We start from the raw sequence: 54,882 nt of genomic DNA, 5'->3' as shown, positions 1-54,882 counted from the left end.
CCTGGAGGAACACGGCGCGGTACTGCTGCGCCTCCGCCGTGGTGCCCATCCGGTCGGTGATCTGGGCTCCCAGGGAGGGCCCTTCCACCCGGTGGTTCCCGCAGGCGGAGTTGTGGTTGGCGCAGACGTTCCACGACATCACGCGGAAGTCGGCCGCCGGAGCGGGGGAGACGGGGGCGGGGCGGCCCCCGGAGTCGCTCGCGTTCTCCTCGCCCAGGTGGACGAGCTGGAACTTCTGCCAGGAGCCGACGGAGTCGCCCCGCGCCCGCAGCAGCCCCGCGTCGTTTCCGGGGTCCTGCACCTCGGCGGTCACGTACTTGTAGCCGTCGTTCGTGGCGGCCTTCAGTGCGTACGTGCCGTCCGTCTGCTTCTCGAGCTGGATCTTCTCCCAGTCGCCGACGGTGGTGCCCCGGGCCCGGAGCAGGTTCTGGTAGGTGCCCGTGTAGCCACGCTCGGTGGTGACGTAGTTCCCGTTCGCCTCCGAGCGCAGGGTGGTGCTGAACCCCTTGTCGTCGGTGTGCAGCGTGAACTTCTCCCAGGAACCCAGGTCCTCGAGCGTGGCGGCGGCCTTGCGGGCGCGCAGCATGGCTTCTCCGCCGCCGGTGGTCGAGACCTCCACCGACACGTAGAGACCGCCGGCGCCCACGGACCTGAGCGCGTACTTGTCGCTCGCGGTGACGGGGACCGGCCGGGCTTCCACCGCGTGGGCCTGCACGGGTGTCATGGCGATCATCGCGAACAGAGCGGAACACAGCACCGCCAGGCGGCGCGCTGTCTTTCTCATCCTCTTACCTCGCTCAAGGCTGGTGGCGGCCGAACGCGGCACGCTAGGTGCTGCCGCGGCCGCGCGCAAAGACCACGAGCGGTGTTCGTCAGGTCCCCTGGACGTCGCCGCGCGGTCCGGGGACGTGGTTGCGGAGCCCCGGAAGGTCGATGGAGGGCGTGCGGACGACCCCGGGGGATCCGGATCCCCCGGGGTCGAGCGGTTCGGCGGGGGTTACAGCGCCGGGTGGGCGTTCTTCAGGAGCTCCTGGAACTGGGCCGAGAACCACTGGCCCGCGAGCGGGGCGTCCGGCAGCGCGCCCGACATGCTGTTCCCGTTACGGACGTTGCCGGTGTACGTCGGGTCGCACATGCGGTCGAAGCCCTTGCCCTCGTTGTTCGGGATCTCCTTGGAGGCGCCGTCGGACTCGCCCGGGGGCTTCATCCAGACGTACGCGTCGATGCCCGCGGCCGGAGCCGCCTGGGGCCGTTCGCCGAGACCCGCTCCGGACTGGTTGCACCAGTTGCCGGGGTTGAGGCGCCGGTCGTAGCGGCCGCCGTTGACGTACGTGTCGACGCTGGTCGTGGCTCCCGGGCCGGTGGGCCGGGCGGTGCCGCCCCAGCCGTTGCGGGAGGTGTCGATCAGCATGCCGAGGTGGCTGTCGAAGCCGAGCGAGACGAGCTTGGTCCGCATGGCCTGGGCGTACGACAGCTCGTCGGTGTACCGGTTCCAGTCCACCCACTTGGACTGGCGCACGGAGACGCCGTTCACCGTGTCGTCGATGGTGAAGTGGTCCTCCTTCAGCGCGCTGTAGTTGGCGGTGTTGACGATGAAGCCGTGCACGTTGGAGAGGGTCGATCCCTCCGCCGTGGCGGCCTGCTTGAAGAGTTCGGCGGAGGGGCCGAAGTTGTCGTCCCAGCCGAGCCAGCCGTGGTGGCCGGCGTCGACGTAGTTGTAGACGTTGGGGATCGCGCCGAGCTTCTTGAGCGCGTAGCCGACGCCGGTGATGTAGTTGCCGTTCGCCTTCATGACGTCGCAGTTGGCGGTGGCCGTGGAACGCCCGGAGACGTTCGTGACGAGGTTGGGCAGCGAGTCGATCTCGACGGTGGTGACGATCCGCAGGCCCGCGTACTTGGAGTCGGCGAGGATCGCGGCGATCGGGTCGATGTACTCGGTCTTGTAGCGGCCGATCTCCGTCGGGCCGAGCTCGCCGTTGGAGGCGAGCGCGGCGCAGTCGCGGCCGGGCAGGTTGTAGATGACCAGCTGGACGACGAGCTCGCCCGAGCCCTTCTGCTTCAGGGCCTCGTCGAGGTGGGCGCGCAGGCCCATGGAGGTGCTCGAACCGTTGACGACGGCGATGCGGTCCAGCCAGACGCCGGTGGGCTGCTGGGAGACCTTGGCGCCGCCGGGCTCGGCCGCCGCCTTCGCGGACCACTCGGGGTTCACGTACACCTTGGCGCCGGCGTACGGGTTGTCGGCCCTGGTGCCGGCCGGCGGGGTGGTGGGCGGTGTGGTCGGCGGGGTCGTCGGGGGAGTGGTGGGCGGGGTGGTCGGCGGGTCGGTCGGCTGCGTGGCGGTGTTGCAGGTGACGCCGTTCAGCTTGAAGACGGCCGGGACGGCGTTGGTGCCGCTGTAGGAGCCGTTGAAGCCGAAGGAGGTCGAACCGCCGGTCGCGAGAGCTCCGTTGTAGGACATGCTCTTGGCGGTGACGGCGGCCCCGGCCTGGGTGATGGTGGCGTTCCAGCCCTGGGTGACCTGCTGGTTGCCGGCGTAGGTCCACTCCAGGGTCCACGAGGACGTCGGGTCGCCGGTGTTCGTGACGACGACGCTGGCGCCGAAGCCGGTGTTCCACTGGTTGGTGATGCTGTAGTCGACCTTGCAGCCCGGGGTGGCTGCGCCGGCGGTGGTGCCGAAGACCGTGGCGGTGGCTCCGGTCGCGGTGACGAGGCCGAGGGCCGCCAGGAGGGCGGTGCGGCTGGTGCGGCTCATGGGGTGGGGGTTCCTCTCAGGAGGTGAGGGCGCGCAGGTGATCGCGCAGCCCGATGCCGAAAGCGGTGGGGGTGCCGTCGTACGAGGTGATCAGCGCGGGACCGGAGTTGCAGTTCCACGTGTTCCAGGTCCAGCCCAGGTACGAGAGGCCGCGGTCGTCGAACCACTTCATGACGCGGTCGACGAACGCGTGTCCGCAGGTGTTCTCGCCGATCTCGCCCGCGAGGAGGGGCACCGCGGCGGCCACCGGCGCGAGGGTGTTGCTCCAGCACGTCTCGTCGGCGCAGGTGTTGAAGTTGTAGACGTGCCAGGCGGCGGCCAGATTGCCCGCCGGGTCCGTGGGGCGGTACGTGAGCCACTGGCTCAGGTCGTTGGAGTACGCGAGGCCCGGGACGAGGACGAGGTTCCTCGCCCCCGTGGCGCGGACGGCGTCCACCAGGTCCTGCATGCCGGCGACCTCGTAGCCGATGCCGGGGCAGGTGCCCCCGTCGCGCCAGCAGGACCAGGCCTGCGCCGCGGTGGAGGCCGCCCGGTCCGGGTAGGGCTCGTTGAAGAGGTCGAAGACGACCCGCTTGTCGTTCTTGAAGGTGTTCGCGACCGAGGTCCAGAACGCCGGGGTGTACCGGGCGCCCGGCATCGGCTTCTGGCAGGTGGCGTGCGTGTCGGAGCAGCCCGCCGAGTTCCCGGTGTACTGGCCGTGCGTCCAGTGGAGTTCGACCACGGGGGTCATCCCGTGGGCGAGCACCTTGGCCACCAGGTCCTTGACGGCGGCGACGTAGTTCGCGCCCCGGTACTCGGGCTTGACGTTGTCGAGGCCGAGCCAGCACTCCTCGTTGAGGGGGATGCGGACCGTGTTGGCCTTCCAGTCGGCGATCGCCTTGACGGAGGCGTCGTCGACGGGACCGTCGAAGAAACCGTAGCCCTGGACGCACATGAACTCGCCTCCGGAGCGGTTGACGCCGAGGAGGCGGCGGGTGGCGCCGTTCTGGTCGACGAACTTGTTTCCGGAGACGCCGAGTTCGGGTGCTCCGGTGACCGGGACCGGGGTGGTCGGGGGAGTGGGGGGCGGGGTCGTCGGGGTGGTCGGGGTGGGGGTCGGTGTCGTGGGTGTGGGTGTGGGTGTGGGTGTGGGGGTGGGGGTGGGCGACGGCGCGTCCGTGTCGCACGGGGTGCCGTTGAGCGTGAAGGCGGTGGGCGCGGTGTTGGTGCCGGTCCAGGAGGCGATGAAGCCCGTCGAGACCTTCGCGCCCGTGCCGAGCGCGCCGTTCCAGCTCTCGTTCACCACCGTGACGGACGCCCCGGACTGGGACCACTTGCCGCCCCAGCCCTGACCGACGACCTGGCCGGCCGGGAAGTCGAAGCCGAGGCTCCAACCGTTCAGCCCGGCACCGCCGTTGGTGACGGTCACGGCGCCCTGATAGCCGCCGGCCCACTGGCCGACGACCGAGTACTCCACCGTGCAGGTGGGTGCGGCCGCGGCTCCTGAGGCCGTACCCACCACGGCGAGAGCGGTGCTCGCCGTCGTGAGCGCCGCTCCTGCGAGCAGCGCGGACAGACGTGGGGGATGTCGCATGAGCGAGTCCTCGCAGCGAGGGCACACTCCTGACGGTGTGCCGACTGGATGGAATCGCTCCCACTGGGTCGGGGCAGACCGTAGCGCCAACTGCCGCCAAGCAAAAGAGGAGTTGGGTAAATTCCCCGGCTTTTGGCTTCGACTTCCTCACGCACCTTGACGGCGTTGGGCCCCAACTGCACAGTGGGAGCGCTCCCACTGGTTCAGGGCTTGACCGTCGCACCTCCCGCTCTTCGCACCCCGACCTCTCCGAGCCGCGAGGAGAACCACCCCCATGGCACCTCTCCGACAGAGAACGCGAACACGACGGCGCCTGACCGCGCTGGCCGCATCGCTCTCCCTCCCCCTCGGCCTCACGGCCGTCGGCACCACGACGGCCCAGGCCGCCGCCGTCCGGTGCAGCGTCGACTACAGGACCAACGACTGGGGTTCCGGCTTCACCGCCGAACTCACCCTCACCAACCGGGCCGCCGAGCCCCTGAACGGCTGGACGCTGACGTACACCCACGCCGGCGACCAGAAGCTCACCAACGGCTGGAACGGCGTCTGGTCGCAGTCCGGCAAGAACGTCACGGTGACCAACGCGTCCTGGAACGGCACCCTCGCCCCGGGCGCCGCCACCACCACCGGCGCCCAGTTCGCCTACAGCGGGACCAACGCCGCCCCGACCGGCTTCGCCGTCAACGGCACCCCGTGCGCCGGCGCCCACCAGCCCCCCGTCGCGGTCCTGACCAGCCCCGCGCCGGGAGCCGTCTACACCGAGGGCGACGCGGTGCCGCTCGCCGCCACCGCCGCCGCGGCCGACGGCGCCACCGTGGACAAGGTGGAGTTCTACAGCGACACCACCCTCCTCGGCACCGACACCACCGCGCCCTTCACCTACGGCGCCACCGGCCTCGCCACCGGCGCCCACTCCCTCTACGCCAAGGCCTACGACAGCCTCGGCGCCTCCGCCGAGTCGGCGCCCGTCGGCATCACCGTCGCGGCCGGACCCGCGCTCGTCGCCTCACCGACCCAGCTCGGCGTGCGCCAGGGCTCCACGGGCACCTTCGACCTGAAGCTCTCCACCGCCCCGACCGCCGATGTCACGGTGAGCATCGCCCGCACCTCGGGCAACACCAACCTCACCGCGACCCCGGCCGCCCTCACCTTCACCCCGGCGAACTGGAACACCGCCCGGAAGGTGACCGTCGCCGCCGCGGCCACCGGCACCGGCTCCGCCGTCTTCACCGCGACCGCCCCCGGCCACGCCAAGGCCGAGGTCACCGTCGCCCAGCTGGCCGCGGACTCCACGTACGACGCCCGCTTCCTCGACCTCCACGGGAAGATCACCAACCCGGCCAACGGCTACTTCTCGCCCGAGGGCATCCCGTACCACTCCGTGGAGACCCTGATCGTCGAGGCCCCCGACCACGGGCACGAGACGACCTCGGAGGCGTACAGCTACCTCATCTGGCTCCAGGCCATGTACGGCAAGATCACCGGCGACTGGACCAAGTTCAACGGCGCCTGGGACACCATGGAGAAATTCATGATCCCCACCCACGCCGACCAGCCCACCACCTCCTCCTACAACGCCTCGAAGCCGGCCACGTACGCCCCCGAGTGGGACCTCCCCTCCCAGTACCCGGCGAAGCTCGACTCCGGGGTCGCCTCCGGCTCCGACCCGATCGCCGCCGAGCTCAAGAGCGCCTACGGCACCGACGACATCTACGGCATGCACTGGATCCAGGACGTCGACAACGTCTACGGCTACGGCAACGAGCCAGGGAAGTGCTCCGCCGGACCGACGGCGACCGGCCCCTCGTACATCAACACCTTCCAGCGCGGCCCCCAGGAGTCCGTCTGGGAGACCGTCACCCACCCCACCTGCGACAACTTCTCCTTCGGCGGGAAGAACGGCTACCTCGACCTCTTCACCGGGGACTCCTCCTACGCCAGGCAGTGGAAGTTCACGGACGCCCCCGACGCCGACGCCCGCGCCGTCCAGGCCGCCTACTGGGCCGACCTCTGGGCCAAGCGGCAGGGCAAGGGCTCCCAGGTCGCCACGACCGTCGGCAAGGCCGCCAAGATGGGCGACTACCTGCGGTACGCCATGTTCGACAAGTACTTCAAGAAGGTCGGCGACTGCGTCGGACCGGCCGCCTGCCCGGCCGACACCGGCAAGAACAGCGCCCACTACCTGCTGTCCTGGTACTACGCCTGGGGCGGTGCCACCGACACCTCGGCCGGCTGGTCCTGGCGCATCGGCTCCAGCCACAACCACAGCGGCTACCAGAACCCCCTCGCCGCCTACGCCCTCAGTTCCTACGCCCCGCTCAAGCCCAAGTCGGCGACGGGCGCGGCCGACTGGGCCACCAGCCTCGGCCGGCAGCTGGAGTTCTACCGCTGGCTCCAGTCGGACGAGGGCGCCATCGCGGGCGGCGCCACCAACAGCTGGCAGGGCCGCTACGCCACCCCACCGGCCGGCACCCCCACCTTCCACGGCATGTACTACGACGAGAAGCCCGTCTACCACGACCCCGCGTCCAACCAGTGGTTCGGCTTCCAGGCCTGGTCCATGGAGCGGGTCGCCGAGTACTACCAGCAGACGGGTGACGCCAGGGCGAAGACGGTCCTCGACAAGTGGGTCTCCTGGGCGCTGTCGAAGACCACGATCAACCCGGACGGCACCTACCGCGTCCCCTCCACCCTCCAGTGGTCCGGCGCGCCCGACACCTGGAACGCGACGAGCCCCGGAGCCAACGCCGGACTGCACGTCACCGTCGCCGACTACACCGACGACGTCGGCGTCGCCGCCGCCTACGCCAAGACGCTCACCTACTACGCGGCCAAGTCCGGCCACGCCGAGGCCGAGCGCGTCGCCAAGGCCCTCCTCGACGGCATGTGGAACCACCACCAGGACGCACTGGGCATCGCCGTCCCGGAGACCCGCGCCGACTACAACCGCTTCGACGACCCCGTGTACGTGCCGAGCGGCTGGACCGGCACCATGCCGAACGGCGACGCGGTGAACTCCTCCTCCACCTTCGCCTCGATCCGCTCCTTCTACGAGGACGACCCGGCCTGGCCGAAGGTCGAGGCCTACCTGGCGGGCGGCGCCGCGCCCGTCTTCACCTACCACCGCTTCTGGGCCCAGGCGGACATCGCCCTGGCCATGGGCTCGTACGCGGAGCTGCTCGAATAACAGCCCGCCCCGCGAGAGCGGGCTCCGCGCACGACGAGGCCGGGCGGCCCTCCCCTCGGGGGACCGCCCGGCCTTCGGACGTCCGAAGGCCGGTGATCGACGGACAGGACCCGGAGCCCTCGTGCCCGTCTGGACAGCTCGTCGAGCCGCCGCCTAGGGTCGTGAGCCGAAGCGGCGGCTCGACGGGTCGTCGCCCGGAACACCGGGAACCGTCCAGGAGCACGCACGTGGTCACCCTCGCCGATGTCACCCGCCACGCCGGGGTGTCGGCCGGCACCGTCGGCTACGTGCTCAGCGGCAGACGGTCCGGATCCGCGCCCACCCGGCACGGCATCGACGCCCTCGGCCACCGACCCCACGCCGGCGCCCGCACGCCCACCGGTCTGCGCGGCGCCGCCACGCCCCTCGTCGTCCGGAACGAGGCCGCCGTCGAGCCGCTCCTCACGCCCCTTCTGACGCCCCGCGCGAGCACGGGCCCGGCGACCGCCTCGGTCTCGTGACCACGGCGGACACCGGGGTCGAGGACGACGCGACGGAGTTCCGGGCCTTCTTCGAGCGCCACTACGCCGAACTCGCGCGCCTCGCCCACCTGCTGACCGGCGAGACCGACGCCGCCGACGACGTGGCCGCCGACGCCATGCTCGCCCTCTGGAACCACTGGGACCGGGTCCGCGCCGCCGACCACCCCGGCGCCTACGCCCGGGGCGTCGTCGCCAACCTCGTCCGCACCCGCATCCGCGGCACCGTCCGCGAACGGCGCCGGATCGCCGCCTTCTGGGACCGGCGCCCGGAGCACACCGAGGACCCGGACGTGCCCGCCGTCGTCGACGTCCGCACCGCCCTGCGCGCCCTGCCCTTCCGCAAGCGCGCCTGTGTCGTGCTCCGGCACGCCTTCGACCTCTCCGAACGCGACACCGCCCTCGCGCTCGGGGTCTCCGTCGGCACGGTCAAGAGCCAGACGGCCAAGGGCATGGCGGAACTCCAGCGGCTGCTCGGCGACCGGGCCGCCACCGAACTCGCCGCGGGAAGGCGCTGATGGACCAGGTACGGCTCCGCCGCGAGCTGCGGGAGGCAGCGCTCGCACACCGGCCCGACCACGCCCGCATCCTCGCCCGGGTGGAGCGGGGCATGGCCGCCCCCGCCCCGGCCGGACGCCGCGGCCGGCCGCCGCGCCCGTGGTCCGGTCGCCGCTGGACGGCGGTCGTCGCCGTCGCAGCCGCCGTCACCGGGGTCGTCGGCCTCGGCGGCCTCGCGGCGACCACCCGGGACGACCGGCCCGCCGGACCCGCCGCCGTCCTGCCCGCGCCCGGTCCGACGGCACGGACGGCCGGCACGATCGACCCCGGCAGCAACCGCTGGTGGGCGCAGAGCGACCTCGCCGTGACGACGGAGTCGCCGGTCGCCGGTCTCACCGTCGAGCTGCGGGTCGCCCGCACCCCCGGCGTCGTGAGCACCGGACACTGGCGCACCCGGCCCGCCGAGGACTTCAGCGTCACCGTGACCGAGGAGCCCCGCGCCCTGGTCTACCGGTGGACCCTCAGGCCGGGCCGTACGGTGCCGCCCGGTCCCCACGCCTTCGCCGCCCAGTACAACCACGCCGAGGGCGTACGGGACGCCTCGGCCGACACGTACACCGTCACCCTCACCGGCGCCGACGGCGGCCGCACCACCCTCCGGGGCGGCTTCGGCCCCCGGGGCGGGGCCTGAACGACTTGCGGTTGCCGCTGCGTCAACTCCTACGGTCTTCGTACGGGGCCGGAGACACCGGCCCCCGGCGAGGGAAGGACACCGTCATGGCCTGGTCGATCGCGGAGGTGGCCCGGATGTCCGGGGTGACCTCCCGGACGCTGCGGCACTACGACGAGGTCGGCCTGCTCGCGCCCGCGTGGACCGCGGGCGACGGGCACCGGTACTACGAGGAGCCCCAGTTGCTGCGCCTCCAGCAGATCCTGCTGATGCGGGAGCTGGACCTCGGCCTGCGCGAGATCCGGGACGTCCTGGACAGCGGGGCCGACCGCGTGGCCGTCCTGCGCGAGCACCACGCCCGGCTGCTCGCGGAGCAGGACCGGCTCGGCACCTTGGCCCTCACGGTCGCCCGCACCATCGCCGAACTCGAGGAAAGCGAGGACCAGGACATGGCCGGCATCAACCGCCCCGAGAACCTCTTCGAAGGCTTCCGGCCCGACCCCGGCATCGAGGCCGAGGCGCGGGAGCGATGGCCCGAGGCGTACGAGCGGACCCGGCAGGTCGTCGAAGGGATGACCCCCGAGACCACCGAGCAGTGGCAGCGCGAGGCCACCGCCCAGATGATCCGCTTCGCCGAGCACATGGCCGCCGGCACGCCGGTCGACGACCCGGCGGTCCAGGCCGAGGTGGAGGCCCACCACGCGGGTGTCAGCCGCTTCTGGACCCCGAACGCCGAGGCGTACCGGGGTCTGGCCCGGACCTACGCCGAGGACCCGCGCTTCCGCGAGAACTTCGACAGGATCGCGGTCGGCCTCGCGGAGTACCAGCAGCAGGCGATGAACCTCTACGCGGACACCCGGCTGAGCTGAGGACGGTGCGCCCGCGACTCCGGACCGAACCCCCTCTCGCCCGTGCGGCGGAGGGGGTTCGGTCCGCGGGGCGGTCCGCCGGCCACCGGTCGGAGGGATCGTCGTCGGTGACGGGCCGAAGGGGTGGTGGGGCGCCGTCTCCTCCTGCGTCTGCCACGCCCCGCTCGTGCTGTGGGATCCGTTCCTCGCGGTCCTGACCGTCGCCTACGGCCGACGCCGCCGCCGGAAGTGACCGCCCGCGCCCCGGCATTGACACTGAGGGCGTGTGAATCGTCATGATCTTGGTGTTGGTGCCGGTCGGGGATGTGATGACAGGCTGCGTCCATGGACATCTTCAAGACGACCAGCGGCGCGGTACGGGGTTTCCGGGCCTCCTCCGACGTCGTCGCCGTGCTCGGGATCCCCTACGCCGCACCGCCGTTCGGCGCCCACCGGTTCCGGGAGCCCGCCCCGGCCGCCGCCTGGACCGGAGTGCGGGACTGCACCGCCTTCGGCCCCGTCGCCCCGCAGTCGGCGGAGCTGCCGGGCTCTCCCGCGTGGTCGCCCGGCGACGAGGACGTCCTCACCGTCAACATATGGACCCCGGCCCTCGACGGCGGCTCCCTGCCCGTCCTCGTCTGGATCCACGGCGGCGCCTACACCTTCGGCTCCTCGGCCCAGCCCGACTTCGACGGCGACGCCCTGGCCCGCGCCGGACTGGTCGTGGTCACCCTCAACTACCGGGTCGGCTTCGAGGGGTTCGGGCACGTCCCCGCCGCCGACGGAGCCGCCTTCCCCGACAACCGGGGGCTGCTCGACCAGGTCGCGGCCCTGCGCTGGGTGCGGGAGAACATCGCCGCGTTCGGCGGCGATCCCGGCAGCGTCACGGTCGCCGGCCACTCCGCGGGGGCCGCGTCGATCGCCTGCCTCATGGTGATGGACCGGGCGCGCGGCCTGTTCCACCGTGCCGTCCTCCACAGCCCCGCGAGCCCCCACTACCCCCGGGACGTCGCCGCCGCGACCACCCGCGAGATCGCCGCCGCGGCCGGCTGCCCGGCCACGGCCGAGGGCCTGGCCTCCGCGACTCCCCAGGCGCTGCTCACCGCCTCCGACCGGGTCGTCGAGGAGTACCGGCGCGACCCCGCCTCCGGATCCCGCCACTACGACCCCACGCTCTACGCCCCCGTCCTCGACGGAGACGTCCTCCCCGTCGACCCCCTCACGGGCCTGGCCGCCGGTGCGGGCCGGGACGTGGACCTCCTGGTCTGCCACACCACGGAGGAGTACCGGCTGCTCGACGCCGTCGGCAGCAGCGCCAAGGTCACCACCGAGGAGCAACTCGCCCGATTCGCCGAGGACTTCGGCCTTCCCGACGGGTTCCTCGCCGGCTGTCGCGCCGCGCTGCCCGACGCCCCCGTGCTCGACGTCTACCTGGCCGTCTTCGGCGACCTCCTCTTCGGGGAGTACGCCCACCGGCTCGTCGAGCAGCACGCCCGGGGCGGCGGCCGGGTGTTCCGGTCCGTCTTCGACCGGCGGCGCACAGGCCCGCACGGGGCCGTGCGGGCCTGGCACTGCGCGGACGTCCCCTTCGCCTTCGGCAACGTCGACAAGGAGTGCGTGACCTTCCTCATCGGCGGTGCCCCCACCGCCGCCGACCACGACCTGGCCCGCCGGATGGTGGGGGCCTGGGCCGGTTTCGCCGCCGACGGGGACCCGGGCTGGCCCTCGTACGACGACGCCCCGGGGCAGCCGAAGGTGTGGCGGACCGACGAGTGCGACGCGCACGACGTGCCCGTCGTCCCCCGGGAGCTCTGGGCGGGAGTCGAGTTCCCCCTGCTGCGTCCGTGAGGACGGAAACCGACCTGGATGCGGCCTGGCGTGACCGCATGAGCGACCACACCACTCCCACCACCCCCGTCCGAGCCGTCCCCGAGGGTTACACCACCGTCACGCCCTGGATCGTCGGAGCCGACACGGCCGGCCCCGTGTCCGCCGCCTTCCGTTCCGTGTCCGTCGCCGCCGCACGGTCGGCCCGCAGCAGGTCCGCCCCGCTCTGGGCCGGGCCCGCCATCAGGACGACGGAGAGGGCGACCGCGAAGGCCGCCAGGATCCCACGTGTTCCCATCGCTTCCCTTGCGTCGAGATCGGCAAAGGCGATGATCCCAGACACCGCGTGAACGGGCCGCGTTCGGTGGGGACCGGTCGGGTTCCGTCTCCGTGACGCGAAGGTTTTGGCCGGTCCGGCCTTCGTCGACTCGTTCAAGGGGCAGCGGCCCGGTCCCTGAGGCGCCGTCAGGCGGAAAACCCGGTGCGGGCGGCGGGCCGGGGTCGTTAGCCTGCCCCGTATGGCGAGCCCCGAGGCGTCCAGAGCGGGGGGCTTTCGGTCACGCGCCGTCAGCCCCTGAGCCCGTTCTCCCCGAGCCGGTGACATCACCGACCTGCTGCCGCGACCGCGCGGCCGGTCGCGCATGCCCGCGTACGGGCGGACGGCATCGGGGCCGGCGGCGGTGACGAGACGACGTCCACCGTCCTCGCCTCACCCCGGAGCCCTTCGTGCCCCAGCCCCCTCACCGCCCTCTGCCCCTTCCCCTGTACCTGCTCGCCCTGGCCGTCTTCGCCATGGGCACCTCCGAATTCATGCTCGCCGGCCTGCTGCCGGACATCGCCGCGGACCTCGGCGTCCCGGTCGGGACCGCCGGGCTGCTCACCGCGGCCTTCGCCGTCGGCATGGTCGTCGGCGCCCCGCCGGCGGCCGTCCTCGCCCGGGGCCGGTCCGGCCGGTCCGGACTCCTCGGGTTCCTCCTGGTGTTCCTGGCCGCACACGTCCTCGCGGCCACCACCACGAGCTTCCCGGTGCTCCTCGCCACACGCGTGACCGCCGCCCTCGCGAACGCCGGGTTCCTCGCCGTCGCCCTGACGACCGCCGCCGCGCTCGTCGCGCCCGAGCGGAAGGGCCGCGCGCTCGCCGTCCTGCTGTCCGGCACGACCGTGGCCACGATCGCCGGTGTCCCGGGCGGCGCGCTGCTCGGCACGCTGTTCGGGTGGCGGGCCGCCTTCTGGGCCGTCGCCGTCCTCTGCCTGCCCGCCGTCCTCGGCATCCTCCGGGGCCTCCCCGCCCCGGACGGGGAGCGGACCGTGCGGCCGGCGCTGCGGGCGGAGCTCGCGCGGCTGAGGCGCCCGCGTCTGCTCCTGGCCATGCTGCTCGGCGCCCTGGTGAACGCCGCCACCTTCGGCGGCTTCACCTTCCTCGCGCCCCTCGTGACCGGCACGACCGGGCTCGGCGCGGTGTGGGTCCCCGTCGTCCTGGTGCTCTTCGGCGCCGGTTCCTTCGCCGGAGTGAGCGTCGCGGGCCGGCTCGCCGACCGGCGCCCCGGCCTCGTCCTCACCGCCGGAGCCCCGCTGCTGCTCGCGGGCTGGCCGGCCCTGGCCCTGCTCGCCGCGCGGCCGGCCGCCGTTCTCGTCCTCGTGTTCGTCCTGGGCGCGCTGTCGTTCGCGGTGGGTGCCACCCTGATCACCCGGGTCCTGTACGAGGCCGACGGAGCGCCCACCCTGGCCGGCGCCTACGCGACGGCCGCGCTCAACACCGGCGCCGTCCTCGGCCCGCTCCTCGCCGCGCTCGCCCTCGACACGGCGGCTGGCGACCGGGGTCCGCTCTGGGTGAGCACGGCCCTCGTCGCCCTCGCCGTGCCGGTCGCCCTGACGGGCGGTCGGACCTTCGCGACCGCCCGAGTAGGGTCGGGCGCATGACCGAGAACGAGGGGACGCTGCGCGACACCGCGCAGCGGAAGAAGGACGTGTTCGCGCGGCTGGAGAAGGAGGTGGACATCTGGGTGGCGTCGGCCGACGGGGACGGGCGGCCGTATCTCGTGCCGCTGGCCTTCCTGTGGGACGGCGCGTCCGTCTGGCTGTGCACCCGGCGGACCAACCCCACCGGGCGGAACCTCGCCGCCGGGGGCCGGACCCGGCTGGCGCTCGGGAACACCCGGGACGTCGTCCTCGTGGACGGCGAGGTCACGACCCACCCGAGCGACGACGTACCGGTGACGGCGATCGAGGCCTTCGCCGCGAAGTGCGGCTGGGACCCGCGCACTTCCGGCCCCGCCTACGTCTGGTTCCGGGTCCGGCCGGTGGCGGTGGAGGCCTGGTACGAGGAGCCCGAGCTCGCCGGCCGGCACCTCATGCGCGACGGCGTCTGGGCCGACGAGGAACCGGCGGAAGCCCGGCCGTAGTCCGTGCGGCCGGATGAGTCGCGGGCCCGGCACCGGAAGGCTTCGGTGTCGGGCCCGCCGTCGAGCCGTTCCGGCGGCCTCGGCCGGAGAAGCCGAGGTGCGCGGGCCGGTGCGGGTGATCGCTCCGGTGACCCGAACCGACCGTGACGCGGCGGTAGTCGGGGTGCCCAGACCGCGGGGGCGTGATGTCGAAACGCTTCGACGCGAGGCCTGGCCCCCAGGCCGTCTGAACCGTTCAGTCTTGACGGTGAACTGTTCGGTGTAGTTCCCTCCTGCCGGGGGCGGCGCGGGCCGCGACCGGGACGAGGGGGGCTGAGAGATGTTCGCGGTGGTGTACCGGTGGCGGGTGAGGCCGGGCAAGGAGCAGCTGCTCGTCGACGGCTGGCACCGGGTGACCATGGCGATCCACCAGGAGTGCGGCAGCTACGGCTCCCGGCTCCACCGGGCGGACGACGGCACCTGGGTGGCGTACGCCCGCTGGCCCGACCGCGAGACGCGGGAGAGGTGCGGAACCCCCGACCCGGAGGGCGAGGCGATGATGCGCGAGGCGATCGCGGAGTACTTCCCCGAGACGCGCCTCACCCTCGTCGACGACCTGCTCGCCGAACCGGAGACCGACTGAGGGGCGCTCAGGGGCGCGGCAGGGCCTCGCCCGTGCCCGGGGAGCACGCCCGCGCTACGGAGGGTCTCGGCAACCGGCAACCGGCAACCGGCTCCCCGCCCACCGCACCGCCGTCGGCAGGACGCCGCTCGCCGCGCTCCCCGAGGACGAGCTCCACGAGCGCCTCGCAGGGCGCGCACTCGTCGCCATGACGCCCCGGAGCCTCGCCGACCCGGACGCCCCGGCACCCGCGTACCGGCGTTCGCGCGGCCGGCGCACGTGGCCGGCCGGGCCGGAGGCCTCCCGGTCGTCGAGGAATCCCTCCGGCGCGAAGGAGGCCGCGCCCTCCTGGAGCGCGCCCCGGACGGCGACGCCGTCCTCGCCGCCTCCGACCTGACGGCCCGGGGCGTCCTCGACGTGTCAGCCGCCCGTCACCAGGAGGACCTCCAGCGTGCGCGGCCCGTGCACGCCCTCCACCCGGTCCAGCTCGATGTCGCTCGTCGCGGACGGCCCGGAGATCCAGGTCAGCGGACGTCCCGGATCGAGCCGGGGGAGCGCGAGCGGCACCGAGGCCACCACCTGCTCCGGGGCCCGCACCACGCAGAGGTGCAGATCGGGGACGAGCGTCAGCGCCCGGCGGCCCTGACCCGGGCCGCCGTCCAGGACGATCGTGCCGGTCTCGGCGATCGCCACCGCGCACGCCGTCACCACGGCGTCCGCGCCGTCCAGTTCGTACGGGGTCAGCCGTGGCTCGTCGAACCGCCGCACGGCCTCGGCCGCGGCGAGCCACTCCCCGGGCAGCCCGGGCGGCACGACGACGCTGCGCGCCCCGCGCTCCGCGAGGAGCCGCGCGACGAGCCCGGCCACGCCCTCGGGTGCGGTGCGGTGGACGTGGGCCCGGTAGTCGGCGAGGTTCTCGTGGAGGAGATCGAGAAGGCCGTCGGGGTCGTCCGGGGTGTGGGCGGTCCGGTAGTCGCGGGCGACGGGCACGGCCTCGGGGGCGTCCGCGACGGCGGTGCGGATCCGGGCGAGGATCCGTGCGCGGGAGTCGGTCACGTCTGGTTCCTCCTCGCGGGGGTCCGTACGGGCAGGCCGGTCATGCGCGGTTCTTCCTCCACCAGTCGCGGAACGGTTCGGCGGGCAGTTCGGGCAGGTCGCGGCTCTCCGTCCACGGGCGGACGCCGGGGCCGGGCAGCCTCCTCGGGTGCAGGGCGCGGGTCTTCGACGCGATGCGCTCACCGGCCGCGAGCACGCCGGGACGGTCCAGGACCCACGTGGAGGCCTTGATCGCGGCCTTCTCCAGGCGGTGGCCCTTCCCGCCCTCCCCGGCCACCTTCTCCCGCAGGTGCACGAGCACTTCGGGGATGTCGATGGCGACCGGACACACCTCGTAGCAGGCGCCGCACAGTGAGGAGGCGTACGGCAGGGAGGCGTCGACCTCGCTCGCGGTGCCCCGCAGCTGCGGGGTGAGGATCGCGCCGATCGGACCGGGGTAGACCGAGCCGTACGCGTGACCGCCGGCCCGCTCGTACACCGGGCAGACGTTGAGACAGGCCGAGCAGCGGATGCAGCGCAGCGCCTGCCGCCCCACCTCGTCGGCGAGGGCGTCGGTGCGGCCGTTGTCGAGGAGGACCAGGTGGAAGGCGCTCGGCCCGTCGCCGTCGGTGGTGCCGGTCCACATGCTCGTGTACGGGTTCATCCGCTCGGCGGTCGAGGAGCGGGGGAGCGTCTGGAGGAAGACCTCCAGGTCCCGCCAGGTCGGCACCACCTTCTCGATGCCGACGACCGAGATGAGGGTCTCGGGCAGGGTCAGGCACATGCGGCCGTTGCCCTCGGACTCCACGACGACGAGGGTGCCGGTCTCGGCGACCATGAAGTTCGCCCCGGAGATCCCGACCTTGGCCCGCAGGAACTTCTCCCGCAGGTGCAGCCGGGCCGCCTCCGCCAGTTCGGCCGGGGAGTCGCTCAGCCCCTCCGGCGCCGGGCGGCCCCAACGGCCCATCCGCTCGCGGAAGACGTCGCGGATCTCGCCGCGGTTGCGGTGGATCGCCGGGACCAGGATGTGGGAGGGACGGTCCTCGCCGAGCTGCACGATCAGCTCCGCGAGATCCGTCTCGTACGCGGCGATCCCCTCGGCCTCCAGGTGCTCGTTGAGCCCGATCTCCTGGGTGGCCATGGACTTGACCTTGACCACCTCGGTCTCCCCGGTGGCCTTCACCAGGTCGGCGACGATCCGGTCGGCCTCGGCCGCGTCCGCCGCCCAGTGGACCGTGCCGCCCGCCGCCGTCACCGACTCCTCCAACCGGAGGAGGTGCGTGTCGAGGTGACGGAGCGTCTCGTCCTTGATCCGCCTGCCGGCCTCGCGGAGCGCGGCCCAGTCGTCCAGCTCGGCCACCGCCCGCGCCCGCTTGTCCCGGATGGTGTGGGTCGCGTGCCGCAGGTTGGCGCGCAGCCGCTCGTCCCGGACGGCCTCCCGCGCGGCCTCCGGGAACGCGGGCATCCCCACGAAGGTCCGTCCGTCGCCCGGCCGCCGCCCCTCATGGGGCGCCGGCACGCGCACCTCCTCGTCGCTCATGCCCAGGGCTCCTCTTCCGTGCTCGCCAGGATCTCCGCCAGGTGCAGCGCCCGCAGCGGCGCCCCCCGGCGACTCAGCATGCCGCCCACGTGCAGCAGGCAGGAGTTGTCCGCGCCGCACAGGACCTCCGCGCCCGTGGACAGCGCGTTCGTGATCTTGTCGGCCCCCATCGCCGCCGAGACGTCCGGGTTCTTCACCGCGAACGTGCCGCCGAAGCCGCAGCACTCCTCCGCACCCGGCAGCTCCACGAGCTCCAGGCCCTTCACCGCCTCCAGGAGCCGCCGCGGCCGGTCCCCGAGCCCGAGGAGCCGCAGGCCGTGACAGGACGGGTGGTACGTCACCCGGTGCGGGAAGTACGCGCCCACGTCCGTCACGCCGAGCACGTCCACCAGGAACTCCGTCAGCTCGTGCACGCGCGGCGCCAGGGCCCCCGCCTCCGTACCGAACAGCGGGTAGTGGCGGCGGACCATCGCCGCGCACGAGCCCGACGGGGTGACGACGTGGTCGTAGCCCTCGAAGGCCCGCACCGTGCGCCGGACGAGCGGCCCGGTCTCCGCGCGGTAGCCCGTGTTGAACTGCGGCTGCCCGCAGCAGGACTGGGCCGCCGGGAAGTCGACCGCCACCCCGAGCCGTTCGAGGAGCCGGACCGTGGCCACGCCCGTCGAGGGGAAGAGGGCGTCGTTGACGCAGGTGACGAAGAGGGCGACACGCATCACTGGTTCCTCGGGGACGGTTCGGGTCGGGCGGCGGACCTGTCCCAGGCGGTGCCGTCGCCCTGCGGTACGCAGTGTCGCAGGGGGCGCGTCCGCGCGGCGAGCCGACGCATCGGGCCGGCGCCGCCGACGGGACCGGCGCCGACCGCCCGTACGGATCGCCCGTACGTGTCGCCCGTACAGGCCGCCGTACGGATCGCCCGTACGTGTCGCCCGTACAGGCCGCCGTACGGATCGCCCGTACGTGTCGCCCGTACAGGCCGCCGTACAGACCGCTCGTACGGGCCGCCCGTACGGGTCGTCAGCGCACCCCGAGCAGGTGCTCCAGGGCCAGCTGGTCCAGGTGCTCGAAGGCCATCGAGCGCTCCGCGGCCGCGTCCGGGTCGAACGTCTCGTACGCCGTGGGGTCGGCCAGCAGCGCCGCGAGACCGTCGGCGGCCGTGGGGACGGCGAGCTCGGGCAGCCGGGAGGCGGCGAGCGCCGCCACGACGTCCGGATCGGCGCGGAAGGCCGCCGCGCGGTCCTTGAGGATCAGGTAGTTCCGCATGCAGTTCTTCGCGGACTCCCACACCCCGTCGAAGCCGTCGGTGCGGACCGGCTTGAAGTCGAAGTGGCGCGGGCCCGCGTAACCGGCCGTCTCCAGCAGGTCCACCAGCCAGAACGCCTGCCGCAGATCGCCCGCGCCGAAGCGGAAGTCCTGGTCGTACTTGATGCCCGACTGGCCGTTCAGGTCGATGTGGAACAGCTTGCCCGCCCACAGCGCCTGCGCGATGCCGTGCGGGAAGTTGAGCCCGGCCATCTGCTCGTGGCCGGTCTCCGGGTTCACGCCGACGAGCTCGGGGCGCTCCAGGCGCTCGATGAAGGCGAGGGCGTGTCCGATCGTGGGCAGCAGGATGTCGCCGCGCGGCTCGTTCGGCTTGGGCTCGATCGCGAAGCGCAGGTCGTAGCCCTGCTCGGTGACGTACTGGCCGAGCAGGTCGAAGGCCTCCTTCATCCGGTCGAGCGCGACCCGGACGTCCTTCGCGGCGCCGGACTCGGCGCCCTCCCGGCCGCCCCAGGCGACGTAGGTGGTGGCGCCGAGCTCGACGGCCAGGTCGATGTTGCGGAGGGTCTTGCGCAGGGCGAACCGGCGCACGTCCCGGTCGTTGGCGGTGAAGGCGCCGTCCTTGAAGACGGGGTGGGTGAAGAGGTTGGTGGTCGCCATGGGCACCGCGAGCCCGGTGCGGTCCAGGGCGCCCCGGAAGCGCTTGACGATCGCGTCGCGCTCGGCCTCCGGCGTACCGAAGGGGATCAGGTCGTCGTCGTGGAAGGTGATGCCGTACGCGCCGAGGACGGCGAGCCGCTCGACGGCCTCCACGGGGTCGAGGGCGGGGCGGGTCGCCTCGCCGAAGGGGTCGCGGCCCTGCCAGCCGACGGTCCACAGGCCGAAGGTGAAGCGGTCGCCGGGGGTGGGCGAGAAGTCCGTCATGGCGTCTCCCTGCTACTGGCAGCCAGATTTGTTTTCTGAGATAACTAATACGGGACGGGGCCGGTCCGGCGCCAGCCCCCTCGACCCGCCGACCCGTCGACCGGTCGAGCCGTCGAGCCGTCGCCCCGTCGAGCCGGGAGACCGAGAGAAGAGGAGGGGGCATGCCCGCGAGCCGCTCCGTCGTGATCGGCGTGGACAGCTCCACGCAGTCCGCCAAGGCAGCCGCCGTCGACGCCGACACCGGCGAACTCCTCGCCCTCGGCCGCGCCCCGCACACCGTCACCGGCTCCGCCGGAGCGCGCGAGAGCGACCCCGAGGAGTGGTGGACCGCCCTCGCCGCGGCCGTCCGCGCGGCGGTACGGGAGGCGGGCGTCCCGGCCGCCTCCGTCACCGGCATCGCCGTCGCCGGCCAGCAGCACGGCCTCGTCGCCCTCGGCCCCGACGGCCGCCCCCTCCGCCCCGCGCTGCTCTGGAACGACACCCGCTCCGCCCCCCAGGCGGCCGCCCTCGCCACCCGCCTCGGCGGCCCCGCCTCCTGGCTGGAGCGGACCGGATCGGTCCCCGTCGCCTCCATGACCGCCGCCAAGTGGCAGTGGCTCCGCGAGCACGAGCCGCACCACGCCGACGCGACGGCCGGCATCCGCCTCCCGCACGACCACCTCACCGAACGCCTCTCCGGAGCCGCCGTCACCGACCCCGGGGACGCCTCAGGCACCTGCTGGTACGGCAGCGCCACCGGCGCCTACGACCCCGACGTCCTCGACCTCGTCGGCCTGGACCCGGCCCTGCTGCCGGCCGTCGCCCCCTCCGGCGCCACCCGCGTCGGCACCCTCACCCCGGCCGCCGCCGAGACGCTCGGCCTGCCCCGCACGGTCGCCGTCGCCGCCGGGACCGGCGACAACATGGCCGCCGCCGTCGGCCTCGGGCTCGGCGGCGCGGGCCTGCTCGACCACCCCGTCGTCAGCCTCGGCACCTCCGGCACCGTCTTCGCCGCGACCCGCGCCCGCCCCGCCGCCCCCGGCCTCGCCGGCTTCGCCGCCACCGACGGCACGTACCTCCCGCTCGGCTGCACCCTCAACTGCACGCTCGCCGTGGACCGGTTCGCCACGCTCCTCGGCCTCGACCGCGAGGACGCCGCGCCCGGCGGCGACGTCGTCGTCCTCCCGTACCTCGACGGCGAACGCACCCCCGACCTCCCGCACGCCACCGGGCTCGTCACCGGCCTCCGGCACGGCACCGACCCCCGCGCCGTCCTCGGCGCCGCCTACGAGGGGGCGGCCTTCACCGTGCTGCGCGCCCTCGACGAACTCCTCGCCGCCTGCGGCCTCGACCCGGCCGCCCCCGACGTGCGGGACCGCCCGCTGCGCCTCGTCGGCGGCGGCGCACGCGGCCGCGCCTGGACCGAGACCGTCCGCCGGCTCTCCGGACGCCCCCTGGTCGTCCCCGCCGCCGACGAACTCGTCGCCCTCGGTGCCGCGGCCCTCGCCGCGAGCGCCGTCACCGGCTCCGACCCGGTGGCCCTGGCCACCGCCTGGGGCACCGGCACGGGCGCGCTCCTGCCCCCCGTCCCGCGTGACGAGGAGGCCTGGGACCGGATCGCGACGGTCCTCGCCGCGGCGACACCGACGCTCCTGAGCTGACGCGCGAAGCCCTGTCCCGTCCGCGATCTCCGGGTTACCCTGCGGGAAACGACGGGGGAGACACCATGAACGCTCTACTGATCCTTTTCGCCGTACTCGGGGGCATCGGGGCCCTGTTGGTCCTCACCCTGCTCCGCAGGGGCGGCGACCGCACGGACACGGTGGACGGCGTACTCCAGGAACAGCGGGCCCTGCGCCAGGCCAAGGCCGACCGGGTCTCCTTCGGCCTCGGCGCCCACAACTCCCTGCCCACGGCGAGCGACAGCTACATCCACCGGAAGGGCCGCCCCTGAGCCGTGGTGTCCCGCGCGGGAAGCCATGGCTACGCTCGTCGGCATGCCGAACCGTTTTCCGTTCGACGAGGCGCTGCTCTCCACCGTGGGCACCCCCCCGGCGGTCCGAACTCCTGGACAGCAGTCCGCGGTCACGGGTGTGGCGGGTGCGGCTGGCCGACCGGCGGCTGGTGGTCGTCAAGCAGATCACCGACGGCGGGGACACGGGCGCCGACGCGGACACGCGCTTCGCGCGGGAGGTCGCCGGGCTGCGCCTGGCGGGGCGGGCCGCCGGGCCCGCCGTGGCCCCCGCGGTGCTCGCCACGGACCCGTCCTCACGGGTGATGGTCCTGGAGCACCTGGACGACCTCGGCAGGACGGACGACTGGATGCCGGGGTACGCCGAGTCGCTCGCCCGGCTGCACGCCCTGACCGGGCCCGCCGACGCGGGCGCGCTACCGGCCTGGGCGGAGCCCACGGCCGCCGACGCGGAGTCCTTCCTCGCCCTGGCCGGGGCGCTCGACGTGCCCGTGCCGTCCGCGGTCCCCCGTGAACTCGCGGGTCTCCTGGAGCGGTTGGACCCCACTCCGCACCATGCGCTGCTGCACGGCGACCCCTGCCCCGGCAACGACCTGCGCACCGCCGACGGCGTCCGCTTCGTCGACTTCGAGCGGGCCTCGCTCGGCAACGGCCTGGTCGAACTCGCCTACTTCCGCGTCGGCTTCCCCACCTGCTGGTGTGCCATGTCGGTCACCGCGGCCCCGCTCGCGGAGGTCGAGGACGTCTACCGGACCACCTGGCGCGGCCTCACCGGGAAGGACGTGCCGGGTGACCTCGCCGACGCGTGCGCGGGCTGGCTGATCCAGGGCGACGCGCTCGTCGAGCGGGCCCACCGGGGGACGGCCGACCAGCTCGCCCGGGTGCCCGCCGAGGACTTCGTGTGGGGCCACGTCTCCGCCCGCGAGCGGCTCGTCCACCGCCTGGGCGTGGTCGCCGGCATGACCCGCGACCACGATCACCTGCACGCCCTCGGCCGCCTCAGCTCCGCCCTGGCCGACCGCCTCCTCGCACGCTGGCCGAAACTGCGCCCGCTGCCCACGCATGAGGACCGCCCCTGGTACTAGGGCGTGCATCGAAAGTGGATCTTGAGCTGTGAATGATCGTGGTCCACGCGATCGACTACCGCGAGCGCCACGCGGTCGAGTCGGTCAGCGACTTGAACAGGTGCACGTCTGCGTGCCCGCCGGGGACACCCGGCGTCCGACCCGTCTCGACAAAACCATGGCGCTGATAGAAGCCCGGAGCTTGGAAGGTGAAGGTGGAGGTGGAGAGGCGATCGCAACCCCGCCGCCGTGCCTCGGCCTCGGCTGCCTGCAGGATCCTGCTCCCCCAACCGTCCTTGCGACTGTCCTCGCGCACCCACAACAGTTCGATGGCGCAGAGGCCGCCCCAGGTTCGTGCGGTCAGCCCACCGACCAGTTCACCTGCTTCATCGGTGACCTTGACCGAGAACGTGCCGCGGTCGGGAGCACCCGTGGCGGCACTGTTGAAGGCGGTCAACGCTTCGGTCAAACGGTCGTCGAGCTCAGGGTCGTGCCCGCTGATGGTCAGGGCCGGGCCGGAGCCGTGGTCAGTCGTCACGGCGCGGAGTATGTCAGTCGGCCTGGCACCGAAGCACGCGATCACTCACGACCTCGGTCTGCTTCCGATGCGCGCCCCAGTGCCGTGACCGGAAACGACCACGGCGGTGCCGCCGGGTGCGAGCGTGCGGTGGAACTCGGCGAACACCGCCGGCATGGCGCCTGACGGCGGGTCCCCGTCGGACGGAGGCGGGACGCGTGCGAGGTGATCGGCGGCGACCGTGTCGTGCGACTCGCGGACGGCGGTCAGGAAGGAGGACTCGGCCATGCCGGAGACCCCAGGGCAGGGAACCGACAGGCCGTGGCTCTCCTGAGCCGGCCCGCGCGAGGTCTACCGCTGTGGACGTCCTGCCCTGGTGGGGAACGTGGATCCCGCCCCGTGACACGGGACCGGCCCCGGACGCGGTCGCACGCCGTGCCGCCGCCCGGGGTTCACTGGTCCTCCGGCACGGGCGTGGCCTGGTGGTAGTACATCCGCCATCCCGATTCCTCATCCAGCTTCCGCCAGATCGAGCTCCTCCGGGCCCGCCTGCCGTCGAGCACGGTTTCGAACGTCAGGTGCACGATCCCCGGCGCCAGTACGGTGCCGGTCATCTCGGTGGGCACGTACTGCGGGCCGTCGTCGGCCGCACCCCGCATGTCCGGCAGCGCCGAGATCATCGACCGGCGGTCCCAACGGTGTCCTGAGGCGCCCACCTCCACGAACTCCGGATCGAGGAGCCGATCCGTCAGGGCCCTGGACGACCGCACGGCCGGGCTCAGCAACCGCAACTCCCGTTCGATGGCCTCGGCCACGTCGTTGTTCTCCCCTGCCGCGTCCATGTCCACGTTCATGTTCATGTTCATGTTCATGGGCGCATCTTGCCCGGCCCGAGGGATCGCAAGGGGGAAGGAGGCCGCCCCGTTGTCAGTGGCGCTGCGTAGGGTCGGTCCGTTCGGTCCGACCACCGGGCCTTCGAGGCAGGGGACTTGCAGCGGTGAGCATCCACGTACATTTCCGCGCCGTCGCGGCATCCGGGATCCGGGAGGACCACGCCTGGCTCACGGCGTACATGTCGAAGGCCTGGGACGACCACGTCGCCGAGTGCGAGGCGGGTGTCGCCACCTCGATCGCGAAGGTCTGGAACTCCGTCGCCGAGCTCTACGCCGCCGCGGCCGACGGAACCGCTGCGGGCGGGGACGAGCCCTGGACGCTGCCGGTCTACGGCGGCCGGCCCGTGGCCCACGGCGCGGGCGCCGACCTCCACGACCCGCCGATGATCTTCATGGACCCGCCCGAGGTGTCCCGGGCGGCGGACTTCCTCGCGGCCGTCCCCTTCGACGGCCTGTGGGACTCCGCCGGCACGAGACTCGGCGGCCGAGGACCCGACCGCGACCTCCTCAGGCAGGAGTACCTCGAACACCACGAGTCGCTCCGGAGCTTCTACGGGCGGGCCGCTTCGTCGGGCCACGCCGTGGTCAAGGTCGTGTGGGCATGAGACGACGGCGGCGGTACGCGATCGCCACCGCCGCGAGCAGCGGTGCCCAGGCGAGCAGCGGGAGGTAGCAGGCGTAGAACAGGCCCTGCTGGAGCGTGCCCTCGGTGTGGGTGCCGGGGGAGTCCTGGCCGATTCCCGCGTACGCCACGTACACGAACCAGCAGGTGAGGGCGGCGAGTCCGCATGCCCCGGTCAGCGCGGCGAGGGCCGCGCCCCGGGCGCCGACCGGGCGGCCGCCGAGGAACGGCAGCCACCGGGGGAACACCTCGCCCCACGCGCGGACCAGACCCGGCGTCAGGAAGGCGAGCAACTCGGCGAGGGCGGTGAGCCCGAGCTGGTAGACGGCCAGACCGAGGGTCGGATCGTCGACCCGGGCCACCGGCGCGCCGAACGTCAGGGCGACGCGCCAGAGAGCGGACGGCAGGACGAGCAGCGGCACGGCGTGGGCGGCGACGACGGCCCAACGGGGCACGCCCGGAAGGGCCTTGAGCTTCATCATGCCGTCCACACTGCCGCCGGGCCCGTCGGCCCGGCATCGCCCCGGCGGCCGCGCCGTCTCCCCCGCGCGGGGGAGACGGCCTCCTCCCGTCAGGCCTCCGCGGCAGCCGTGACCCGGCGCTGGTGGACGCGCAGGTGCAGGGTCGCCAGGTCGAGCAGCGGGGTCGCCACGCCGAGGGCGCGGGCCCGGGCGGTCAGGTCGCCGAAGAGGTGCTCGACCTCGGTCGGGCGGCCCGCCGCCAGGTCGCGGTAGAGCGACGGCACCATCGGCGAACCCGACGCGGACACCACGGCGAGCGTCGCCGCCCGCTCCTCCTCCGGTACGGGGTGCCCGGCCGCGGCGGCGACCGCGGCGGCCTCGTCGAGCAGCGCCGGGCCGAGGGCGGGACCGCCCGGCACGTCGTACACGTCGCCGACCGTGCCGCGCATCAGGCTCGTCACCGCGCCGAACGTGGTGATGAACACCCACTTGTGCCACATCGCCGTGAGGACGTCGGCCGGCACCGGCGCGTCGATCCCCGCCCCGTCGAGGACCTTCCGGATCCGCTCCACGCGCGCGGAGACCGTCCCGTCCTGCTCTCCGAAGGCCAGATGGGCCAGCGGCGCGAGCCGCCTGATGTCGCCCGAGTCGTCGAGGGTGGTCACCACCTTGGCCACGCCGCCGAGGACGGCCGACGCGCCGAAGCGGTCGTTGAGGGCGTCCATGTGGGCGAAGCCGTTGAGGAGCGGCACGACCGCCGTGTCCGGTCCGACGGCCGGGGCGACGTCCTCGATCGCCCGGTCGAGCCCGGTGGACTTCACCGACAGCAGGACGAGGTCGTACGGCTCGCGCAGCTCGTCGGCCGTGACGAGGCGGGGCTCCACCGCCCACTCCCCGTCCCGGCCCACGACCCGCAGCCCGCGCTCGCGCAGCGCGGCCGCCCGGGCCGGGCGGACCAGGAAGGTGACGTCCTCGCCGGCGCGGGCGAGCAGGGCACCGAAGTAGCCACCGGTGGCACCGGCGCCGACGACCAGGATCTTCATCGGGATGAACCCTTCGTGGGGCGCCCCGGGGGCGCGGTCGTGAGGAGGGGGGTGAGCAGCCGGTGCGGCCGGGCGAGTGCCGCCGTCACCGGGTCGTCGTCCGGGGCCGGGGCGGCGAGCCCCGGGCCTGGGGCGACCAGGACGTCCTGGACGGGCACGGCCGCGCCGCAGCCGGTGCAGCGCCCGTCCGGTTCGAGCGGCGCCTCGTCCCGCGCGTGCAGGAAGACGCGGCGCGGGCCGCCCTCCACCGCGTAGAACTCCTCGCCCCAGGCGGTGAGCGCCCGTACGGCCGGCCAGAGCGCGACGCCCTTGGGCGTGAGCCCGTACGCCTCGCGGCGGCCCGTGCCCGGCTCGGGGCGGCGCGCCAGGACGCCCGCCTCGGTGAGGGTGGCGAGCCGGTCGGTGAGGACGGCCCGGGGGACGCCCAGATGCGCGGCGAACTCGCCGAACCTGCGGACCCCGTAGAAGGCGTCGCGCAGGATCAGCAGCGTCCAGCGCTCGCCGACGATCTCCATCGAGCGGGCGAGGGCGCAGGTCTGACCGCGGTAGTCGCGCGGAAGCGTCATAGGCGGAGCCTAGCGCAGGACGGTTCGTTCACCGAACTGTTTTCGCGCGAGCGAAAGGGACGACTAGGCTCTCGCTCACCATGAACCAGCCCACGGAACCCAAGGCCGACAAGTCGGGAGTGCGCCGGCACAACCTGAGCCTCGTCCTGCGGACCGTCCACGAGGCCGGCGAGACGACCCGCGCGGCCGTCGCCGCCCGCGTCGGGCTCACCCGGCCCGCCGTCTCCTCCCTCGTCGAGCAGCTCCTCGACCTCGGCCTCCTCGTCGAGTCGGGCAAGACCTTCAGCGGGCAGGCGGGACGGCCGGGCACCGTGCTCAAACCGGCCGACACCGGGCCCGCCGGCCTCGGCGTCGAGATCAACGTCGACTACGTCACGGTCTGCGTCGTCGACCTGACCGGCACCGACCGCGTCCGCCGCACCGAACGGCTCGACAACCGGGACGCCGGGGCCGCCGACGTCCTCGCCCGTGCCGCCCGCATCGCCGCGGACGCCCTGGACGCCGCGGCCGAACGGCACCTCGCCCCGGCCGGCGCCGGCCTCGCCCTCCCCGGACTCGTCTCCGACGGGACCGTCCGGCAGGCCCCCAACCTCGGCTGGAACGAGATCCCCGCCGAGGCCCTCTTCGGCGAGGCGCTCACCGCCCTGCGCCCCGGCACCGCCGGCCTCCCCGTCACCTCCGACAACGAGGCCAACATGGCGGCCCTCGCCGAGCTGTGGTTCGGCGGCCTCGGAGACCTCCGCACCTTCCTGCACCTGACGGGGGAGATCGGCGTCGGCGGCGCGATCGTCGTCCACGGCGAACTCCTGCGCGGCGCCCACGGCTTCGCCGGCGAGATCGGACACCTCGTCGTCGACGCCGAGGGCCCGCGCTGCCGCTGCGGCTCACGCGGCTGCCTGGAGCAGTACGCGGGACAGACCGCCCTCCTCGCCTCGGCGGGCGCCACCGGCGTCCCGGACCTCGCCCGCCGCGCCGAGGCAGGCGAACCACGCGCCCTCGCCGCCCTCGCCGACGCCGGCCGGATGCTCGGCCGCGCCCTGTCGGGGGCCGTGAACCTCCTCGACCCCGAGGCGGTCGTCCTGGGCGGCATCTACCCGCGCCTGATGCCCTGGCTGGCCCCCGCCGTCGCCGAGGAGCTCGCCACCCGCGTCGTCTCCGGCCTCTGGGCCCCGGACGCGGAGCGCCTCCGCCCGGCGTCCGCCACCACCGACGCGTCGCGCGGCGCGGCGGCCCTCGTCCTCCACGACGTCCTGTCCGACCCACTGGCGTACGCCAAGACCGCAGGCGTCTGAACGAGGCGAAGACCACGGGCACTCGACCGAGCCGAAGGCCCGGGACGCCTGACCGGGGCGCGGCGAGTCGACCCTCCTCCAGATGCTCGGCGGCCTCGACCGCCCCGCCTCGGGTCGCGTCCTGCTCGACGGCGCCGACCTGGCCGCGCTCTCCGGGCGCCGTCCGACGGCCGTGCGCGGCCAGAACACCGGCTTCGTCTTCCAGAGCCCCCACCTCGTCCCCGCCCTCACCGCCCAGGAGGACGTGGAGACCGCGCTCGTCCCCCTCGGGGGCAAGGCCGCCGAGCGGCGCACCCGGGCCGCCGAGGCGCTGGAGCCGGCCGGTCTCGGCGAGCGCCCCGGGCGCCTGCCGTCCGACCCCCCCCGGCGGCCGGCGGGGCGCCGGCGCCGACCGGAAGGCCCAGGCCTCTGGTCCCTCGGCCGCGCTTCCACGACAGGGCGTTGTCAGTGGTGGCCCCTACCGTTCTCATCATGACGACGACCTATCTGGAGCTGTCGCAGGACGGCGGCGGTGCCCACAAGTTCTACGAAGTGACCGTCGAGGACCTCACGGTGTCGGTCCGTTACGGCCGGATCGGGTCGGACGGGCAGACCCAGCGTTCCACCTTCCCGACGGTGGCGAAGGCGCAGGCCGCGGCGGCGAAGAAGATCGGTGAGAAGGTCCGCAAGGGGTACGCCCCCGCCGTCCGGGGACAGCGCGCCGCGCGCCCCGTGACGCGCCGCGAGGTCACCTCCGCGCCCTCCACCGCACGGGCCGTCGCCCCCGTCCTCTGGCGCTTCCGCACCGGCTCGGCCGCCTTCGGCATCCACGTCGACGAGGAGCGCTGCTGGGTGGGCAACCAGGCGGGGGACGTCTTCACACTGGACCGCGGCGGCGAGGTGCAGGCCCGGTTCAGCCTGCCGGACGGCGTCAAGTGCCTCGTCGCCGACGACTTCTGGATCTACGCGGGCTGCGACGACGGCAAGGTGTACGACCTCTCGTCCAAGCTCCCCTTCGCCGCCTACGACATCGCCACCGACGTCGACATCTTCTGGCTCGACATCCACGAGGGCGTCCTGCACGTCGCCGACCGCTCGGGACGGCTCACCGTCATCGACCACGAGGACGAGCACCAGTGGGCGCGTGCCGGCGCCGGAGAGCACGCCTGGATGGTCCGCGCCGACGGGGACGCCGTCTACTACGGGGACACGCGGGGCGTCGCCGCCCACGCGCCGGACGGCGGCGGCGAGCTGTGGCACACCGCGACCGAGGGCGGGGTCCTCTTCGGCTGGCAGGAGGACACCGCGGTCTACGCGGGCACGTCCCGCAAGAAGGTGCAGCGGCTCGCGAAGAAGGACGGGCGCGTGGAGGCGGTGTACTCCTGCGACAGCCCGGTCTACTCCTGCGCCACCTCGCCCGGCGGCCGGTTCGTCTTCGCGGCCGACTCGGCCTCCTCCGTCTACTGCTTCGCGGAGGACGGCACCCGGCTGTGGAAGCTGGGCACGGGCGGCGGTTCGGCGCTCTCCATGCAGTACCGGGACGAGCGGCTCTACCTGGTGACGACGGACGGTTCCCTGGTCTGCGTGGACGCGAGCGAGGCCGCGATCGAGGCCGCGCAGCAGGGCACGGTCCCGGTCGCGCGGGACGTCAAGCTCGCCGCCGCCCTGCCGGTGTACGAGCCGGCCACGACCGTGACCGCCGTGACCGCCGTCAGCGACGCGCCGGCGGGCTCGGTGGTCGTGGAGTGCGTGACCGAGTCGGGCCGGACCAGGGTGCGGGTCGTCTCGCAGGGGTACGAAACCGGGTGGAACGTGCAGTTCCCGCGGGCGATCCGCGAGCCCGGCGCGCGGTACGTGGTGGATGCCCTGCACCCGGCCGCGGGCGGGTTCTACCGCGTGCGCGGCGACATCCGGCGGCTCCTGTGACCACCGGCGGAGGGAGCGGCTCGGGCGTGTTCGAGGCGGCCACGGGCGACGGGCCGCCGCTGCCCCCGGCCGAGGCCGAGCAGCGCTCCCGGGAGATCCGCGCGGCCGTCGACGGACTGCTCCAGATCAGGCGGCTGACCCTGCGCGAGGGCGGCGACCCGAGGACCGTGCCCGCGGACTGGGAGCGCCGGCGGCCGGTCCGCGCGGTGGCCCTCGCCCTGGAGTCCGGCGGCATCACGCCCTCGTCGGTGGACGCCGCCGGGGTCCGGCTCTCCACCGGATACCGCGTCAGGGCGGGGGAGCGGCCCGACACGGCGGTGGTGGAGTGGCTGGGGCCGCAGGGGGCGGGCGCCGCCCAGGAGGAGGCGGAGGCCCTGGGCGCCTGCGTGCCGGCCCTGGCGAGGCTCGGCTGGGAGGCGCTCCTCTACAAGGGGCCGCGCGGCCGCCGCTTCCTGGAGGTGGAGCCCCTGACCCGGTGAGCCCCGGCCGTCAGGCGATCGAGGCGGAGACGATCGCCGAGACCGCGATGTTGCAGGAGGCCGTCACCCAGACCGCCGGGTGCGGCTCGGGGTCGACGAGCGTGGCACCGAGCTTCCCCGGCGTGACCAGGTCGACGACGAGGAAGGCCACCGCCATCATCACCAGGCCGAGGAGGCCGAACGCGGCGGTGGAGACGAGCCCCTTGCCGAAGTGGTCGTACGTCGTCCAGATCGAGGTGAAGACGATGCCGCCGATCCCGAGGAGCGCCGAGCTCAGCAGGACCGCGGCGTTGCGGTTGCGGTCCTCCCAGATCTGACGCCCGAGCTTGCCGGGGGTCAGCAGGTCCACGAGCACGATGCCGAGGATCAGCAGGACCACGCCGAGGGCGCCGTAGGCGCCGGCCCGGCCGAGGCCGTTGACGATGTCGCTCATGAAGTGCCGGCTCCGAAGGTTGCGATCGCGGGGGATCGGTGGTCAAGGACCGGCAAAATGTAGCGTACGGGTGAACGGAGCCGCCGCCCGCCCGGAGCTCGGACGGACGGCGGAAGGCGGACGGGCGGCGGACGGAGGCGGCGAGCCCCGCGGGGGCCGGCCGGGCGGATCACGGCCGGGGCCGCCCCTGATCCGAAAGGCAGGCCCTAGGCGCCTGGTGGAAGGTCCTTGGCGCGGGAGCGGATCATGAAGGCCGTGACGACCTCGACCACGCCGACGACGAGGAGCCAGACGCCGCCGAGGACCGTGAGGACCGTGGCCGACTCCAGCGGGGACACGATCAGCACGACTCCGGCGAGCGCGCTGACGACGCCGAGGAAGATCTGCCAGCCGCGCGCCGGTATCGCGGGGTCAGAGGCCGCCGCCACGGTCTGGGTGATGCCGCGGAAGAGCCAGCCGATCCCGATCCACAGCGCGAGCAGCAGGGTCGACTGCGTGGCGCCCCGGAAGCAGAACAGACCGAGCAGGATCGAGATCGCGCCGCTGATGAAGGCCATGACCCGCAGTGCCGTGGTGGCGTGCGTGCCGAAGGCGGCGACCAGTTGCATCACGCCGCTGAGCAGCAGGTACAGACCGAAGAGCACCCCCACCACCCGCAGGGTGGCCTCCGGCCAGGCCAGCACCATGACGCCGAGGATCAGCGAGACGAGCCCGGCGACGAGCAGGGCCTGCCAGGCGAAGCCCGCGAGGAGCCCCAGGGGCCCGGGTGGCGCGTCCTCTCGCGGGGAGCGGCCGTACGGACTGTCATGAGTCTGTGTCATGGAACCGCACCGGTCCTTTCGTTGCAGGTGGCGGCGGGGTCAGAGGGGAGTGGCGTAGGAGCTCAGGAAGAGGGCCTCGGCCAGTGCCATGTGTTCGATCTCGGCAGGGTCCACGCTCTCGTTCGGCGCGTGGATGAGGCAGCCGGGCTCCTCGACGCCGACGAGGGCGATCTCCGCCGTCGGGAACTGCGCGGCGAGCACGTTGCACAGCGGGATCGAGCCGCCCTGCCCCGACTGGACCATGTCCTTCCCGTACGCCTCGCGGAGCGCCGCCCCCAGGGCCCGGTAGGCGGGGCCGTCGGTGCGCGCCCGGAAGGGCTGCCCGGCGCTCTCCGCCGCCACCTCCACCCGGGCGCCCCACGGGGCGGCCGAGGCCAGATGGTCCGTCAGGGCGCGCAGGGCGTCGTCCGCGTCGGTCCCCGGCGGCACCCGCAGACTGACCCTGGCCCGTGCCTTCGCCTGGATCGCGGCCGAGGAGCCCACCACCGGCGGGCAGTCGATGCCGAGGACGGTGACGGCGGGCCGGGCCCACAGTTCGTCGGCGACCGAGCCCGTGCCGACGAGGGACACCCCGTCCAGCACGCCCGCGTCGGCACGGAACTGTTCGACCGGGTAGTCCACCCCGTCCCAGGCGCCGTCGCCGGGCAGCCCCTTGACCGTCGTGTTGCCGTGTTCGTCGCGCAGGCTGTCGAGGATCCGTACGAGCGCGGCGAGGGCGTCGGGCGCCGGGCCGCCGAACATGCCGGAGTGCATCTCGCCCTCGAGGGTGGAGACGGTCACGACGACGTTGGTGAGCCCGCGCAGCGAGGTGGTGGCGGTGGGCAGACCGAGCGCGAAGTTCCCGGTGTCGCAGACCAGCAGGGTGTCGGCGGCGAACAGTTCGGGCCGCAGCGGCACGAGCTGCTCCAGACCGCCCGTGCCCTGCTCCTCCGAACCCTCCGCGACGAACTTGATGTTCACCGGGAAGCCCCGGCCCTCGGGCCCGCCGAGGGCGCGCAGCGCCGTCAGGTGCATCACGATGTTGCCCTTGCAGTCGGCCGCGCCGCGTCCGTACCAGCGCCCGTCGCGCTCCGTGAGCTCGAAGGGCGGGGTCCGCCAGGCGGCGTCGTCGAGGGGCGGCTGCACGTCGTAGTGGCAGTAGAGCAGCACCGTCGGCGCCCCCTCGGGACCCGGTGCGTGCCCCACCACGGCGTCCGTGCCGTCCGGCGTCGTCACCCGGCGCATGTCCCGGAGCCCGGCCTCCGTGAAGGCCCGCACGAGGAAGTCGGCGGTCTTCGCGCACTCCTCGGGCGGAAACTGGCGCGGGTCGGCGACGGAACGCAGCGCCACCAGTGCGGTCAGGTCCTCCTTGGCCCGGGGCATCAGCGACCGGACCCTCTCCCGCAGGGCCGCGGTCTCGGCGGTCTCGGCGGACATGCGCACCCACTTCCCTCGGGGACGAAAGTCCACTCAGTCAAGCAACAGTGGTCAAAAGCCGCAAAACGTGACTCAAATGGCTCATTCCGAGCGGGTCCCGGAGGGCGAGGGGGAGCGATCGGGACGAGAGTGGAAGGCGTACGCGTCCGCCTCCCGCACCTGGAGAACCCCATGGGCCACCCCAATCGACGCGATCTCGGACTGCTCGTGCTGAGAGTCGGCACCGGCGCCGTGCTCGCCGCGCACGGCACGCAGAAGCTCCTCGGCTGGTTCGGCGGCGGCGGCCTCGAAGGCACCACCAAGGCGATGGAGGCCATGGGCTTCAGGCCGGGCCGCGAGAGCGCGATCGCCGCCGGTCTCGGCGAGGCGGGCGGCGGAGTCCTCCTCGCGCTCGGCCTCGCCACCCCGGCCGCCGGCGCCGCCGCGGCGGGCGCCATGGCCGGAGCCGTCGCCGTCCACGCCCCCGCCGGCTTCTTCGCCCAGGCCGGAGGGTACGAGTACCCCGCCTTCCTCGGCTTCACGGCCGCCGGGATCGGCATCACCGGCGCCGGACGCTACTCCCTGGACCACGCCACGGGGCACGTCCTCGACCGCCCCTGGGTGGTGGCCCTCGCCTTCCTCGGCACGGCGATCGCCGCCGCGGCCGTCGTCGGCCGCCGCGCCGTGGAACAGGCGTCCCCGGACACGGACTCCGGCGCGGAACCCGGCGCGGAACCCGAGTCGGCGTAGGGCGACTTCCGCAGGGGACCCGCACGCGTCCGCCGCGCGGGAGGGTTAGGCTCGCCGCAGAAGGAAGGGACGGGCGCCGCACATGAAGATCGATCTGACGGACACCGACTCCAGCAAGATCAACAAAGCGATCCTGCAGGGCCGCCGGGCCGTCGGCACACCCGCCGTCGGCGCCGTGCTCACCCTCGTCGTCGTGACCGACGAGGAGAACGCGTACGACTCCGTCAAGGCGGCCAACGAGGCTTCGCGGGAACACCCTTCCCGCACCCTCGTCGTCATCAAGCGCCACGCCCGCACCCCCCGCGAGCGGGGCGAGACCCGGCTCGACGCCGAGGTCCGGCTCGGCACCGACGCCGGCTCGGGCGAGACGGTCATGCTCCGGCTGTACGGCGAGGTCGGCGCCCGCGCCGACTCCGTGGTCCTGCCGCTGCTCCTGCCGGACGCGCCCGTCGTCGTCTGGTGGCCCGTCGACGCCCCCGAAGTGCCCTCCCAGGATCCGCTGGGCTCGCTCGCGCAGCGCCGCATCACCGACATGTACGCGGTCGAGGACCCCCTCACCGCCCTGGAGCGGCGCGCCGCCTCGTACGCCCCCGGCGACACCGACCTCGCCTGGACCCGGCTCACCCCGTGGCGTTCGATGCTGGCCGCCGCCCTGGACCAGGCGCCGCTCACCGTCACCTCCGCCGCCGTCGAGAGCGAGGCGGAGAATCCCAGCGCCGAACTCCTGGCCCGCTGGTTCGAGGTCCGGCTCGGCGTCGCCGTCGACCGGATCGTCACCGACGGCCCCGTCGTCACGGCCGTCCGCATGGGCACCCCCAGCGGCGAGATCCGCATCGACCGGCCCGAGGGACCGGTCGCGCACCTCGCCATTCCCGGCCAGCCCAGCAGGGTCATGGCCCTGAAGGTGCGGAGCACCGCGGAACTGATCGCCGAGGAACTCCGCCGCCTCGACCCGGACGAGGCCTACGCGGCGGCCCTCCGCGGCTACGCCTGACGGCCCCGGCCCGGTCGGGGGTCTGGGACCGCCGTCCCTCGGATCGCCCTCTTCCCCTCCTCCACCCACGCGGCGAACGCTTCGATGCCGTCGATGAGCGCCTCGAACCGGAAGGAGTGGAAGAGGCCGAAGGCGTGGTGCGCGCCGGGGAGTTCGACGTACACGACCGGCGAGGTGGAAACGGAGCGCAGGGCGGTGACGGGGGCCCGGGGGTTTTCGGTCCCCACCAGCTCGTCCATGGGCCGGAGGCGGATCGCGGCGACGGTGGCGTGCCGATGGGCCCGGCATGGGGATCGAAGCTCACCGTCGACCGGACGCTCCGGCCTCCCGCGCCGCCGCCGGTCAGGACGGCCGCGAAGACCCCGTCCGGACGCGGCTTCGGCCGGACCCGGTCCTCATGACGCGTGGGATCTCCCCGTAGCCGTACCCCGTGGCCGTACCGGCGCCCCCGAGACACGCCGGTCGCACGAGCCGTCGGGCAGTGCCCCGGGAGCCGTTCCGTCGTGGGCGCCGTCCCGGCGGGACGACTGCCCGCAACGGGCCCCGTCAGGCCCGCCGGCGGAAGACCAGGACGACGTCCGCCGCCTCCCGGACCCGGGGGACGTCCGGGTCCGGCAGGGCGAGCAGCCGGGACCTGGTCCCGTCGACCAGGCGGCCGGCCTCCCCGCCCACCGCCCAGGCGCCGGTGAACAGACCGCGCGTCAGCGACTCGGCCATCGCCCGCGGCGACACCCGGAAGGATGTGGGACGTTCCGACGCCGTCCCCTCGTAGACGAGGCCGTGCGCCGCGCCGATCGGGGCCAGCCACTCCGGGCCGTCGCGGCGGCTGCCCTCCGGGTCGAGCCGGTCCTCCAGCTCCCCGACGAGGACGCCGATGTCGTCCGTCGGGCGCGTCCCGCCCGCCGGGATCACCAGATAGCGGCCGCCCGGCCGCAGCACCCGCGCGACCTCGGCCAGGACGGCCCGGTTGTCCGGGCCCGCGTGCAGCAGCCAGGTCGAGACCGCCTGGTCCACCGAGCCGCTCCGCACGGGCAGCCGGCAGGCGTCGCCCACCGCCACCCGTGCGCCGAGCCGGGCCTTCGCCCGGGCGAGCATTCCGGAGGAGAGGTCGACGCCGTGCACGGTGTGTCCGCGCGCCGTCAGTTCGGCCGCCACGATGCCCGTCCCGACGCCGATGTCGAGCACCGGACGCGCCGGGTCGAGCAGCGGCGCCAGCTGCTCCGCGAAACCGGCGGCACGCGCCGTACCGCCGCGCGACTCGTCGTATCCCGGGGCGATCTCGTCGAACTCCGCCGCCTTCACCGTCCCGCCCCTCACGCCTGAGGGGTGAAGGTCACGGGCAGCGTCGCCATGCCGCGCAGGATGCCCTCGCGCCGGCTCAGGTCCGCGTCCGGGTCGGCGAGCCGCAGGTCGGGGAAGCGCCGCAGCAGGGTGCCGATGGCGATCCTGGCCTCGGCGCGGGCCAGCGGGGCTCCCAGGCAGAAATGCACACCATGGCCGAAAGCGAGCTGTTGCGGCACCTCGCGACGGGCCACGTCGAGGATGTCGGGACGGTCGTAGCGCGCGGGGTCGCGGTTGGCCGCGGCGAGGCCGATGATGATCATCTCGCCGGGCGGGACGGTGACGCCGCCGATCTCGTACGCGTCGACCGTGAAGCGCGCGACGCCCCGGCTCACCGGCCCCTCGTAGCGAAGGAGTTCCTCGATCGCCCCGGGCAGCAGCGAGGGGTCGTCGCGCAGCGCGGCGAACTGCTCCGGGTGGCGCAGGAGGGCGTGGACGCCGTTCGCGATGAGGCTCGCCGTGGTCTCGTGGCCGGCGAGCGTGAGCAGGATGGCCATGGCCGTCAGCTCGCGGTCGCTGATCTTCTCCTCGGCCTGCGCGGCACAGAGCGCGCTCAGCAGGTCGTCCTTCGGGTCCGCCTTGCGAGCGGCGATCAACGGCTCGAAGAACTCGGTGAGTTCGGCGCGCGCCCGTGCCCCCTTGGCGAGCCGCTCCGGGGTGTTGGGCGGCATGATCAGACCGACCGCGAGACGGGCGAAGTCCGGTTGTCCCTCGGCCGGGATGCCGATGAGCTCGCTGAGCACGGCCATCGGCAGCGGGAGCGCGAACTCGGAGACCAGGTCGGCGGATCCGCGCTTCGCGATCGCGTCGAGGAAGGCGTCGGTGTGCGCCTGGACGCGGGGCGCGAGGGCCTCCACGCGGCGGAAGGTGAAGGCCTTGGAGACGAGGTTGCGCAGCCGGGTGTGGTCCTCGCCGTCGGCCACGAGCATGCTCGACATCAGGACGTTGGTGCGCTCCTGATGGGCCATCTCCTCCTCGAGGCCGTTGACCCCGACGGGACTGCTGCTGAGCCGGGGGTCGGTGAGGGCGGCCACGGCCTCGTCGTAGCCGGTGACCATCCAGACTTCAAGAGTGGGATTCAGCCGGACGCGCTGGACGACTCCGTGCTCACGGATGCGTTCGAAGAGCGGGTAGGGGTTGGGCTGTTGAGCAACGTTTACCGGGACATCGTGGACGATTGTCTGGTCTTGACCGGTCATCTTCCGTAACTCCCCGAAGCTTTGTGAAAGATCTGTGGCAGGTAGTCATACCAGCCACCCCAGTTGCGTGGTAGCGTCACCGGCGCTCGGCTCGGATGATGTTCGAAGAAGCACCGACCAACCGTCGGTGAAGCACCAGCGAGGCGTTCCACCCACCGGTGATCCGGCGTCTCGTGCGATCGACTCGGTCAGCAGCCAAGGCCTCAACCAGGCCCGACGCGCAGGGGGGGACGTTTCGTGGAGCAAGCGGCAGCCGTGGACCCGATCCTGGATCTGGCCCGCCCGTCGAACCTGCGGAACCCCTACCCGGCCTATGCCCGCATGCGGGAGACCACGCCGGTCTTCTGGCACGAACTGCTCGGCTCCTGGGTCCTGACCCGTCATGCCGACTGCCTCGCGGTGCTCACCGACAGCAACCGTTTCGCCTCCGACTGGCGGCGTGCGGGCGAGGACATCCCCGCACCGCTGCTGAGCGTCCAGACCCTCGACCCGCCGGAGCACACCGCCATCCGGCACCTGCTGCTCGACGGCTTCCGCGCCCAGGACCGCCGGGCCCTCCACGACGGTCTGGATCTCCAGATCGCGGACCTGCTCGCCGAGCTGGCCGGACGGCCCTCCTTCGACTTCGTCGGAGAGCTCGCCGAACCGGTCGCCCTCCGCTTCGTGACCGCCTTCCTCGGTGTCCCCGCGCCCGAACTCGACTGGTTCGTGCCCATGTCCCGTACCGTCGTCGACGGCATGGACGCCGGGCTGTGGCCCGAGAAGCACGAGCCCGCCGTCGCGGCCCGGGCCCGACTCGCGGAGTACGCCGGCGGATGGCTCGCGGACCCGCCCAAGGAGGGGCTCATCGCCCACGTGGCCGAGCACGCAGCGGACAGCGGCGTGGCAGAAACGGTTCTGCGGAACAGTCTGCGGGCCGTCCTCCACGCGGGCTACGAATCCGCCTCACGGCTCCTCGGCAACGCCGCGGCCGCCCTCCTCACCACCCCCGGCGCGCTCGACGCGTTCCGGGCGAGCCCGGCCCCGGCCGTGGACGAACTCATCCGGTACGACGCACCGGTCCAGGCGGACGCCCGGGTCTGCGTCACCGACACCGAACTGGGTGGCGTCACCATCAAGGCGGGTGATCCGGTCACGCTCTTCCTGGGCGCGGCCAACCACGACCCGCTGCGGTTCGACCACCCCACAGAGCTGCGACTCGACCGCGCCCCGAACCCGCACCTCGGGTTCGGACGCGGGGCCCATGCCTGTCTGGGCGCGTCCATGGCGATCCGGCTCGCCGGATCGGTCCTCGGGGCCCTGGCCAGGGACCACCCGGACGCACGGGCCGTCGCGGAACCGGACCACCGGCGCAATCTGACCCTCCGCGGTCTCGACCGCTTCGAGGTCACACTGCGTCCACGAGCGGGGGAGGAGGTTCGACCATGAAGTACTGGCACTGAAACCCACGAGCGTGACGCCCGTCCGGGAGGCGGGCGGCACGCCGGTGCACGGCTCACGTGCACCCGCCGGAGCCCCGGCCCGCTGCGCGGCCGGGGCTCCGGCCCTTCGTCAGGCCCCCGGGCGCAGCTTCCCGGGAAGCCAGCCCAGCTGGGCGGCCTGCTGGAACGCCCCGCCGCCCTCGTGGTCGTTGAAGTCGTACACCTCGATCGCCTTCTCCTCCGCGGCGTACGCGTTGAAGGCCGCGAACACCGTCGACGGCGGGCAGGTCAGGTCCTCCAGCGCCGTCGAGAACAGGGCCGGAGCCGTGGCGCGGGCCGCGAAGTGGACCCCGTCGAAGTAGGCCAGCGTCTCCCCGACCCGTTCCACCCGGCCGCGATGCGTCCTGAGGTAGTTGCCGATCTCGCGGTACGGCATGTGGTCCGTGATCGTCGTCGCGCGCGGGAAATCGCACAGGAACGGCACGTCCGGCGCCACCGCCACCAGGTCCCGCACCAGCCCCGCCACGGCCAGCGTGATGCCGCCGCCCTGGCTGACGCCCGTCACGGCCGTACGGCCCGCGTCCACCAGCGGATGCGAGCGGGCCGCCTCCACGGCGCGCACGGCGTCCGTGAAGAGCCGACGGTAGTAGTAGGAGTGCGGGTCCTCGACGCCCCGCGTCATGAAGCCCGGGAACGAGGGCGCGCTGCCCGTCGGGTCCGGGGTGTCGCCGGCGGCCCACCCACTGCCCTGTCCGCGCGTGTCCATCACGACGTGCGCGAACCCGGCCGAGGCCCAGAGCAGATGGGTGTGCGGAAGGCCCCGGCCGCCGCCGTACCCGAGGAACTCCACCACGACGGGCAGCGGTTCGGCCGTTCCGGCCGGCAGGACGAACCATCCCCTGACCGGGTGTCCGCCGAACCCGGCGAAGGTCACGTCGAAGACCTCCACCGTCGCGAGCCCGGTCGCCACGGGCTCGAAGCGCGCGTCCAGCTCGTGCGCGCGTGCCTCGTCGAGGGTCTTCGCCCAGAAGGCGTCGAAGTCCTCGGGCTCCACGGAGGTGCTCCGGTACGTGCGGAGCCGGTCGAGGGGCAGGTCGAACTGGGTCATGGGAACCGCCTGGTGAATGGGGGCCTCGTCCGAAATCCCGGCCGGTCGCCCCGGCCTTCCTCACCCTAGGCCGTACCCCCGCCGATTCCCATGCGTCGACTCGGGGAGCCTGCCCCGGCAGACACTCCGCGCGGTGAACGCCACGTGAACGCCGCGACGCCACCAGTCGTGACATCCTCTGACGAACCGCCCACACCACGTCAGACCTGTGGGCCCTCGTCCTGCGCGGAGGGACACCTTGCTCATCAGCCACGCCGTACGTCACGACGCCCTGCACGTGACGCTCCACCGCGACCTGGACGTCACCAACCGTGCCGCGGCGGCCCTCCGGATCGAGGCCCTCGTCCAGGAGCACCGGCCCGCCCGGGTCGTCATCGTGGTCCCGTCCGCCGACCCCAGCCCCGCCACCTTCAGCGCCCTCGCCCGCGCCCACCGCATGTGCGCCGGCCTCGGCGTCCCCCTCGCCCTCAGCGGCGCGAACGACCGCACCCGCCGCCTCCTGGGGGCCGACGGCGCCTGAGACGACGGCCGCGCGCCCGCCGCCCGTCCGCGGGAGGCGCGCGGCGGCGTTCAGACGGTCGCGGGGAACCTGTCCCAGGCGCGGTGCCCGGCGAGGGCGCGCGTGAGCTGCTTCAGGGCCGCGGCGGCGGTGTCGGCGAAGGCGATGCCCGGCCCGTCCTCCTGGAGACCGGCCGCTCCGAGGACGCGGGAGGAGTCGTTCCAGCCGCCGATGGCCTTGCCGTGGCGGTACGCCTCCGTCAGCAGCAACAGGACCCGGGGGTCGGGGCCGTCGGGGTCGGCCGCTCCGGCCTTCGCGTCGCGGGCGCCGTGGGCGTCGGCCGCCGCCCGGGGCACTCCGGCGAAGAGCAGGGCGTCGAACTCGACCGAGCGCGCGGTGGCGAAGGTGCGCTGCACGGTGACGGGGTTCCTCGACCCCAGGGCGCCGCCCGTCGGGCCGATCACGAGCGGGACCATTCCCGCGGCGAGGATCGTCTTCCTGACGGCCCGTACGCCCTTCAGGTTGGCGTCGGCGTCGGCCACGATGCCGATGACCCTCCCGTCCACCGGCCAGGTGCGGCCGATCTGGGACAGGGCGGGGCTCGGCTCGACGTCCGCGAGCGGTGCGCCGGCGGCCGGGGCGGGGAGTCCGAGGCCGGCGGCGACCCCCTCGCAGAGCTGCGGGTCGATGCGGGCGAGGACCTTCAGCGTCCGCTCCTTGACCGCCTGTTCGTAGCACTTGCCCAGTTCGAAGGTGTAGGCGGCGATGATGTGCTCGCGCTCGGCCGGCGTCATGCTCAGCCAGAACATCCGGGGCTGGGAGAAGTGGTCGGCGAACGAGGCGGGGGCCTCGCGGACCTTCCGCGCGGCGGGCACCTCGACGGGGGCCTCGATGAAGGCCCCGTCCTCCGCCCCGGCCAGGAACGGGCAGCCGCCGTCGAGGGAGTTGGGCCGGTAGGGCGCCACCCCTGCGTGCACCGCCGTCTGGTGCATCCCGTCGCGGAACATGTCGTTGACCGGGGCGTGGGGGCGGTTGATCGGCAGCTGCGCGAAGTTGGGGCCGCCGAGCCTGCTGATCTGGGTGTCCAGGTAGGAGAACAGGCGCGCGGCGAGCAGCGGGTCGTCGGTGACGTCGATGCCGGGCACGAGGTGCCCGGGATGGAAGGCGACCTGCTCGGTCTCGGCGAAGAAGTTGGTCGGGTTGGCGTTGAGGGTCATCAGTCCGATGGGCCGCACCGGCGCGAGTTCCTCGGGCACGATCTTGGTGGGGTCGAGCAGGTCGATCCCCTCGAAGGTCTGCTCCGGGGTGTCGGGGAAGACCTGCACGCCGAGCTCCCACTGGGGGAACGCGCCCGCCTCGATCGCGTCGGCCAGGTCGCGGCGGTGGAAGTCGGGGTCCATGCCGTTGGTGAGCTGCGCTTCCTCCCAGACCAGGGAGTGGACGCCGAGCTTCGGCTTCCAGTGGAACTTCACCAGGCAGGTCGCGCCCTCGGCGTCGGTCAGGCGGAAGGTGTGGACGCCGAAGCCCTCCATCATCCGGAAGGATCGGGGGATGCCCCGGTCGGACATGTTCCACAGGGTGTGGTGGGTGGCCTCGGTGTGGAGGGAGACGAAGTCCCAGAAGGTGTCGTGGGCGCTCTGCGCCTGGGGGATCTCACGGTCCGGGTGCGGCTTCGCGGCGTGGACGACGTCGGGGAACTTGATGCCGTCCTGGATGAAGAAGACCGGGATGTTGTTGCCGACCAGGTCGAACGTGCCCTCTTCGGTGTAGAACTTCGTCGCGAAACCACGCGTGTCACGGACGGTGTCCGCGGAGCCCCGTGACCCGAGGACGGTCGAGAAGCGTACGAAGACGGGCGTCTCGACGTCCTTCGCCAGGAAGGCGGCCTTGGAGATCTTCGCGGCCGTGCCGTAGCCCCGGAAGACCCCGTGCGCCGCGGCCCCCCGCGCGTGGACCACCCTCTCGGGAATGCGCTCGTGGTCGAAATGGGTGATCTTCTCCCGCAGGTGGTGGTCCTGAAGCAGCACCGGGCCCCGCTCACCCGCCTTGAGGGAGTGGTCGCTGTCGTAGAGCCGGTTGCCCTGGGCGGTCGTCAGATAGGCGCCGCCCTGCGCCACCGCCGCCCGGGGCGCGCCCGTGGGCTGTCCCGTCGGGCTGAAGGTGTCGGGACCGGTCTGGTCGGGGGCGGGCGGCAGGGGCTCCCGGGGCCGGGTCGGCTCGGTCACCGTCGGCGGCTCGGGCGTCGGCCGGCCGGGCACCGGGCGCGACTCGTCCCGCTCCCGGGGCCTGCCCCCGGCCGTCGTGGACTTCTGGGCCGCGCTCTTGCTCGCGTTCTTCCGGGCCATGACCGATCTCTCCTCCTGAGGGGGTTCCGTGGCCCGCGAGTTCCTCGGCCGCCCCACCGGCCGACGTCCCTCGAGCCCCGTGCCACCCTCTCGTCTCGAATGTCATCCGGCATCCCGAGTACCCCCGCTTTGCCCAGGAACTCGTCTGAACAGGCGTTCTTGAGGCATACGGTCGGGTAGGGGCCGTATGTGGACCGTTCGAACGCCTTACGTCTCCCCGGCATCGACTCGCTGGACGCGGAGCCCTGGTGGGGCGAGCGCCCCTGCACACATGGGCCGCGCGCCGCCTCTACGACCACTCCCCCCTTCCCCGGGTCAAGGACCCCAGGCTGCGGCCCTGGCTCCTGCGTGGACGCGAGGCCGGGCGCGGGCCCGACAGCGAGCCCCTGGTCACGGAGGGGGAGCCGCTGGGCTGGATCAGTGATCGCGTCATCGAGGAAGCCGCGTCCGAGGTCGAGCGCCAGCCGAACGGCTGGGGACCTCTCGACCGCCACGCCTGATCCGTACGTCGCGACGCGAGTGCACACCTGGTTCTGAAGTTCACACTTCACAACCAAGTGGGAGAGGGCCAGGCGCGGTGCTGCGGAAGAACGCGCGGCCACCGGGGAAGGACGACGACGCTGCTGAGGATCGGCTGCCTGCTGCCTGCTGCCGAAGCGCGACCGGACCGAGCAGGAGGGGTCCGCCCCGGGGCGCCTCGTCGCGCAGCCCCGCCGGGCCGGGCGGCTCGGATACGACTCCGTGCGGGCGGGTGACAGCCCCGCCATCAGGTCGCGCGCGGATCTCCTGCCGCTGTCCGCCGTCGCCCGGGCCGTCGACTGGACGGGCGGGACGGTGTCCTGGTCGGCCACAGCCATGCGGGCCCGGCCGTCCGGGAGGCGGTCGTCGCGGCGCCGGAACTCGGCCCGTTCACGGGTGTCGAGAAGGGGCCACCGGCTCCGTCCTCGGTATACCGGTGGCTTCGAAGGACCGCGCAACGCAGAGGGAGAGCCGTCATGACGCTTCAGCGGATCGACAACGTCGGCATCGTCGTCGAAGACCTGGACGCCGCCGTCGCCTTCTTCACCGAACTGGGCATGGAGGTCGAAGGAAAGGCGCGGATCGAGGGCCTTTTCGCGGATCAGGCCGTCGGACTCGACGGGGTCCGCAGCGACATGGCGATGCTGCGGACCCCGGACGGCCACGCCAAGCTGGAGCTCGCGCAGTACCGTACCCCCGCGGCGATCGGCGACGGACCGCACGACGCGCCGCCGAACACGGTGGGCCTGCACCGGGTCATGTTCGCCGTCGACGACATCGACGACACCATCGCCCGCCTGCGCCCCCACGGCGCCGAACTGCTCGGCGAGGTGGCGCAGTACAAGGACGTCTACCGCCTCTGCTACCTCCGCGGCCCCTCGGGCATCATCCTCGCCCTGGCCGAACAGATCGGCTGACGGCACTTCACGATAGACCCCGGCCCCCTGGCCGTGGCCGGTCTCGTCGTCGCATTCCGGCCCCTTCCGCGGGGAGGCTTCCCCGCGGTGGCCGGATCACCGGCCGATCTGTCCACGCCCCACCGCCGATGGGCGGGAACGGGCATAGGGTGACGGGCGTGGACATGCGAACGGTCATCGAGGACCTGGTAGAAGAAGCCGAACGACAGATCCGCGACCAGACGTGGGTCCCGGCACCCGCCGACCGCACCGTCGCCGCGAAGGCCGCCGCCGACCTGCACGCCGCCGTCGGCGCCCCGCAGTCCCAGCAGGCCCTGTCCGCGGTCGACCGACTGGCGTGCCTGCGGGAGGCGCTCGCCGATCTGGCCATCGCCCTCGCCCACGTCCACGGACGCCTGGCCTGGTTCCTCGGCGCGGCCGTCACCGCGCTCGCGCCGGTCCTGCACTGGCGCGCCCTGCCCGCCGAGGACGGCCCCACCTTCGGCGCCGTCCTCCCGACCCCCCAGCAGTACGCGGAGGCCGAAGACGCGATCCGCCGGCTCCAGGGCACCCTCGCCGACATCACCACCACCTGACGTCACCCCGCTCGGCCGCGCACGAACGCGGCCGCGGACGGGTCGACGGGACGGAGGCGGGTAGGCGGCGTGCATACGGAGAAACCGGAACCGGTCCTTCCCGTCGGGCCGCATCCGTACCCCAGCCCTCCGACCGGACCGGAGGTCCCTGTGAACCGTCTCGATGCGATCGTCTACCGTCTCGCGCGGGCCACCGCCCGCCGCCGGGGTTCCCGGCCCGCTCTGCACCCGCGGGGAGTGGTGCTCACAGGGCGTCTCACGGTCCCGGGCCCCCCGCCCCCCTGGGGCGTGCCCTGGCTCGACCGCCCGGGCTCCTACCGGGTCACGGCGCGGTGGTCCCGGGCCGCGGGGCTGCCGTATCCGCTGCCCGACGGACTGGGACTCGCGCTGCGGGTGGAGGACGCCGAGGGGCCGGGTCGCCCCCTGGAACTGTTGCTGACCACCTGCGGCCGCAGCCGGCCGGCCCGGCACGTGCCCGTGCTCCGGCTGTCCGCCACCGCCGGCCCGTACAGCACCCTGCTGGGCTACGCCGTCGGCGACCGGCACGGCGTGGTGGCGGCTTTCCCGATGCCCGGTACGCCGGGGGTGCCCGCGCACCCCGGGGCGGTGGCGGCCGCCGTCGCCGTCAGGCCCCTGCGCTTCGTCCTGGGTTTCGCCGCCGATCGTCGTTGGGAGCCGATGGCACGGCTCACCCTGCTCGGCGAGGAACAGGCCGTGGCAGGCGAGGCCTTCGACCCGTACCGCACACCGCTCACGGCCTTCCGGCCCTCCGGACGCCTGCGCGGCCTCCGGGTCGCCGCCTACGCGGGATCACGAGAGGGCCGGGCCGGCCGCCGGCCCGGCCCGATCGGCACCCGGGACCATGGCCCGGACCGGGATGCCGGCGGTGAGCCCGGTGCTCGGTGAGCCCCCACACCGCGGCGCCCGGACCGCCCGTCCGATCGACGTCCTCTTCCGCTTCCGCGCCGGCCTCCTGCGCGTACGTCCGGCCGCGTTCGGACAGCAGCCCGGACGGGATGGTGTCGGCGCTCCTCGCGCCCGCGTGCCTCGCGTTCGTGTGCCCGGTCGGGGCTGCCGCCCCGCGTCATCGCCGTCACGCGAGCGTGTCGGAGCCCGACCGGCGGGGTAGCCGCGGGGCTGGAGAGGGGGCGACGATGCCCGGACCGGACGCTTCGACGGAGCACCGACGGGAGCGGGACTTCCCCACGACCCGCGAGCCCGGGGAAAGGGCGGTGCCCACCGAGGACCACCCTCTGGAGTACCGCGACGTGGACGACGACACGCGGCCCACCGACGTCATCCGTGAGCGAGGCACGCCATGACCACCGCCGACATCCGCGTGAGCGGCCGGACCGTCGAGATCAAGCGGGCCGAGAAGGAGCTCTTCCCCGACGACGGCATCACCAAGGCCGACCTCGCCGCCTACTACCGCCGGGTCGGTCCGCGCATCCTGCCGCACCTGCGCGGACGTCCGTTGATGCTCGAGCGCCACCCCGACGGCATCGACGGCGGCCGCTTCATGCAGAAGGACACCCCCGACCACTTCCCGGATTGGATCCACCGCTGGGAACTGCCCAAGGCGGACGGCTCCGTCACCTACCCGGTCTGCGACGACGTGGCCACCCTGCTCTACCTGGCCGGCCAGGCCTGCATCACCCCGCACCGATGGTTGTCCAGGGCGGACCGGCCCGACCACCCGGACCGGCTGGTCTTCGACCTCGACCCGTCCGGCGAGGACTTCGAACCGGTCAGACAGGCCGCCGCCCTGCTGCACGAGGTGCTCGACGAGCTCGGTCTGCCCGCGGTCCTGATGACCACCGGCTCCCGAGGCCTGCACGTCCTGGTCCCGCTGGACCGTCGGGCCGGTTTCGACACCGTGCGCGCGTTCGCCCGCGACGTGGCCGAGCTGCTCGCCGACCGGCATCCGGAGCGGTTCACCACCGCGGCGCGCAAGCAGGCCCGCAAGGGGCGGCTCTACCTCGACGTCCAGCGCAACGCCTATGGCCAGACCGCCGTCACCCCCTACGCCGTCCGCGCCCTGCCCGGCGCCCCGGTCGCCGCTCCGCTGAGCTGGAGCGAACTGGACGACCCCGGCCTCACCGCACGGCGCTGGACGCTCGCCACCGTCGACGAACGCCTGAAGGCCGAGGACCCCTGGAAACAGGAGCCGCGCCGCGGTCGCTCCGTGGAAGCGGCCCGTGGACGGCTGGAGAAGCTCTGACACGTGCTCGAACCGCGCCCGGACGACGGGGGCGAGCGCCGGGCGGGAATGAAGAGCCGGCCCCCGGGCAGGCGGACGGAGAAGGTGACCTCCTGAGTCGAGGTGAACATGGAAAGCGACGCACAGACCGGACCCCCGACACGTCCGGCTCCACCGGAGCCGGGACCCGTACCCCCGACGCGCCCCCTCCCGCCCGCTCCGTCGGCGCCCCGCCCGGGCCCCGGCCCCGCCCCGACGCCCCCACCGGCTCCCGAGCCCGGCTCTCGGCCGTCAGGAGCAGGCATGGGTACGCCGCCCGACGACCCGGTCCCCCCGAGCCCGACGCCGACGCCGGGCCCCGGTCCGGGCCCTCAGCCGGGCCCTCTTCCCGGACCGGTGCCGGGACCCGGCGGCCCGGACCCGGTGCCGCCGGCACCTCCGCAGCCGGAACCGGATCCCCGGCCCGGGGGTCCTCGCCCGGAACCGGGACCGCGCCCAGGCCCCCTGCCAGGCCCCGTCCCCGCTCCGGAACCTGTCATCCGACCGGTCTGACCGGTCTGACCGGTCTGACCGTGCGGCTCGGTCCGCTCGGGACCGCGGTCCCCGTTTCCCCGGCCTGGAATCGCGCACCGGGACCAGTCCAGCTCGCCCGCGCTCCGCGTTGGTCGAGGATCACGCGGTAGAGCCTTGCCCGGACCCGGCTCCACCGGGTGGGTGAGAAGAAGCCCCCGAGGCCTCCCGCCGCCCCGACCACCCCGGTCACCGGGCCACCCCGGTCACCGGGCCGACCCGTTCCGCACCCCGGGCCCTGTGGCTGCGGGGTGTCGCCGCCGGGCGGCGGGCGACGAGGGCCGGAAGGGGCACGTCGGGCCCCGGAGGGACCGACCGGCCCTACCCGGCTCCTCCAGCCCGGTGAGAGCGTGGTGGCAGGCCGCCCCACGACGTGGAAAGGCGGGTGGACACGATGGAATCACCTCTGGTGACGGGAGTCGACGGGTCCGACGCCAGTCTCACGGCCCTGGATTGGGCAGTCGACGAAGCGGTACGGCACGGGCTTCCCCTGCGGATCGTCCACGCCTCGCTGTGGGAACGGTACGAAGGGGCTGTGCCGGCCTGGGCCACGGACCGGCCGTCGGGCCAGGTCCTCGCGGAGGGCATCGTCGGCACCGCGGCCGAACGCGCCCGGCGCCGCGCCCCCGACCTCCCCCTCACCACGGCGGTCCTGGCCGAGGACGCGTCCACCGCGCTGCTCAGGGAGGGGCAGGAGGGAGCGGTCCTCGTCGTCGGGTCCCACGGGCGCGGCGGGTTCGCCGGCCTTCTGCTCGGCTCCGTCGGCCTCGTCGTGGCCGCCCGGGCCCCCTGTCCGGTCGTCGTCGTCCGGGGGGACCGGCACGCCCTGGAGGCACGCCACGGACGCGTGCTGCTCGGCGTCGGAGAACACGACGTCGACTCGCCCGCCGTGCGTTTCGCCTTCCGCGAGGCGGCGGCCCGGGACGCGGAGCTCGACGTCGTCCGCGCCTGGCGGCGACCGGCGCACGGACCGGCCGACCACCTGCTGATGAGGCGCGCCGGGGGAGCCTCCTTCGCGGAAGACTCCTCCGAACCGCTCGACGAGGCCCTGGAGGCCGCGGCGTCCGACCATCCCCGGGTCCGCCTGCGCAGGAGCTCGGTCGAGGGCCCCGCCCACAGGGTGCTGACCGAGCGCTCCGCCGCCGCCGACCTGCTGGTCGTGGGGGCCAGGCGCCGGGACGGGCTCGTCGGCCTGGAACTCGGCCGGGTCGCCCACCGCGCCCTGCACCACGCCGCGTGCCCGGTCGCCGTCGTACCCCAGGGGCGTTCCGAGAGCACGGAAGGAGAGCCGTGATGAACACAGCCGGCGACCGGCGCGCCCCGCACGCCACGAGCGACCTGGGCCGTCGCGTCGCGGCCAGGCGCGCGCGACTCGGCCTGTCCCGGGAGGAGGTGGCCGTACGGGCCGGCTCCACGCCCGGCTACATCGCCTACGTGGAGGAGCGGGTTCCCGCTCCGGGGATCGAATTCCTGGTCCGGCTCGCGAACGCCCTGGAGACCACCGTCCAGGACCTCACCGGATCCACGGCGGACCTCGCGCCGGGGAGATCCCGTGCCGGGTACCGGGCACGGATGGAGGAGATCGACGAGACGGAGTGCTGGGAGCTGCTCGACGGCCACGGCGTCGGCCGGGTCGCCGTCGAAGGAGGGGACGGGCTCATGGTGGTCCTCGTGAACTACCAGGTCGTCGACGGGGAGATCGTCCTCATGACCGCCGCGGACTCGGCCCTCGCGCGCAGCGCGGCGTCCGGCGCGGAGGTCGCCTTCGAGGAGGACCGCCTGGACGAGGCGTTCAGCCAGGGCTGGAGCGTGCTCCTCGTCGGTCCGGTACGCACGGTGTCGGACGAGGCCTCGGTACGGAGGATCAGGGACGCCGTCCCCTCGGAGCCGTGGGCCGGGGGCGGGCGGCACACCGTGGTGAGGCTCTCGCCGCGCCGGGTGACCGGCCGCCGCGTCCGGGTGCCGGGCGCGCCCGGCACGCCGCCCGGACCCGCAGGCCAAGGGCCGTCCCGTCGGTGATCCCCGAGAGCCGGCCGCGCATGCGGCCGTCGAGGCCGTTCTCGTCCGGACCGCCGACGAGGCCGTACGAGGAGGACCGGCGCTCCGTCTGGTCGGCGTGATCGGCGAGGCGGACCCCGCCGGGCGCCCGCCGGAGGAACGGGCGGGCCACTTCGTCGAGGAGAGCTGCCGCCGGCGGCACCGGAGTCGTGGCGCCATGGGCCGGTCGGTCCGGGCGCGGCCCGTTCGGCCCCGTCGGACGGCCCCCTTGGAAGCTGCGCCACGTGGCCCCTCGGGCGGACGATGGGACCACGGGGCCGGGCCGGGCCCCGGAGCGAGGAGCAGAGCAATGGCCGGAGGCAAGGTGGAACGCAGGCACAGCCTCTTCCCCGACTCCCACGACGGGTTCGACCGGGAGTTCCCGGGGCTGCCCGGTGGGCGCCCCGCGACGGCCGCTCGCTCCCTCCCCGTAGAGGTGTCCAGCGGCCCCTGCGGGTACGTGCCACGGATCGTTCCGCCGGACCGTGCGTCTCCCGGCCACGATCCCGGACGACGACGTCGAGGCGCCGTACACGGACGGCATCCTCACCCTCCGTGTCCCGATGTCCGAGGAGGAGACCGGCACCGCACGCACCGTCCCAGTGAAGCGGGGCGGTACCCCGTCCGAAGGCGCCCCGTCGTGAAGCCCGAGCACGTCCTGGTCGCCTGCGGCAGCGGGCACGGCGCGACCGGGGGGATCGCCGGCGAGATCGGTGGGACCCCCTGCGTCACGCACGGGAACGGCAAGGCGTGACTCCACCCGGAGGTGCGACATGGACCACCACAAGAGGTCGGACCCGCGACTCACGCCGCCCGGGCGGGGAGCGGGCGAGCGCGCCGCACTGATTCTCGTGCTGATGATCTCCCTGATCTGCGGGGCCGTCGCCGCCGGGGCGCTGTGGAGCACCGCAGCCGAGGCCGACCGCGAACTCGCCGCCCACCGCCACCAGGTGCGGGCGACCACCACCGGCCCCGCCGAGGAACCGCCCGTCGCCGCCCGGTACGGATCGACACCGCGGGCGGTCGCGCCCGCGGTGTGGGAACAGCCTCAGAACGTCCGTCGATCCGGCACCGTCCACGTCCCTCCCCGGACGCCCCCGGGCCGCACGGTGACGATCTGGGTGGACGACGCCGGCACCCCCGCCCGTCCCCCGGGCAGCACCGCAGACCGCGCGCTGACCTCGCTTTCGGGCGGGAGCGTCGCCGCGGCCTCCGCCGGAGGGATCGGGGCCGGCGCTCTCCTCCTCGTACGACGGCGGACCGAAGCCCGTCGGCTCGCGGTCTGGGAACAGGAGTGGGAACAGGTCGAACCCGTGTGGTCCGGTCGGCTCCGCCGGGGGAGTGCTCCGGGGACCGAAGACGACTGACCGCGTCCCCACCGCTCCATGGCGGCGACGATCTCCTTGAACTCCGCGCCGGACCGGACGGCGACGGCCTTCTTGGTCCTCACGTCGGCGCCGGCCCGGACCGTTCCCGGTTGCGGCGCCGCAGGGCTGCGAAACCCTGGAAGAGACCGCAGTCGAGGAGGAGCCGTGCATGGTCGTTCTCGACCAGGAACTTGCTTCCGGTGGCCGTTCCCACGCCGCCCAGGGAACCGAGCGGTGCGGGGCGCGGGGCGGCGGGAGCGGCCTTCGGGGCGGCCTCGGACATGGTCGGCCCTCCTTCGGGGCGGACCGGTCTCCCCCTTCGTCTCCGGACCGGCCCGGTCCCGAGGGTCCGGGCGGGCCCGTTCCGGGGCCGATCGGCTCATGCGCCGGCGGAGGGCTCCGCGGAACCTGGGGGCGAGGACCGCAGCGACGCGCGACAGGAAGCAGGTGGGCGCCATGAAGGCAGCCGTCTTCCAGGGGCCGGGCCGGATCGCCTGGCAGGACGTACCCGATCCGGGTGTCGAGGACCCCGCCGACGTGATCGTCCGGGTCGACGTCGTCACCATCTGCGGCACGGACCTGCACATCCTCAAGGGGGACGTGCCGGAGGTGACGCCCGGCCGGATCCTCGGACACGAGGCGGTGGGCACCGTGGTCGAGACGGGAGGCGACGTCCGCACGGTACGGCCCGGGGACCGCGTCCTGATCTCCTGCATCTCCGCCTGCGGCAGGTGCCGGTTCTGTCGTGAGGGCCGCTACGGACAGTGCCGCGGCGGAGGAGGCTGGATCCTCGGCCACCTCATCGACGGCACACAGGCCGAGTACGTCCGCGTGCCCTTCGCCGACCTGTCCGTCCATCCGCTGCCGGAGTCGATCGAAGGCTCCGACGCGGTCCTGCTCGCCGACATCTTCCCCACGTCCTACGAGGTCGGGGTCCTGAACGGTGCCGTGCGCCCCGCCGACACGGTGGTCGTCGTCGGAGCGGGCCCCATCGGTCTCGCCGCCGTCGTCACCGCCGGCTTCTACAGTCCGGGCCGGATCGTCGCCGTCGACCTGGCCGAGTCGCGGCTGGTCGCCGCCCGTGCCCTCGGCGCGGACGCCACCGTGAACGCGGACGAAGGCCCGGAACAGCTGGTCGCGGATCTCACCGAGGGCCTCGGTGCCGATGTCGTCATGGAGGCCGTCGGCGTTCCGGAGGCGTTCGAGATGTGCACCCGGATGGTCCGCCCCGGCGGCAGGGTCGCCAACATCGGAGTCCACGGCAAGCCGGCGGCGCTCCACCTCGAAGACCTGTGGATCAAGGACGTCACGATCACCACCGGCCTCGTGGACACCTCGTCCACCCCCATGCTGCTGCGCATGATGGCCGCCGGGAGGCTGCCGTCGGCGCAGCTGATCACCCACCGGTTCGAGCTGGGGGAGATGGAGGAGGCGTACGAGGTCTTCGGCAGGGCGGCCGAGACCGGCGCCGTCAAGGTCGCGCTGGGCGGCCCGCAGCACACGGTCGTGAGCGTCCCCGACGCGCCGGTGGCCTGATGAACGGCCGGGGCCCGGGCTCTCGGCCGCCGGCCGGCGTCGTCCTCGACACCGACGGCGTCCTGCTCGACTCCGCCGTCGTGCACGCGGCGGCGTGGAAGGCCGCGTTCGACTCCTGCCTCGACCGACTGGCGCCCGACAGCGGGACGCAGCTCCCTTTCGACACGGACACCGAGTACCGCCGGCTCGTCGACGGCAGGTCCCGGTACGACGGCGCCGCGGCCTTCCTCACCGCCCGCGGCCTTCGCCTCCCACCGGGAGAGCCCCGTGACGCGCCAGGCTGCGGCACGGTCTGGGCCGTCGCCGCGCTCAAGGAACAGGAGTTCGTCGCTCTCCTCCGTACGGAAGGCGTCACGGCCTTCGCCGACGCCCGGCCGGCCCTCGCGGCCCTGCGCACGGCGGGAGTGCCGTGCGCCGCGGTGTCCGCGTCCCGGCACGCCCGGGCCCTGATCCGTGCCGCGGGACTCGACGGTCTCCTCGCGGTGATCGTGGACGGCGAGGACGCCGCCCGGCTCGGCCTCGCCGGCAAGCCGGATCCCGCGCTCTTCCTACGGGCGGCGGGCCTCCTCGGCAGCCGTCCGCGGGGGACGGCGGTCGTCGAGGACGCGCTCGCCGGAGTCGAGGCGGCGCGTCGCGGCGGGTTCGGTCTCGTCGTCGGAGTCGACCGCACGCCGCTGCGGCGCGCTGCCGCCCGTCTGCGGGAGAAGGGCGCCGACCTGGTGGTTCCCGACCTCATGACGCTGATCCGGAGCGTATGGGGCGAGCGCCGATGACCACCGGCTGGACATGGAGTCACGACCGGTACGAGCCGGAACGCGAGCCGCTGGTCGAAGCGCTCTGCACCCTCGGCAACGGCCGGTTCGCCACCCGGGGCTCCGCTCCCGAGTGCCCCGCCGGAGGCCCGCACTACCCGGGGACCTACCTGGCCGGCTGCTACGACCGGCTCACCTCGGTCGTCGCGGGCGAGCGGGTCGAGAACGAGGACCTCGTCAACCTCCCGAACTGGACGCTCCTGCGCTACCGCTGCCTGCCGGACGACGGACCGGCCGGCGACTGGCTGACGCCCGACGCCGGGGAGCTGCGCCATCACGACGTCCGGCTCGACCTGCGCGCCGGCGTGCTCACCCGGCACCTGTTCTTCGAGGACGCCCGCGGACGGGGCCTGCGCGTCAGCCACGTCCGCGTCGTGCACATGGGGGACCCCGGGCTCGCGGCCCAGCGGACCCTGTTCCGCGCCTACGGCTGGAGCGGTTCCGTCGAGGTGCGGTCCGTCCTCGACGGCGCCGTCACCAACGCCGGGGTGGAGCGCTACCGGCACCTCGACGGACGTCATCTCGGGGACCACCGGACCGGATTCGAGCCCGGCGGCGTCGCCTGGCTCTCCTGCCGTACCGTCGATCCGGGCATCGGGGTCGCCATGGCCGTGCGCACGGTCACCCGCCCCGCGCGGCCCGCACGGGAGGCGGCCACCAGGACCGGCACCGTGCAGACGTACCACCTGCCGGTCGGCCCCGGCCGTTCGGCGACGGTCGTGAAGACCCTGGCACTGCACACCTCGATGGACTGGCCCGCCGCCGACCCGCTCCCGGCGGCCGTCGACGCGATCGCTCGTGCTCCTTCCTTCCCCCGGCTGCTCTCCGGCCACAAGGCGGCGTGGCGGCGCGTCTGGGAACAGGGAGAGTTGCACGTGCCGGGCGAGGCGGGCCGCATCCTGCGGCTGCACGTGTTCCACCTGCTGCAGACGCTCTCCCCGCACACGGCGGACCTCGACGTGGGCGTGCCCGCACGCGGACTGCACGGCGAGGCCTACCGGGGGCACGTCTTCTGGGACGAGCTCTTCGTCCTGCCCTACCTCGACCTCCATTTTCCCGAGGTGGCCCGGGCGCTGCTCATGTACCGGCACCGCCGGCTCCCGGCCGCCCGCGAGGCCGCCCGCCTCGCGGGCCGTCAGGGAGCCATGTACCCCTGGCAGAGCGCGAGTTCGGGACGGGAGGAGACCCAGGTCCTGCACCTCAACCCGCGTTCGGGCCGCTGGCTGGCCGACCACTCGCGGCTCCAGCGCCACGTGGGCTCCGCCATCGCCTTCAACGTCTGGCGGTATGCGCAGGCCACCGGCGACCTCGGATTCCTGCACTCCGCCGGGGCGGAGATCCTCCTCGAGATCGCCCGTCACTGGGCCGGGGCGGCCGTCTTCGACCCGGCGCTCGGCCGCTACCGCATCCGTGGGGTCGTCGGTCCCGACGAATACCACGACGCCTATCCCGACGCCTCGACGCCCGGCATCGACGACAACGCCTACACCAACGCCACCGCCGCGTGGGTGCTCGCGCGCGGACTCGACCTGCTCGGCGACCTGCCCGAGGCCCGCCGCTCGGAACTCTCGGAGCAACTGTCGCTGGACGCAGGCGAACTCGACCGCTGGGAGGACGT

53 protein-coding genes and 3 pseudogenes (1 of these 56 only partly in view) are annotated in these 54,882 nt (G+C 73.7%); 34 read left to right on the top strand and 22 right to left on the bottom strand.

Features of this window, described 5'->3' with window-relative positions; genetic code table 11:
* From ACFYUZ_RS18385 to ACFYUZ_RS18375, 3 genes are all read right to left on the bottom strand, one after another.
* Positions 1-784, bottom strand: the 5' portion of a protein-coding gene (locus ACFYUZ_RS18385) for a hypothetical protein (RefSeq protein ID WP_389310403.1). The gene continues 728 nt to the left of window position 1, outside the view; the window shows 784 of its 1,512 coding nt (coding positions 1-784); its start codon is at positions 782-784; the stop codon falls past the left edge of the window.
* 213 nt (positions 785-997) lie between these two features.
* Entirely contained in the window at positions 998-2,752 is a 1,755-nt protein-coding gene (locus tag ACFYUZ_RS18380) for a glycoside hydrolase family 6 protein (RefSeq protein WP_389310401.1), read from the bottom strand.
* Positions 2,753-2,768: 16 nt separating this feature from the next.
* Positions 2,769-4,325, bottom strand: a complete 1,557-nt coding sequence (locus ACFYUZ_RS18375; protein ID WP_389310399.1) for a cellulase family glycosylhydrolase — start codon at positions 4,323-4,325, stop codon at positions 2,769-2,771.
* 274 nt (positions 4,326-4,599) lie between these two features.
* Between ACFYUZ_RS18375 and ACFYUZ_RS18370 the strand changes: the two genes are divergently transcribed.
* The 6 genes from ACFYUZ_RS18370 to ACFYUZ_RS18345 all read left to right on the top strand — a co-directional run bounded on the left by ACFYUZ_RS18370 (position 4,600) and on the right by ACFYUZ_RS18345 (position 11,894).
* The gene (locus tag ACFYUZ_RS18370; protein WP_389310397.1) at positions 4,600-7,512 is read left to right on the top strand and encodes a glycoside hydrolase family 48 protein; all 2,913 of its coding nucleotides are present in this window, start codon (positions 4,600-4,602) and stop codon (positions 7,510-7,512) included.
* A 227-nt stretch (positions 7,513-7,739) separates the two neighbouring features.
* The gene (locus ACFYUZ_RS18365; RefSeq protein WP_389310395.1) at positions 7,740-8,012 is read left to right on the top strand and encodes a hypothetical protein; all 273 of its coding nucleotides are present in this window, start codon (positions 7,740-7,742) and stop codon (positions 8,010-8,012) included.
* The gene (locus ACFYUZ_RS18360; protein WP_389310393.1) at positions 8,009-8,548 is read left to right on the top strand and encodes a SigE family RNA polymerase sigma factor; all 540 of its coding nucleotides are present in this window, start codon (positions 8,009-8,011) and stop codon (positions 8,546-8,548) included. The genes ACFYUZ_RS18365 and ACFYUZ_RS18360 overlap by 4 nt, the downstream gene beginning before the upstream one ends.
* Complete coding sequence (locus ACFYUZ_RS18355) at positions 8,548-9,219, top strand: hypothetical protein (protein WP_389310391.1); 672 nt, start codon at positions 8,548-8,550, stop codon at positions 9,217-9,219. Before ACFYUZ_RS18360 ends, ACFYUZ_RS18355 begins: the two co-directional genes overlap by 1 nt.
* 86 nt (positions 9,220-9,305) lie before the next feature.
* Entirely contained in the window at positions 9,306-10,067 is a 762-nt protein-coding gene (locus ACFYUZ_RS18350) for a MerR family transcriptional regulator (RefSeq protein WP_389310389.1), read from the top strand.
* A 324-nt stretch (positions 10,068-10,391) separates the two neighbouring features.
* Positions 10,392-11,894, top strand: coding sequence for a carboxylesterase/lipase family protein (locus tag ACFYUZ_RS18345; protein ID WP_389310387.1), 1,503 nt, complete (start codon positions 10,392-10,394; stop codon positions 11,892-11,894).
* An 88-nt stretch (positions 11,895-11,982) separates the two neighbouring features.
* Here ACFYUZ_RS18345 and ACFYUZ_RS18340 read toward each other — a convergent pair whose 3' ends face one another.
* Positions 11,983-12,171 (bottom strand): hypothetical protein, encoded by a 189-nt coding sequence (locus ACFYUZ_RS18340; RefSeq protein ID WP_389310385.1) that lies wholly within the window; start codon positions 12,169-12,171, stop codon positions 11,983-11,985.
* Positions 12,172-12,623: 452 nt separating this feature from the next.
* Here ACFYUZ_RS18340 and ACFYUZ_RS18335 point away from each other — a divergent pair, with 452 nt between their 5' ends.
* The 4 genes and pseudogenes from ACFYUZ_RS18335 to ACFYUZ_RS18320 all read left to right on the top strand — a co-directional run.
* Positions 12,624-13,793, top strand: a complete 1,170-nt coding sequence (locus ACFYUZ_RS18335) for a Cmx/CmrA family chloramphenicol efflux MFS transporter (protein WP_389310999.1) — start codon at positions 12,624-12,626, stop codon at positions 13,791-13,793.
* Entirely contained in the window at positions 13,790-14,275 is a 486-nt protein-coding gene (locus ACFYUZ_RS18330) for a pyridoxamine 5'-phosphate oxidase family protein (protein WP_389310383.1), read from the top strand. Before ACFYUZ_RS18335 ends, ACFYUZ_RS18330 begins: the two co-directional genes overlap by 4 nt.
* Positions 14,276-14,594: 319 nt before the next feature.
* Positions 14,595-14,897, top strand: a complete 303-nt coding sequence (locus tag ACFYUZ_RS18325) for an antibiotic biosynthesis monooxygenase (protein ID WP_389310381.1) — start codon at positions 14,595-14,597, stop codon at positions 14,895-14,897.
* Between the two features lie 136 nt (positions 14,898-15,033).
* Positions 15,034-15,273 (top strand): annotated as a pseudogene (locus tag ACFYUZ_RS18320) (hypothetical protein); the annotation flags it as partial.
* Between the two features lie 23 nt (positions 15,274-15,296).
* Here the strand turns inward: ACFYUZ_RS18320 and ACFYUZ_RS18315 are convergent.
* From ACFYUZ_RS18315 to xylA, 4 genes are all read right to left on the bottom strand, one after another.
* Positions 15,297-15,932, bottom strand: a complete 636-nt coding sequence (locus ACFYUZ_RS18315; RefSeq protein WP_389310379.1) for a lactate utilization protein C — start codon at positions 15,930-15,932, stop codon at positions 15,297-15,299.
* Between the two features lie 40 nt (positions 15,933-15,972).
* On the bottom strand, positions 15,973-17,376 hold the full coding sequence (locus ACFYUZ_RS18310) for a LutB/LldF family L-lactate oxidation iron-sulfur protein (RefSeq protein WP_389310997.1): 1,404 nt from the start codon (positions 17,374-17,376) through the stop codon (positions 15,973-15,975).
* 71 nt (positions 17,377-17,447) lie between these two features.
* Complete coding sequence (locus ACFYUZ_RS18305) at positions 17,448-18,164, bottom strand: (Fe-S)-binding protein (RefSeq protein ID WP_389310377.1); 717 nt, start codon at positions 18,162-18,164, stop codon at positions 17,448-17,450.
* Positions 18,165-18,465: 301 nt separating this feature from the next.
* Entirely contained in the window at positions 18,466-19,632 is a 1,167-nt protein-coding gene (gene xylA / locus ACFYUZ_RS18300) for a xylose isomerase (RefSeq protein WP_389310375.1), read from the bottom strand.
* A gap of 161 nt (positions 19,633-19,793) precedes the next feature.
* Between xylA and xylB the strand changes: the two genes are divergently transcribed.
* From xylB to ACFYUZ_RS18285, 3 genes and pseudogenes are all read left to right on the top strand, one after another.
* Positions 19,794-21,272 (top strand): xylulokinase, encoded by a 1,479-nt coding sequence (gene xylB, locus ACFYUZ_RS18295; protein WP_389310373.1) that lies wholly within the window; start codon positions 19,794-19,796, stop codon positions 21,270-21,272.
* 65 nt (positions 21,273-21,337) lie between these two features.
* Positions 21,338-21,565, top strand: coding sequence for a hypothetical protein (locus ACFYUZ_RS18290; RefSeq protein ID WP_389310371.1), 228 nt, complete (start codon positions 21,338-21,340; stop codon positions 21,563-21,565).
* Positions 21,566-21,608: 43 nt separating this feature from the next.
* Positions 21,609-22,668, top strand: a pseudogene (locus ACFYUZ_RS18285) (phosphotransferase).
* A gap of 55 nt (positions 22,669-22,723) precedes the next feature.
* Here the strand turns inward: ACFYUZ_RS18285 and ACFYUZ_RS18280 are convergent.
* Together ACFYUZ_RS18280 and ACFYUZ_RS18275 are read right to left on the bottom strand one after the other, a co-directional pair.
* A complete protein-coding gene (locus tag ACFYUZ_RS18280; RefSeq protein WP_389310369.1) occupies positions 22,724-23,185 on the bottom strand; it encodes a GNAT family N-acetyltransferase in 462 nt (153 codons plus the stop codon).
* 431 nt (positions 23,186-23,616) lie between these two features.
* Positions 23,617-24,036 (bottom strand): DUF4440 domain-containing protein, encoded by a 420-nt coding sequence (locus tag ACFYUZ_RS18275; RefSeq protein ID WP_389310367.1) that lies wholly within the window; start codon positions 24,034-24,036, stop codon positions 23,617-23,619.
* Between the two features lie 125 nt (positions 24,037-24,161).
* Here ACFYUZ_RS18275 and ACFYUZ_RS18270 point away from each other — a divergent pair, with 125 nt between their 5' ends.
* Entirely contained in the window at positions 24,162-24,662 is a 501-nt protein-coding gene (locus tag ACFYUZ_RS18270; RefSeq protein ID WP_389310365.1) for a DUF1877 family protein, read from the top strand.
* Here ACFYUZ_RS18270 and ACFYUZ_RS18265 read toward each other — a convergent pair.
* The 3 genes from ACFYUZ_RS18265 to ACFYUZ_RS18255 all read right to left on the bottom strand — a co-directional run bounded on the left by ACFYUZ_RS18265 (position 24,643) and on the right by ACFYUZ_RS18255 (position 26,749).
* Positions 24,643-25,161 carry a hypothetical protein gene (locus ACFYUZ_RS18265; RefSeq protein ID WP_389310363.1) on the bottom strand — a complete coding sequence of 173 codons (519 nt, stop codon included), beginning with the start codon at positions 25,159-25,161 and terminating at the stop codon, positions 24,643-24,645. The genes ACFYUZ_RS18270 and ACFYUZ_RS18265 overlap by 20 nt on opposite strands.
* Before the next feature lie 89 nt (positions 25,162-25,250).
* Positions 25,251-26,183 carry a ketopantoate reductase family protein gene (locus tag ACFYUZ_RS18260; RefSeq protein ID WP_389310362.1) on the bottom strand — a complete coding sequence of 311 codons (933 nt, stop codon included), beginning with the start codon at positions 26,181-26,183 and terminating at the stop codon, positions 25,251-25,253.
* Positions 26,180-26,749, bottom strand: a complete 570-nt coding sequence (locus ACFYUZ_RS18255) for a winged helix-turn-helix transcriptional regulator (RefSeq protein WP_389310360.1) — start codon at positions 26,747-26,749, stop codon at positions 26,180-26,182. The genes ACFYUZ_RS18260 and ACFYUZ_RS18255 overlap by 4 nt, the downstream gene beginning before the upstream one ends.
* 80 nt (positions 26,750-26,829) lie before the next feature.
* On the opposite strand from ACFYUZ_RS18255, the gene ACFYUZ_RS18250 reads away from it, so the two are divergent.
* The 4 genes and pseudogenes from ACFYUZ_RS18250 (at position 26,830) to ACFYUZ_RS18235 (ending at position 30,425) form a co-directional block, all read left to right on the top strand.
* Complete coding sequence (locus ACFYUZ_RS18250) at positions 26,830-28,041, top strand: ROK family protein (RefSeq protein WP_389310358.1); 1,212 nt, start codon at positions 26,830-26,832, stop codon at positions 28,039-28,041.
* Between the two features lie 55 nt (positions 28,042-28,096).
* Positions 28,097-28,399 (top strand): annotated as a pseudogene (locus tag ACFYUZ_RS18245) (ATP-binding cassette domain-containing protein); the annotation flags it as partial.
* A 113-nt stretch (positions 28,400-28,512) separates the two neighbouring features.
* Positions 28,513-29,946, top strand: coding sequence for a WGR domain-containing protein (locus tag ACFYUZ_RS18240; RefSeq protein WP_389310356.1), 1,434 nt, complete (start codon positions 28,513-28,515; stop codon positions 29,944-29,946).
* 26 nt (positions 29,947-29,972) lie between these two features.
* Positions 29,973-30,425: a hypothetical protein gene (locus ACFYUZ_RS18235; protein WP_389310354.1), complete on the top strand. Its 453-nt coding sequence runs from the start codon at positions 29,973-29,975 to the stop codon at positions 30,423-30,425.
* A 10-nt stretch (positions 30,426-30,435) separates the two neighbouring features.
* Here the strand turns inward: ACFYUZ_RS18235 and ACFYUZ_RS18230 are convergent, their stop codons facing one another.
* From ACFYUZ_RS18230 to ACFYUZ_RS18220, 3 genes are all read right to left on the bottom strand, one after another.
* Positions 30,436-30,858, bottom strand: a complete 423-nt coding sequence (locus ACFYUZ_RS18230; RefSeq protein ID WP_190158424.1) for a DUF350 domain-containing protein — start codon at positions 30,856-30,858, stop codon at positions 30,436-30,438.
* A gap of 206 nt (positions 30,859-31,064) precedes the next feature.
* Complete coding sequence (locus tag ACFYUZ_RS18225; RefSeq protein ID WP_389310352.1) at positions 31,065-31,679, bottom strand: HdeD family acid-resistance protein; 615 nt, start codon at positions 31,677-31,679, stop codon at positions 31,065-31,067.
* 39 nt (positions 31,680-31,718) lie between these two features.
* Positions 31,719-33,095, bottom strand: coding sequence for a dipeptidase (locus ACFYUZ_RS18220; RefSeq protein WP_389310351.1), 1,377 nt, complete (start codon positions 33,093-33,095; stop codon positions 31,719-31,721).
* A gap of 171 nt (positions 33,096-33,266) precedes the next feature.
* On the opposite strand from ACFYUZ_RS18220, the gene ACFYUZ_RS18215 reads away from it, so the two are divergent.
* A complete protein-coding gene (locus tag ACFYUZ_RS18215) occupies positions 33,267-33,824 on the top strand; it encodes a DoxX family protein (protein WP_389310995.1) in 558 nt (185 codons plus the stop codon).
* A gap of 82 nt (positions 33,825-33,906) precedes the next feature.
* On the top strand, positions 33,907-34,818 hold the full coding sequence (gene opcA / locus ACFYUZ_RS18210; protein WP_389310349.1) for a glucose-6-phosphate dehydrogenase assembly protein OpcA: 912 nt from the start codon (positions 33,907-33,909) through the stop codon (positions 34,816-34,818).
* On the opposite strand, the gene ACFYUZ_RS18205 is transcribed toward opcA, so the two are convergent.
* From ACFYUZ_RS18205 to ACFYUZ_RS18195, 3 genes are all read right to left on the bottom strand, one after another.
* Positions 34,809-35,057: a hypothetical protein gene (locus ACFYUZ_RS18205; RefSeq protein ID WP_389310348.1), complete on the bottom strand. Its 249-nt coding sequence runs from the start codon at positions 35,055-35,057 to the stop codon at positions 34,809-34,811. The two genes, opcA and ACFYUZ_RS18205, sit on opposite strands and share 10 nt — an antisense overlap.
* 307 nt (positions 35,058-35,364) lie before the next feature.
* Positions 35,365-36,135 (bottom strand): class I SAM-dependent methyltransferase, encoded by a 771-nt coding sequence (locus ACFYUZ_RS18200; protein WP_389310346.1) that lies wholly within the window; start codon positions 36,133-36,135, stop codon positions 35,365-35,367.
* Complete coding sequence (locus ACFYUZ_RS18195; protein WP_389310344.1) at positions 36,132-37,358, bottom strand: cytochrome P450; 1,227 nt, start codon at positions 37,356-37,358, stop codon at positions 36,132-36,134. The genes ACFYUZ_RS18200 and ACFYUZ_RS18195 overlap by 4 nt, the downstream gene beginning before the upstream one ends.
* A 237-nt stretch (positions 37,359-37,595) precedes the next feature.
* On the opposite strand from ACFYUZ_RS18195, the gene ACFYUZ_RS18190 reads away from it, so the two are divergent.
* Positions 37,596-38,786, top strand: a complete 1,191-nt coding sequence (locus ACFYUZ_RS18190) for a cytochrome P450 (RefSeq protein WP_389310342.1) — start codon at positions 37,596-37,598, stop codon at positions 38,784-38,786.
* 123 nt (positions 38,787-38,909) lie between these two features.
* Here ACFYUZ_RS18190 and ACFYUZ_RS18185 read toward each other — a convergent pair whose 3' ends face one another.
* Positions 38,910-39,887 (bottom strand): acetylxylan esterase, encoded by a 978-nt coding sequence (locus ACFYUZ_RS18185; RefSeq protein ID WP_389310340.1) that lies wholly within the window; start codon positions 39,885-39,887, stop codon positions 38,910-38,912.
* 238 nt (positions 39,888-40,125) lie between these two features.
* Here ACFYUZ_RS18185 and ACFYUZ_RS18180 point away from each other — a divergent pair, with 238 nt between their 5' ends.
* A complete protein-coding gene (locus ACFYUZ_RS18180; protein WP_389310339.1) occupies positions 40,126-40,407 on the top strand; it encodes a hypothetical protein in 282 nt (93 codons plus the stop codon).
* 50 nt (positions 40,408-40,457) lie between these two features.
* On the opposite strand, the gene ACFYUZ_RS18175 is transcribed toward ACFYUZ_RS18180, so the two are convergent.
* Positions 40,458-42,731 (bottom strand): catalase, encoded by a 2,274-nt coding sequence (locus tag ACFYUZ_RS18175; RefSeq protein WP_389310337.1) that lies wholly within the window; start codon positions 42,729-42,731, stop codon positions 40,458-40,460.
* A gap of 248 nt (positions 42,732-42,979) precedes the next feature.
* Here ACFYUZ_RS18175 and ACFYUZ_RS18170 point away from each other — a divergent pair, with 248 nt between their 5' ends.
* The 9 genes from ACFYUZ_RS18170 to ACFYUZ_RS18130 all read left to right on the top strand — a co-directional run bounded on the left by ACFYUZ_RS18170 (position 42,980) and on the right by ACFYUZ_RS18130 (position 50,916).
* Entirely contained in the window at positions 42,980-43,231 is a 252-nt protein-coding gene (locus tag ACFYUZ_RS18170) for a DUF6098 family protein (protein WP_389310335.1), read from the top strand.
* Positions 43,232-43,726: 495 nt separating this feature from the next.
* Positions 43,727-44,167 carry a VOC family protein gene (locus ACFYUZ_RS18165; RefSeq protein ID WP_389310334.1) on the top strand — a complete coding sequence of 147 codons (441 nt, stop codon included), beginning with the start codon at positions 43,727-43,729 and terminating at the stop codon, positions 44,165-44,167.
* 164 nt (positions 44,168-44,331) lie between these two features.
* Positions 44,332-44,742 (top strand): hypothetical protein, encoded by a 411-nt coding sequence (locus ACFYUZ_RS18160; RefSeq protein WP_389310993.1) that lies wholly within the window; start codon positions 44,332-44,334, stop codon positions 44,740-44,742.
* Between the two features lie 150 nt (positions 44,743-44,892).
* On the top strand, positions 44,893-45,648 hold the full coding sequence (locus ACFYUZ_RS18155) for a phosphodiesterase (RefSeq protein ID WP_389310332.1): 756 nt from the start codon (positions 44,893-44,895) through the stop codon (positions 45,646-45,648).
* A 412-nt stretch (positions 45,649-46,060) separates the two neighbouring features.
* Positions 46,061-46,963 carry a non-homologous end-joining DNA ligase gene (gene ligD, locus ACFYUZ_RS18150; protein WP_389310330.1) on the top strand — a complete coding sequence of 301 codons (903 nt, stop codon included), beginning with the start codon at positions 46,061-46,063 and terminating at the stop codon, positions 46,961-46,963.
* A 943-nt stretch (positions 46,964-47,906) separates the two neighbouring features.
* Positions 47,907-48,806: a universal stress protein gene (locus tag ACFYUZ_RS18145; RefSeq protein WP_389310328.1), complete on the top strand. Its 900-nt coding sequence runs from the start codon at positions 47,907-47,909 to the stop codon at positions 48,804-48,806.
* A complete protein-coding gene (locus tag ACFYUZ_RS18140; RefSeq protein WP_389310326.1) occupies positions 48,806-49,531 on the top strand; it encodes a helix-turn-helix domain-containing protein in 726 nt (241 codons plus the stop codon). The genes ACFYUZ_RS18145 and ACFYUZ_RS18140 overlap by 1 nt, the downstream gene beginning before the upstream one ends.
* A gap of 503 nt (positions 49,532-50,034) precedes the next feature.
* Positions 50,035-50,193 (top strand): Hsp20 family protein, encoded by a 159-nt coding sequence (locus ACFYUZ_RS18135; protein ID WP_389310324.1) that lies wholly within the window; start codon positions 50,035-50,037, stop codon positions 50,191-50,193.
* A gap of 129 nt (positions 50,194-50,322) precedes the next feature.
* Positions 50,323-50,916: a hypothetical protein gene (locus tag ACFYUZ_RS18130; RefSeq protein ID WP_389310322.1), complete on the top strand. Its 594-nt coding sequence runs from the start codon at positions 50,323-50,325 to the stop codon at positions 50,914-50,916.
* A 79-nt stretch (positions 50,917-50,995) separates the two neighbouring features.
* Here the strand turns inward: ACFYUZ_RS18130 and ACFYUZ_RS18125 are convergent, their stop codons facing one another.
* Complete coding sequence (locus ACFYUZ_RS18125; RefSeq protein WP_389310321.1) at positions 50,996-51,199, bottom strand: hypothetical protein; 204 nt, start codon at positions 51,197-51,199, stop codon at positions 50,996-50,998.
* Positions 51,200-51,372: 173 nt separating this feature from the next.
* On the opposite strand from ACFYUZ_RS18125, the gene ACFYUZ_RS18120 reads away from it, so the two are divergent.
* The 3 genes from ACFYUZ_RS18120 to ACFYUZ_RS18110 all read left to right on the top strand — a co-directional run.
* Positions 51,373-52,452 (top strand): zinc-dependent alcohol dehydrogenase family protein, encoded by a 1,080-nt coding sequence (locus tag ACFYUZ_RS18120; protein WP_389310319.1) that lies wholly within the window; start codon positions 51,373-51,375, stop codon positions 52,450-52,452.
* Positions 52,452-53,225, top strand: a complete 774-nt coding sequence (locus ACFYUZ_RS18115; protein ID WP_389310318.1) for an HAD family hydrolase — start codon at positions 52,452-52,454, stop codon at positions 53,223-53,225. The genes ACFYUZ_RS18120 and ACFYUZ_RS18115 overlap by 1 nt, the downstream gene beginning before the upstream one ends.
* Positions 53,222-54,882: glycoside hydrolase family 65 protein (locus ACFYUZ_RS18110; RefSeq protein ID WP_389310316.1), on the top strand; the 1,661-nt coding region annotated here is incomplete at its 3' end. The genes ACFYUZ_RS18115 and ACFYUZ_RS18110, both read left to right, overlap by 4 nt.

Source organism: Streptomyces sp. NPDC004266 (assembly GCF_042874095.1).
Classification (GTDB): Bacteria; Actinomycetota; Actinomycetes; order Streptomycetales; family Streptomycetaceae; genus Streptomyces.
The sequence above is the reverse complement of the archived record's forward strand: the minus strand, read 5'-3'. Positions and strand labels throughout refer to the sequence as shown.

Bases quoted from the DNA above. Each gene is read 5' to 3' on its own strand.
- ACFYUZ_RS18310 (WP_389310997.1), bottom strand. From the start codon at position 17,376: ATGCCCGCGTTCCCGGAGGCCGCGCGGGAGGCCGTCCGGGACGAGCGG.
- ACFYUZ_RS18115 (WP_389310318.1), top strand. From the start codon at position 52,452: ATGAACGGCCGGGGCCCGGGCTCTCGGCCGCCGGCCGGCGTCGTCCTC.
- ACFYUZ_RS18325 (WP_389310381.1), top strand. From the start codon at position 14,595: ATGTTCGCGGTGGTGTACCGGTGGCGGGTGAGGCCGGGCAAGGAGCAG.
- ACFYUZ_RS18355 (WP_389310391.1), top strand. From the start codon at position 8,548: ATGGACCAGGTACGGCTCCGCCGCGAGCTGCGGGAGGCAGCGCTCGCA.
- ACFYUZ_RS18140 (WP_389310326.1), top strand. From the start codon at position 48,806: ATGAACACAGCCGGCGACCGGCGCGCCCCGCACGCCACGAGCGACCTG.
- ACFYUZ_RS18380 (WP_389310401.1), bottom strand. From the start codon at position 2,752: ATGAGCCGCACCAGCCGCACCGCCCTCCTGGCGGCCCTCGGCCTCGTC.
- xylB (WP_389310373.1), top strand. From the start codon at position 19,794: ATGCCCGCGAGCCGCTCCGTCGTGATCGGCGTGGACAGCTCCACGCAG.
- ACFYUZ_RS18230 (WP_190158424.1), bottom strand. From the start codon at position 30,858: ATGAGCGACATCGTCAACGGCCTCGGCCGGGCCGGCGCCTACGGCGCC.
- ACFYUZ_RS18305 (WP_389310377.1), bottom strand. From the start codon at position 18,164: ATGCGTGTCGCCCTCTTCGTCACCTGCGTCAACGACGCCCTCTTCCCC.
- ACFYUZ_RS18130 (WP_389310322.1), top strand. From the start codon at position 50,323: ATGGACCACCACAAGAGGTCGGACCCGCGACTCACGCCGCCCGGGCGG.
- ACFYUZ_RS18340 (WP_389310385.1), bottom strand. From the start codon at position 12,171: ATGGGAACACGTGGGATCCTGGCGGCCTTCGCGGTCGCCCTCTCCGTC.
- ACFYUZ_RS18225 (WP_389310352.1), bottom strand. From the start codon at position 31,679: ATGACACAGACTCATGACAGTCCGTACGGCCGCTCCCCGCGAGAGGAC.
- ACFYUZ_RS18255 (WP_389310360.1), bottom strand. From the start codon at position 26,749: ATGACGCTTCCGCGCGACTACCGCGGTCAGACCTGCGCCCTCGCCCGC.
- ACFYUZ_RS18275 (WP_389310367.1), bottom strand. From the start codon at position 24,036: ATGAACATGAACATGAACATGAACGTGGACATGGACGCGGCAGGGGAG.
- ACFYUZ_RS18195 (WP_389310344.1), bottom strand. From the start codon at position 37,358: ATGACCGGTCAAGACCAGACAATCGTCCACGATGTCCCGGTAAACGTT.
- ACFYUZ_RS18345 (WP_389310387.1), top strand. From the start codon at position 10,392: ATGGACATCTTCAAGACGACCAGCGGCGCGGTACGGGGTTTCCGGGCC.
- ACFYUZ_RS18240 (WP_389310356.1), top strand. From the start codon at position 28,513: ATGACGACGACCTATCTGGAGCTGTCGCAGGACGGCGGCGGTGCCCAC.
- ACFYUZ_RS18120 (WP_389310319.1), top strand. From the start codon at position 51,373: ATGAAGGCAGCCGTCTTCCAGGGGCCGGGCCGGATCGCCTGGCAGGAC.
- ACFYUZ_RS18160 (WP_389310993.1), top strand. From the start codon at position 44,332: ATGCGAACGGTCATCGAGGACCTGGTAGAAGAAGCCGAACGACAGATC.
- ACFYUZ_RS18265 (WP_389310363.1), bottom strand. From the start codon at position 25,161: ATGATGAAGCTCAAGGCCCTTCCGGGCGTGCCCCGTTGGGCCGTCGTC.
- ACFYUZ_RS18125 (WP_389310321.1), bottom strand. From the start codon at position 51,199: ATGTCCGAGGCCGCCCCGAAGGCCGCTCCCGCCGCCCCGCGCCCCGCA.
- ACFYUZ_RS18260 (WP_389310362.1), bottom strand. From the start codon at position 26,183: ATGAAGATCCTGGTCGTCGGCGCCGGTGCCACCGGTGGCTACTTCGGT.
- ACFYUZ_RS18145 (WP_389310328.1), top strand. From the start codon at position 47,907: ATGGAATCACCTCTGGTGACGGGAGTCGACGGGTCCGACGCCAGTCTC.
- ACFYUZ_RS18290 (WP_389310371.1), top strand. From the start codon at position 21,338: ATGAACGCTCTACTGATCCTTTTCGCCGTACTCGGGGGCATCGGGGCC.
- opcA (WP_389310349.1), top strand. From the start codon at position 33,907: ATGAAGATCGATCTGACGGACACCGACTCCAGCAAGATCAACAAAGCG.
- xylA (WP_389310375.1), bottom strand. From the start codon at position 19,632: ATGACGGACTTCTCGCCCACCCCCGGCGACCGCTTCACCTTCGGCCTG.
- ACFYUZ_RS18205 (WP_389310348.1), bottom strand. From the start codon at position 35,057: ATGGACGAGCTGGTGGGGACCGAAAACCCCCGGGCCCCCGTCACCGCC.
- ACFYUZ_RS18220 (WP_389310351.1), bottom strand. From the start codon at position 33,095: ATGTCCGCCGAGACCGCCGAGACCGCGGCCCTGCGGGAGAGGGTCCGG.
- ACFYUZ_RS18215 (WP_389310995.1), top strand. From the start codon at position 33,267: ATGGGCCACCCCAATCGACGCGATCTCGGACTGCTCGTGCTGAGAGTC.
- ACFYUZ_RS18370 (WP_389310397.1), top strand. From the start codon at position 4,600: ATGGCACCTCTCCGACAGAGAACGCGAACACGACGGCGCCTGACCGCG.
- ligD (WP_389310330.1), top strand. From the start codon at position 46,061: ATGACCACCGCCGACATCCGCGTGAGCGGCCGGACCGTCGAGATCAAG.
- ACFYUZ_RS18350 (WP_389310389.1), top strand. From the start codon at position 9,306: ATGGCCTGGTCGATCGCGGAGGTGGCCCGGATGTCCGGGGTGACCTCC.
- ACFYUZ_RS18175 (WP_389310337.1), bottom strand. From the start codon at position 42,731: ATGGCCCGGAAGAACGCGAGCAAGAGCGCGGCCCAGAAGTCCACGACG.
- ACFYUZ_RS18185 (WP_389310340.1), bottom strand. From the start codon at position 39,887: ATGACCCAGTTCGACCTGCCCCTCGACCGGCTCCGCACGTACCGGAGC.
- ACFYUZ_RS18375 (WP_389310399.1), bottom strand. From the start codon at position 4,325: ATGCGACATCCCCCACGTCTGTCCGCGCTGCTCGCAGGAGCGGCGCTC.
- ACFYUZ_RS18250 (WP_389310358.1), top strand. From the start codon at position 26,830: ATGAACCAGCCCACGGAACCCAAGGCCGACAAGTCGGGAGTGCGCCGG.
- ACFYUZ_RS18330 (WP_389310383.1), top strand. From the start codon at position 13,790: ATGACCGAGAACGAGGGGACGCTGCGCGACACCGCGCAGCGGAAGAAG.
- ACFYUZ_RS18165 (WP_389310334.1), top strand. From the start codon at position 43,727: ATGACGCTTCAGCGGATCGACAACGTCGGCATCGTCGTCGAAGACCTG.